General features: G+C 46.3%; 43 protein-coding genes, 1 tRNA gene and 5 pseudogenes. 14 read left to right on the top strand and 35 right to left on the bottom strand.

The annotated features are described in order from the left end of the window. The first annotated feature begins 497 nt into the window (after positions 1 to 497). The gene (locus tag CIK99_RS11125; RefSeq protein WP_094381573.1) at positions 498 to 1,649 is read left to right on the top strand and encodes a hypothetical protein; all 1,152 of its coding nucleotides are present in this window, start codon (positions 498 to 500) and stop codon (positions 1,647 to 1,649) included. A gap of 59 nt (positions 1,650 to 1,708) precedes the next feature. Here CIK99_RS11125 and CIK99_RS11120 read toward each other — a convergent pair whose 3' ends face one another. From CIK99_RS11120 to CIK99_RS11065, 12 genes and pseudogenes are all read right to left on the bottom strand, one after another. Then, positions 1,709 to 2,044 (bottom strand): DUF3795 domain-containing protein, encoded by a 336-nt coding sequence (locus CIK99_RS11120; protein WP_094381572.1) that lies wholly within the window; start codon positions 2,042 to 2,044, stop codon positions 1,709 to 1,711. A gap of 23 nt (positions 2,045 to 2,067) precedes the next feature. Then, on the bottom strand, positions 2,068 to 2,601 hold the full coding sequence (locus tag CIK99_RS11115) for a GNAT family N-acetyltransferase (protein ID WP_216822806.1): 534 nt from the start codon (positions 2,599 to 2,601) through the stop codon (positions 2,068 to 2,070). Positions 2,602 to 2,611: 10 nt separating this feature from the next. Then, positions 2,612 to 3,622 carry an acyltransferase family protein gene (locus CIK99_RS11110; RefSeq protein ID WP_094381571.1) on the bottom strand — a complete coding sequence of 337 codons (1,011 nt, stop codon included), beginning with the start codon at positions 3,620 to 3,622 and terminating at the stop codon, positions 2,612 to 2,614. A gap of 36 nt (positions 3,623 to 3,658) precedes the next feature. Further along, positions 3,659 to 4,069, bottom strand: a complete 411-nt coding sequence (locus CIK99_RS15820) for a glyoxalase/bleomycin resistance/extradiol dioxygenase family protein (protein ID WP_094381577.1) — start codon at positions 4,067 to 4,069, stop codon at positions 3,659 to 3,661. Between the two features lie 12 nt (positions 4,070 to 4,081). Beyond that, positions 4,082 to 4,675 (bottom strand): annotated as a pseudogene (locus CIK99_RS15815) (DJ-1/PfpI family protein); the annotation flags it as partial. A 2-nt stretch (positions 4,676 to 4,677) separates the two neighbouring features. Beyond that, entirely contained in the window at positions 4,678 to 5,193 is a 516-nt protein-coding gene (locus CIK99_RS11095) for a GyrI-like domain-containing protein (protein ID WP_094381570.1), read from the bottom strand. A gap of 33 nt (positions 5,194 to 5,226) precedes the next feature. After that, complete coding sequence (locus CIK99_RS11090; RefSeq protein ID WP_094381569.1) at positions 5,227 to 7,107, bottom strand: alpha/beta fold hydrolase; 1,881 nt, start codon at positions 7,105 to 7,107, stop codon at positions 5,227 to 5,229. A gap of 19 nt (positions 7,108 to 7,126) precedes the next feature. Further along, on the bottom strand, positions 7,127 to 7,642 hold the full coding sequence (locus tag CIK99_RS11085; protein ID WP_094381568.1) for a GNAT family N-acetyltransferase: 516 nt from the start codon (positions 7,640 to 7,642) through the stop codon (positions 7,127 to 7,129). Between the two features lie 11 nt (positions 7,643 to 7,653). Then, entirely contained in the window at positions 7,654 to 7,974 is a 321-nt protein-coding gene (locus CIK99_RS11080) for a heavy metal-binding domain-containing protein (RefSeq protein WP_094381567.1), read from the bottom strand. A 352-nt stretch (positions 7,975 to 8,326) separates the two neighbouring features. Then, positions 8,327 to 8,461, bottom strand: a complete 135-nt coding sequence (locus tag CIK99_RS15935) for a hypothetical protein (RefSeq protein WP_256387401.1) — start codon at positions 8,459 to 8,461, stop codon at positions 8,327 to 8,329. A gap of 56 nt (positions 8,462 to 8,517) precedes the next feature. After that, positions 8,518 to 8,655, bottom strand: a complete 138-nt coding sequence (locus tag CIK99_RS11070; RefSeq protein ID WP_216822804.1) for a hypothetical protein — start codon at positions 8,653 to 8,655, stop codon at positions 8,518 to 8,520. Between the two features lie 81 nt (positions 8,656 to 8,736). Continuing rightward, positions 8,737 to 9,285, bottom strand: coding sequence for a DUF3332 domain-containing protein (locus tag CIK99_RS11065; RefSeq protein ID WP_094381565.1), 549 nt, complete (start codon positions 9,283 to 9,285; stop codon positions 8,737 to 8,739). Positions 9,286 to 9,510: 225 nt separating this feature from the next. Here CIK99_RS11065 and CIK99_RS11060 point away from each other — a divergent pair, with 225 nt between their 5' ends. Further along, the gene (locus CIK99_RS11060; RefSeq protein ID WP_094381564.1) at positions 9,511 to 10,395 is read left to right on the top strand and encodes a LytTR family DNA-binding domain-containing protein; all 885 of its coding nucleotides are present in this window, start codon (positions 9,511 to 9,513) and stop codon (positions 10,393 to 10,395) included. Between the two features lie 100 nt (positions 10,396 to 10,495). Here CIK99_RS11060 and CIK99_RS11055 read toward each other — a convergent pair whose 3' ends face one another. After that, positions 10,496 to 12,661, bottom strand: a complete 2,166-nt coding sequence (locus tag CIK99_RS11055; RefSeq protein WP_158215974.1) for a TonB-dependent receptor domain-containing protein — start codon at positions 12,659 to 12,661, stop codon at positions 10,496 to 10,498. Between the two features lie 199 nt (positions 12,662 to 12,860). Between CIK99_RS11055 and CIK99_RS11050 the strand changes: the two genes are divergently transcribed. From CIK99_RS11050 to CIK99_RS11040, 3 genes are all read left to right on the top strand, one after another. Further along, the gene (locus CIK99_RS11050) at positions 12,861 to 13,802 is read left to right on the top strand and encodes a LytTR family DNA-binding domain-containing protein (protein ID WP_158215973.1); all 942 of its coding nucleotides are present in this window, start codon (positions 12,861 to 12,863) and stop codon (positions 13,800 to 13,802) included. Between the two features lie 164 nt (positions 13,803 to 13,966). Continuing rightward, positions 13,967 to 14,749, top strand: coding sequence for an inositol monophosphatase family protein (locus tag CIK99_RS11045; protein WP_094381561.1), 783 nt, complete (start codon positions 13,967 to 13,969; stop codon positions 14,747 to 14,749). 171 nt (positions 14,750 to 14,920) lie between these two features. Then, positions 14,921 to 16,261, top strand: coding sequence for a DUF389 domain-containing protein (locus CIK99_RS11040; RefSeq protein WP_094381560.1), 1,341 nt, complete (start codon positions 14,921 to 14,923; stop codon positions 16,259 to 16,261). A gap of 37 nt (positions 16,262 to 16,298) precedes the next feature. On the opposite strand, the gene CIK99_RS11035 is transcribed toward CIK99_RS11040, so the two are convergent. Further along, on the bottom strand, positions 16,299 to 17,186 hold the full coding sequence (locus tag CIK99_RS11035; RefSeq protein ID WP_094381559.1) for an AraC family transcriptional regulator: 888 nt from the start codon (positions 17,184 to 17,186) through the stop codon (positions 16,299 to 16,301). Positions 17,187 to 17,612: 426 nt separating this feature from the next. On the opposite strand from CIK99_RS11035, the gene rbr reads away from it, so the two are divergent. The 5 genes from rbr to CIK99_RS11010 all read left to right on the top strand — a co-directional run bounded on the left by rbr (position 17,613) and on the right by CIK99_RS11010 (position 28,201). Continuing rightward, positions 17,613 to 18,158 carry a rubrerythrin gene (rbr, locus tag CIK99_RS11030; RefSeq protein WP_094381558.1) on the top strand — a complete coding sequence of 182 codons (546 nt, stop codon included), beginning with the start codon at positions 17,613 to 17,615 and terminating at the stop codon, positions 18,156 to 18,158. 511 nt (positions 18,159 to 18,669) lie between these two features. Next, positions 18,670 to 22,113, top strand: a complete 3,444-nt coding sequence (locus CIK99_RS11025) for a bifunctional proline dehydrogenase/L-glutamate gamma-semialdehyde dehydrogenase (protein ID WP_173805357.1) — start codon at positions 18,670 to 18,672, stop codon at positions 22,111 to 22,113. A 93-nt stretch (positions 22,114 to 22,206) separates the two neighbouring features. Then, a complete protein-coding gene (locus CIK99_RS11020; protein WP_094381557.1) occupies positions 22,207 to 25,419 on the top strand; it encodes a TonB-dependent receptor in 3,213 nt (1,070 codons plus the stop codon). Between the two features lie 88 nt (positions 25,420 to 25,507). Next, the gene (locus CIK99_RS11015) at positions 25,508 to 27,256 is read left to right on the top strand and encodes a RagB/SusD family nutrient uptake outer membrane protein (RefSeq protein ID WP_094381556.1); all 1,749 of its coding nucleotides are present in this window, start codon (positions 25,508 to 25,510) and stop codon (positions 27,254 to 27,256) included. Between the two features lie 36 nt (positions 27,257 to 27,292). Then, positions 27,293 to 28,201 carry a hypothetical protein gene (locus tag CIK99_RS11010; RefSeq protein WP_144007979.1) on the top strand — a complete coding sequence of 303 codons (909 nt, stop codon included), beginning with the start codon at positions 27,293 to 27,295 and terminating at the stop codon, positions 28,199 to 28,201. 424 nt (positions 28,202 to 28,625) lie between these two features. Here the strand turns inward: CIK99_RS11010 and CIK99_RS11005 are convergent, their stop codons facing one another. Then, positions 28,626 to 29,807: a hypothetical protein gene (locus CIK99_RS11005; RefSeq protein WP_144007978.1), complete on the bottom strand. Its 1,182-nt coding sequence runs from the start codon at positions 29,805 to 29,807 to the stop codon at positions 28,626 to 28,628. A gap of 363 nt (positions 29,808 to 30,170) precedes the next feature. Here CIK99_RS11005 and CIK99_RS11000 point away from each other — a divergent pair, with 363 nt between their 5' ends. Next, a complete protein-coding gene (locus tag CIK99_RS11000) occupies positions 30,171 to 30,707 on the top strand; it encodes a transposase (RefSeq protein ID WP_254047787.1) in 537 nt (178 codons plus the stop codon). 243 nt (positions 30,708 to 30,950) lie between these two features. On the opposite strand, the gene CIK99_RS10995 is transcribed toward CIK99_RS11000, so the two are convergent. From CIK99_RS10995 to CIK99_RS10985, 3 genes are all read right to left on the bottom strand, one after another. After that, positions 30,951 to 36,542 (bottom strand): DUF4011 domain-containing protein, encoded by a 5,592-nt coding sequence (locus CIK99_RS10995; protein WP_094381553.1) that lies wholly within the window; start codon positions 36,540 to 36,542, stop codon positions 30,951 to 30,953. Positions 36,543 to 36,741: 199 nt separating this feature from the next. Further along, complete coding sequence (locus tag CIK99_RS10990; RefSeq protein ID WP_254047786.1) at positions 36,742 to 37,920, bottom strand: penicillin-binding transpeptidase domain-containing protein; 1,179 nt, start codon at positions 37,918 to 37,920, stop codon at positions 36,742 to 36,744. Further along, positions 37,917 to 38,294: a LytTR family DNA-binding domain-containing protein gene (locus tag CIK99_RS10985; RefSeq protein ID WP_094381552.1), complete on the bottom strand. Its 378-nt coding sequence runs from the start codon at positions 38,292 to 38,294 to the stop codon at positions 37,917 to 37,919. The genes CIK99_RS10990 and CIK99_RS10985 overlap by 4 nt, the downstream gene beginning before the upstream one ends. 551 nt (positions 38,295 to 38,845) lie before the next feature. Between CIK99_RS10985 and CIK99_RS15810 the strand changes: the two are divergent. Beyond that, positions 38,846 to 39,076: pseudogene (locus CIK99_RS15810) on the top strand (IS30 family transposase); the annotation flags it as partial. A 316-nt stretch (positions 39,077 to 39,392) separates the two neighbouring features. Here the strand turns inward: CIK99_RS15810 and CIK99_RS10975 are convergent. Then, positions 39,393 to 40,085: an NUDIX domain-containing protein gene (locus CIK99_RS10975; RefSeq protein ID WP_094381550.1), complete on the bottom strand. Its 693-nt coding sequence runs from the start codon at positions 40,083 to 40,085 to the stop codon at positions 39,393 to 39,395. A gap of 20 nt (positions 40,086 to 40,105) precedes the next feature. Next, positions 40,106 to 40,753 (bottom strand): sigma-70 family RNA polymerase sigma factor, encoded by a 648-nt coding sequence (locus CIK99_RS10970; RefSeq protein WP_144007977.1) that lies wholly within the window; start codon positions 40,751 to 40,753, stop codon positions 40,106 to 40,108. A gap of 166 nt (positions 40,754 to 40,919) precedes the next feature. On the opposite strand from CIK99_RS10970, the gene CIK99_RS10965 reads away from it, so the two are divergent. Both CIK99_RS10965 and CIK99_RS10960 read left to right on the top strand, forming a co-directional pair. Further along, a complete protein-coding gene (locus CIK99_RS10965; RefSeq protein WP_371591028.1) occupies positions 40,920 to 41,534 on the top strand; it encodes a hypothetical protein in 615 nt (204 codons plus the stop codon). 72 nt (positions 41,535 to 41,606) lie between these two features. Continuing rightward, positions 41,607 to 42,725 carry a leucine-rich repeat domain-containing protein gene (locus tag CIK99_RS10960; RefSeq protein WP_094381547.1) on the top strand — a complete coding sequence of 373 codons (1,119 nt, stop codon included), beginning with the start codon at positions 41,607 to 41,609 and terminating at the stop codon, positions 42,723 to 42,725. A 206-nt stretch (positions 42,726 to 42,931) separates the two neighbouring features. On the opposite strand, the pseudogene CIK99_RS16100 reads toward CIK99_RS10960, so the two are convergent. The 15 genes and pseudogenes from CIK99_RS16100 to CIK99_RS10890 form a co-directional block, all read right to left on the bottom strand. Continuing rightward, a pseudogene (locus CIK99_RS16100) lies at positions 42,932 to 43,051 on the bottom strand (transposase); the annotation flags it as partial. A gap of 227 nt (positions 43,052 to 43,278) precedes the next feature. Continuing rightward, a complete protein-coding gene (locus CIK99_RS10950; RefSeq protein WP_094381545.1) occupies positions 43,279 to 43,938 on the bottom strand; it encodes a hypothetical protein in 660 nt (219 codons plus the stop codon). Positions 43,939 to 44,258: 320 nt separating this feature from the next. Beyond that, a pseudogene (locus tag CIK99_RS10945) lies at positions 44,259 to 45,037 on the bottom strand (transposase); the annotation flags it as partial. Positions 45,038 to 45,148: 111 nt separating this feature from the next. Continuing rightward, the gene (locus CIK99_RS10940; protein ID WP_094381544.1) at positions 45,149 to 45,766 is read right to left on the bottom strand and encodes a hypothetical protein; all 618 of its coding nucleotides are present in this window, start codon (positions 45,764 to 45,766) and stop codon (positions 45,149 to 45,151) included. Positions 45,767 to 45,788: 22 nt separating this feature from the next. Then, on the bottom strand, positions 45,789 to 46,112 hold the full coding sequence (locus tag CIK99_RS10935) for a DUF6717 family protein (protein ID WP_094381543.1): 324 nt from the start codon (positions 46,110 to 46,112) through the stop codon (positions 45,789 to 45,791). A gap of 1 nt (position 46,113) precedes the next feature. Beyond that, positions 46,114 to 46,512, bottom strand: coding sequence for a DUF1810 family protein (locus CIK99_RS10930; RefSeq protein ID WP_094381542.1), 399 nt, complete (start codon positions 46,510 to 46,512; stop codon positions 46,114 to 46,116). Then, positions 46,509 to 47,003: a hypothetical protein gene (locus CIK99_RS10925; RefSeq protein WP_144007976.1), complete on the bottom strand. Its 495-nt coding sequence runs from the start codon at positions 47,001 to 47,003 to the stop codon at positions 46,509 to 46,511. Before CIK99_RS10925 ends, CIK99_RS10930 begins: the two co-directional genes overlap by 4 nt. A gap of 51 nt (positions 47,004 to 47,054) precedes the next feature. Further along, positions 47,055 to 47,408 (bottom strand): hypothetical protein, encoded by a 354-nt coding sequence (locus CIK99_RS10920; protein WP_094381540.1) that lies wholly within the window; start codon positions 47,406 to 47,408, stop codon positions 47,055 to 47,057. Positions 47,409 to 47,482: 74 nt separating this feature from the next. Continuing rightward, entirely contained in the window at positions 47,483 to 48,754 is a 1,272-nt protein-coding gene (locus tag CIK99_RS10915; RefSeq protein ID WP_094381539.1) for a phage integrase SAM-like domain-containing protein, read from the bottom strand. A 141-nt stretch (positions 48,755 to 48,895) separates the two neighbouring features. After that, positions 48,896 to 48,969, bottom strand: a tRNA-His gene (locus CIK99_RS10910). 86 nt (positions 48,970 to 49,055) lie between these two features. Further along, on the bottom strand, positions 49,056 to 49,469 hold the full coding sequence (gene secG / locus CIK99_RS10905; RefSeq protein WP_094381538.1) for a preprotein translocase subunit SecG: 414 nt from the start codon (positions 49,467 to 49,469) through the stop codon (positions 49,056 to 49,058). A gap of 24 nt (positions 49,470 to 49,493) precedes the next feature. Next, positions 49,494 to 50,276 carry a hypothetical protein gene (locus CIK99_RS10900; protein ID WP_094381537.1) on the bottom strand — a complete coding sequence of 261 codons (783 nt, stop codon included), beginning with the start codon at positions 50,274 to 50,276 and terminating at the stop codon, positions 49,494 to 49,496. 74 nt (positions 50,277 to 50,350) lie between these two features. Then, entirely contained in the window at positions 50,351 to 50,827 is a 477-nt protein-coding gene (gene lptE / locus CIK99_RS15805) for an LptE family protein (protein WP_256387402.1), read from the bottom strand. 21 nt (positions 50,828 to 50,848) lie between these two features. Beyond that, positions 50,849 to 52,168: pseudogene (locus tag CIK99_RS10895) on the bottom strand (sigma 54-interacting transcriptional regulator); the annotation flags it as partial. An 84-nt stretch (positions 52,169 to 52,252) separates the two neighbouring features. After that, entirely contained in the window at positions 52,253 to 53,260 is a 1,008-nt protein-coding gene (locus CIK99_RS10890) for a lysylphosphatidylglycerol synthase transmembrane domain-containing protein (protein ID WP_094381535.1), read from the bottom strand. Positions 53,261 to 53,294: the final 34 nt, after the last annotated feature.

The raw sequence follows: 53,294 nt of genomic DNA, 5'->3' as shown, positions 1-53,294 counted from the left end.
AACCTAAAAACACCCAAAAATAGCCATCTGAATTTGGCCAAAATTGCCAAATTCACGTCAAAAACTGCCATTTTTAGGCCAAAAATAGAGGTTTTTAAGGCTAAAATTGCCAAATTCACGTCAAAAACAGCCATTTTTAGGCTAAAAATTGAGTTTCCTTGAGGTTAAAAATTGTGTTTTTTCTATCCCATTTTCTCCTAAAACCGATATTTTTGGCTCCAATTTGGCCGCAAAAAAAAAACACGAATATCAACCATCCCTCGAAGATTTACCTCTCAGGCCTGCCCATAATAAAAACAGACATAAACTTCGACCCTCAAGCGACACACAATAGGCGACTGGAAGGTTATATAAAAAAAATGTTAACAGCAAGAATAAAGTAGCGAAAAAACTTGCAGGATTGGGATTTATTTCGTATCTTTGTAGCTGAAAAGAGCAGACAAAAAGCGAGCATTGACACACGAGAAAAATCATCTTCTCTAAGCAAAAAAGGCAGTATGAAGAAAACACTCAACTTGATTGGCAGCCTCGCCATAGGCGCGATATTCGGACTGGCACTGGCATTCCTGCTGATATGGAGCATCGACGGCAGCGAAGGCATCAGCGACGTGGTGCATAAAGACCTCAACATGACGAAGATAGCCATCTCCATAGCGTGCACCTTCGCATGGCTCTTCGTCACCGCCATACTCCAGTTCACCCTCCACGAAGTGGGCCATCTGCTGTTTGGCTTGGCGTCAGGATTCAAGTTTTCGTCGATAAGGATATACAAATACGCGCTGGTGAAGGACCACTGCGGATTCCACATCAAGAAATTCAACATCCAGGGAACGGGCGGACAGTGCATAATGACACTACCCGAAGCCACCGACCCGTCGAGAGTACCCTTCTTTTGGTACAATGCCGGAGGCGTGATCGTCAACCTGCTGCTTTTGGCCCTATCCATAGTCGCGCTGCTGTACTGCGATCTGGGCATGGTGGGCGAAACATTTTTTATGATGCTCGCCTTCACCGGAGCCTTCATCGCCTTGATGAACGGCGTTCCACTTAGCTTCAACGGACTCTGTAACGACGGCAGAAACATACTGCTCCTGATGCGCGGCAAGCACTCGCGCCGTTTCTTCCTTCGCATGATGCAGGTAGCCAGCGAGCTGTCGAAGGGAAAACGGCTGAAAGACATGCCCCGGGAGTGGTTTGAGGACATACCGGTAGATTCGCCAAAAGACTATTTCCTATTGGCAAACCGCATCAACTATGCCGCATTGCTTGAAGACTCAGGCCGATTTGACGAGGCACGCCGAGTGTATGAAGAGATTTATTCTTTCGGCAAAGAATTGCCGGGATTGATGAAGCTCGAGATAGGTGCTGACCACATACTGATGGAACTGCTTACCACGGCCAGGCACGACGTGGTGGACAAGATCTACGATAAGTCCCTAAAGGCGTATATCAACTCGTCCTACAAGTATTCGCCTATCAAGGCCGTCGCCCTCTATGCCCTCACCTTGCTTCACGACAACGAGCCCGTCCGTGCCAAGCATTTGCTCGACGAACTGGAGTCGCATCGCGACGAATATCTCATGCCGGGCGAATATCTCACCGCAATTTACCTTATCGGACAATGCGACACTGTAGATACTAACAAATAGCTGAATTATAGCAATTTTTATAAAGAAAATTACCCTTGTCATTTGTCCAAATAAAAATATCACTCGCCCTTTAGATTCTCATAAACCTCGGGGGCATTCGTCGCCAGTTCACCCAAAATGCTGCATGTTTGCATCTCGCAACAGTCGCCACAGGTATTGTATCCTTTTTGCAATACGCATTTTCGGATTTTGCACATGTCACTGCAATAGTAGATCTTGCACCCTTCTGTACGGCAACCCATACAATTAATCCATTCAGGCTGAAATTCCATCTGGTTCATCTCACCCCATTCCTTAGCCACTTTCTCTCGCAAACGATTATCGTCGTTCAGAGTGGCTAAGCGTGCCTCACATTTCTCGCAGTCGAGGCCACAACAAGCAATTAGCTGTTTCATAAGTCTTCTATTAATTAATATCACTATTCATAAATAAACTTTTCCATCCAAACGGTATCATACCATTCGTTGAACTTCCATCCACATCTGTGGAAATGAGCGACCTGTGAAAATCCCATTCTTTTGTGAAATTCGACGCTTTGGTGAGACAGACGCTCATTGGGTATGTCTGTCCATGCTATGCATGCATAAATATTCTTTATTCCCCTATCAGCCAACTGCCTCTCAAGTTCGTTATAAAGCATTTTTCCTAAGCCTTTGCCTTGAAAGTCTTTTGCTATATATATGCTTGTTTCCACACAATGACTATAGGCACATCTCTGCTTAAAATCACTGGCATAACAATATCCCACAACCTCTCCATCTACTTCCGCAACAAGATATGGAGATCTTGCGACGATGTTTTTTATGCGTTCCTTAAAGACATCCGCCGATGGAACTGCATATTCAAAAGAAACGGCTGTATCCTGGACGTATGGAGCGTATATCTCCACAAGTCTAACTGCATCGCTAAAGGAGCACTGTCTTATCCTAACACTCATAAATCTTGTTTTCATAATTATTGTTTTATATTACCCTCTTCACACCAGGCAGCAATCGAATCAACCAGGTTAAGGTGAATGAGAGAAAAGTTGTGAATACTCCGACGAACATGAACTTGCCAAAGGCTCCCATCCACACGCCGTCGAACACATTCTGAATACAAATCATCAACGGCAAATGGAAAATGTATGCCCCATAGCTCTGAGCCGAGAGCCAAGAGAGCGCTTTATTGCCCATGTTGACTTTCTCGCGGAACAGCCATAACAATCCGAAACAGATGAAAACGCACATCAGAGACTCATAGATTCCAAACCATCGCCACACGAAATCATTCCATGCGCCATCTTGCCGGACATAGTTTCCTATAGCCAAAAGTGCGCCTATGGACAATGCTATAACACCAGTCTTATTTGTCATCTTGTCGAGCCAACAAAACCTGTAGGCCAATATGCCCAAAACAAACATCATGACATACTGAAGATAGTGGGCAGGCTCAAATATCCATACACTAAGACCAATCCAATTGTCTTGTGGACTCACCTGACGAATGAAATAACTGCCGATGCCCATCACTAATGAAGCAATAAACAATCCTGTCAGCGTCGGTCGTGAGTCGCAGTCTTTAGATATTGCCGAACATCTTTTCCTGACCACAGCATAGAAGAAGCTGAATATCAGAAGACTTTCTACAAACCACATGTGGGCTAACTCCACTTTGCCGGTAGCGTATGTCAACAGACCGCCCATCAACAACAATGGTACACCGAGACGAAGAATCTTCTTCCTGACAAAAGTGCTAAAACCTTGTCGGTCGTAACTGCCTGGTACAAAATACCCAGAAATGAAGAAATACAATCCCATGAAAAAAGCGGCATTGGTAGAGAAGAAATGCCATATCCAAGGCATCACCTCCGCAGGATTTGAAGGAGTATATCCCCACTCGCCACCGTCACCATACGCCTGTCCCGCATGATGGAATATCACCAAGAAGGTCAATGCCACCTTCAGATTGTCAAGATAATTCAGTCGTGCCATAATATATGTAAGTATGCTTGTTTCATCGTGTATCAGTTATTCAATAAACGACGATATCTCTATCAAGTTACCTTCAGGATCTGCCACATAGCAGGTTCGCTGTCCCCATGGCTCTGCCGTAGGAGCGAATATTGGCTTTGCGCCCATGCTTACCGCACGATCATACTCCTTGTCAACATCGGCAAAGGTGGGGACATCGAAAGATAGTTCCATAGTGCCGTTGGTGCCATTGGGATAGGCATACTCATGAGATGTCATCTGCTCAAAGACAACGCGCGGGAACATGATGATACGCGATGCGCCAAGTGTCATCTCCACGTTAGGATCCATACCATTCCATTCGGTTTTGAATCCAAAGACATCGCGATAGAAAGCCACCATCTTGGCATGGTCGGTAGTGAAGAGTCCAATGGTATTGAACGTGAAACGTGGTTTCGTCTGCGACATCATCTTCGCAAACTCCACGAGACCCATCTTGTAGAATGTCTTGTACATCTCTATCTCCTTTGACTCGTCGTTTTTTAGCAGAGCGAGAATCTCGCAGGCAAAGTCAAGACTGGCGCTACCATTAGCAGTGACAATATTATTGTCGCTCACAGCCTGGGCATTAACATAGCCTGCAGCATTGGTATATGCCTCTCCACCCCATAACTGGAGTTGCTCGATGCCATTGCCCGTATGGCGGACATCATTAAGGAAACCCTTGCTCGCCATCCATGAGGCGGCATTGCAGATGGCACCGACTATGCGACCTTTGCTGATAGCATCGACAACGAGAGGTGCAACACGTTCTGCCGCCTCGCCTTTCCATCCATATCCTCCAATGAGCACCAGTGCTGCATAGTCGTCGGGAATAGAATCAAACGTATAGTCGGGCAGCAGGCGTAAACCGCTGATAGCCTCAACAGGCTCCATCGACTCAGCCACAATCTTGTTCTCATACTTTGGATTCTCCTTCATCGCCATGGCATCAGAACGCAGAGGCTGAGTGAGATAAGGCAACTCATGCTCCGCAAACTGTGGCAGCAACACATACAATACTTTCTTCATCATTCTTAGTTCTTTTGGGAATTATCCAACACAGGTATCATCAGACCGCACTTATAGTCAGGAGTGTTGAAGTCGCCCATCGTGTACCATTCCACGTTCACCGCCATCACAGCCTTGTATTCAAAATGCTGGGGCAACCATTCATTATATACATAATTGTAGTTGTTGTGGAATGCAGCCATGCCGCCCTCAAAATGAAATTTCAGCCATCGCTTGTAATCTGCCTTGCGCACTTCCATTCCTTCGGGCACATTGCCACCCTTGTAGCTGCCGCTGATAAAATAGTCGAATGTACCAGCTGCCATATCGCAGTCGCACAGGGCATATTCACCGATATTGTTTTCTGCTACAGCCGCCTGCTTGTCGTTGAGCGGCTTACCAGCCTGCATCATCGGGATGCACAGTTGCTCGCTAAACTCTTTCCAGAATGCGGGGCATTCTTCCTGTCCTTTCTTCATCTCAATCTTTTTAACGATGCCTATCAGTTCGAGGCCCTCATTCTCAATAATGTCAAATTTCATAATCGTATTTGTTGTTTTTTCTTTCTTCACGAGTCACATTTCATCGAATATTTCCAAGACATCTCCCTTGTACCACTCTATATCCTTTGGAAGCCATATGAAACCATAGTACTCATGCTGGTTGTTGATTTCATCCTTTATCGCCTTTTCACTATAACCGTGGTCGATGAGATAGCGGATTACGGAGGCACGAACAAGGGTTTCCTCTATCACGTTCTCCCAAATACCATAGCCCACGGAATTGAGTTTCTTGCGATGCTCCTTAAGCAGACGAGAGCCAATATCCTTGTATCTCTTGTCTGGCATAATAAAGGAATGACAGAACTCATGCACGAGAATCTTGTCTATCTCACTGTCGCGGAAATACCACGGTGTGCCGTCTTCGTCTTCCCCATATAGCATCACGGCAATCTTCTCAGTTCGCTCCCCTGGCTTTGTTCGCTCTATGCCAAAGCTGCCGCTACCGTTGTTCAGTCCTACGATGATGCCAAAATCGGCTGTTGACTCCTTTTTGAAGAAACTGCCGAACCAGTCGAGGTCCACGTAATCTGCCATGGTGACACGGGCTGCATCCACTGCCTTTTTATACATTTGACTATGCTGGCGATAGAACTCGGAGAAATTACTCTTCAAATAGAAGTCGGTAAGCAATGGTAAAAACTCCTTGATGGCTTTCCGGGGCCAACGCTTGTATTCCTTATTGGCATTGGGAATAAGGTCAAGACCATCTTCCCGGCAAAGCAGATGGGCACCAAACCATGGCACAGCCTCATAGCCGATGCTATATACCGGCAACTGGTTGTGAAGCCACACGACTGCCGGATGATTTTTCCATGCGGCAAACCATTCGTCACAATCTTTCTGATAGCGTGGGGCAATGGAGTCGTTGAACACAGTGTTGTCGGCAAAGCGCGCCACTATTTCCATCAGTTCCACTCCTTCTTCAGTCTTAACGTATGGATGATTTGAGGTCAACTTACGTATAAATCTCATCACCCTGCGCATATACTCCCTATCGGAAGAGGGGTGAATAAAGTCCTTGCATATGAAATGCTCATCGCCTTCCACGGTCATTGTGTCGAGGTCGATGGTGTATTTCGATGCCTCGGCTGATAGTATCTCAAAGCACGAGTATGGCACCTGCGTGTCCTTACGGCTGTGCATCATAAGCACCGGTCGGTTGTCGAGACCACGCAGTGCATATACAGGACTGCTTACGGAAGCGTCAACACTATATTTCTCTTTAACGACATGCCTCGTGACACCATCAAGTTCGGTGGCGGGAATCATCGGCAGAAATGCCTCGCGACTCGCCTGCAGGAAGTCCTCAAGACTCGAAAAGGCAGAAAGCGAGACAAGTCCGTCAATATCCTTGTTTTCGCCAATAGAGCGTATGGCTACGGCACCTCCCATTGACACTCCCATCACAATTACGGGTACGCCTTTGTATTTGGCATTGCTTTTAATGTAATCAGTCACAGCCTTCACGTCGCGAGTCTCTTCATAAGCCAAGCAGATGCGGTTGCCATCGCTCTTGCCGTGACCTCTTAGGTCGGGCATGATGGTGGCGACACCAGCCTTAATAAACTCCGCCGCATGACCATAGAAGGCAGTCACCGAGGGATTCTCTATTCCCGAGAGACAAATCACCACGCCTTTGGGATGCTCAGGACAAATCTCGTATGCGAAGATTTCGAATCCGTCGGCAGTCTTCAGTGTCAGCGAGTCGGGAGCAGGAAGTCCAAAATCCCTCGCGTCATGAATCATGTTATAATTGACATGCTTATCGACAAGATAATTAATCACCTGTCGTCCAGCAGCCACCCAATTATCCTTTCCGCCAGTCTCCTGTGCCTTAACCTCAAATGCCGACAGAGAACATGCTGCGAATAACAGTGCAAATAATATTCTCATCCTTGTATATAATATTTTATTAAAAAGTCAATCTTAGCACCATTATCGGTTTGTCGGCACCCTGATAGAGCTTGTTGTCAAAGGCAGTTTCGCCAGTTGGCAAGAATCCGCACTTCTCCATCACTCGTCCCGAAGCAGGATTACTGATAAAGTGTCCGCTGATAAGAGATTTTATGTCGGTCGTCTCACGGACATGTCGAATCATCAACTGCAGAGCCTCTGTACACATACCCTTACCCCAATATGGTTTGCCTACCCAATAGCCCACAGTGGGTTCTCCTTCACGCGAAGGCAAGGAGCAGTCGCACGACGGACCATAGCCCATGGCTCCAATTGCCTCGCCTGTCTCGTTCCATACAATGGCCCATGTGGTGGGATCGTTAAATACTGTACGGATTATCTCCAGACTCTCTTTTTCAGAAAGATGTGGAGGCCAACCAGCCTGAAGGCCAACCTCTGGGTCGCTTGCGTATTTATACAAAGCCTTGGCATCAGTGTCAAGCCAAGGGCGAAGAGTTATTCTATCTGTTTTCATCAATGCCCATGTCAATCCATCACCACTGCCGTTCCACTTGCCGTAACCATTAGCATCGAGCCATTAGCACCTAATGCCTCATAGTCGAGGTCGATGCCCACCACGGCATTCGCCCCCATCATTTGTGCCCGCTCCTCCATCTCACGCAATGCTATGTCCTTTGCTTCGCGCAGCACACTCTCATACGAACCGCTTCGTCCACCCACGATGTCGCGGATGCCGGCAAAAAAGTCTTTCACAAAGTTGGCACCGATGATGGTCTCACCAGTCACCAATCCCTTATAATCTCTGATTGGATGTCCCTCTATTGTGGGAGTCGTTGTTAATATCATAATAAAAATAATTTAGGAGATTAATACTACTTGTTCATTTTCTTGAGTCTAACCATCACCAGTGCATTTGCCGAAAAGACACAGCATAAGGCTATTGGCAGGGGATGGTGGTTTTCCTGATTCTCACCAAACATTGAGATGCAAAGGAAGATAACTCCCAATAGCAATAAAGTCACAATGACTATAACCAAAAACTTGTCCTTATTCATAATTGTCGTTTTTATTCATTTGACGATAAAATAGGATTTACAACTACAGAATCTTCTGTTTTTTCGGCTGCAAAGGTACTTCGTTAGTAGCATATAACCAAAAAACTGGGACAGAAAGCAAGTATTTGTGACGAATGGAAGGATCAAATCCTCCATCCCACCTCGCCTACTCCACCGTAACTCACCTTGTCGCCACGGTAAAAACAAAGACCCGTCTCTCCGTTGGGCACTATTCGTTGCACCAGCGGAGGACGGGTATCGCGTCCATAGAAATACATCTTTATATATGGGCCAGAAGTGTGTGGGGTTTTCTACTGCAAAACTCTTTCACTTGCTACCACAGTTGCCCAGGTAACTTCAGTTTCTCCTTTGGCGGGAAGAGCTTGTCAAACTCTTCTGCCTCAGCTTCATCCACAAGATATCCCTCGGGAGTGGCATATTCGCCTTTCACGCCATCGAGAAATGTTTTCATTTCTTTACTGTCATTATGGTTTAACGGGTGCAAAGGTAAGGAGATTCGGGTTGTCAGAGATGTAAAAATCAGACAAAGAGGTTATCTCGCCGCATAGAAGAAGCCATAGCCAGCGGCATTAGCCACCTGGTTGAGCCCATTCTCGTCGAGTGCCACGTCCATCGTCTTGTCGGCCACTGTCACCTTGATGGTACCATCGGGGTTGAAACGGAAGATCTCTGTTGTCTTTCCGTCTTGTATCTGCGACCACGAGTCGGTCTTCTTGTCATATCTGAAACATGTCACATTGCCGTCAGGAGCCTTTACCTCATATCCGTCCTTCAGTGTCTTCACGGCATAGTAGCGTCCGTCCTGCCCCTTCACCGTCACGCTCTTGCCCACGTTGGCTGCCAAAGGGTTAGTGCCACTCCAGAACTCTATCGAGTTGAGCACCAGCACGTCGGCAAGCGAGCATACAGCATATGCAGGTGAGATGACGATAAAGATGATCTCGTTAAGAAACTTGTTGTCTGTCGCGCCACGGTTCCAGCTTGCGAGTTTGTTAAACAACGAGAATGAGCCTACACACGACGATGTAAGCATAGTGGTGCACATAAGGATGGCGGCCACGGTGAGTGTTCTTACTTTCATACTATTTCTTTTTATTGTTGATATGTTTATAATAACTTCGGCAAAGGTAAGACAATAATATGACAACTCCAAGCATTATCTTTCCTTTTTTGACAAAAAAGACAAGAATATTTGTTAAATGTGACAATTATCTTTGTTTTCTGAACTAAATATTGTACTTTTGCAACAATTTTTCATAAAAGACAACCAAAAATATCCTTTGGGATTATCACCAGATATAAAGTAATGAGAAAAAACATCATCATAGAGCGACTGCAAAGCGCCCTCATAGGCACACTATTCATCGCAGTCTTCCTGCCCTTCGGTCTCAATAATTTTGATGCAATGCGCTGGCCGCTGCTTGCGGGCATAGGCGCCATCATAGCCTTGTCGGTACTGGCCAGCGAACTGATCGTTGAGCATCTCTTCAAGATGCCTAACGACATCTCACGTGGCAGTAAGTTTATCATCAAGCGCAACTTGTTTTTCGAGGCTTTCAATATCGTGCTGCAGGTTCTTCTCGTAATGCTCTTCCTCGACACGTTTGCATGTAACGACATCGTTGACAATCACTTCGGCTGGGCCACGTTTGGCTCGGTGATTGCGGTCAGCATCTACGTCACCATCATCATCCATCTCTATTGGCGCAACGTATATAAGAAGAGGTATCTTATCAAGCAGTTGGAGGAGATGCAGCTGCTGAACGGTATCATGCTGGAACGACAGCGCACCATGACCGAAAAGAAAAACGAGACCGGCGTCGAGGACAAGCCTGCCGACGCTGGACGCATGGTCATCAACGGCACCACAAAGGAGCATCTCGACATCATGCCTTCTCAGTTTATCTATGCCACATCAGAAGGCAACTACCTGCACATACATTACTTACGTGACGGCAAGCATTTCGACATGATGATACGCACAAGCATGAAAAACGCTGTAGAGACCCTCTGTTGTCATGCCAGCATCATGCAGTGTCACCGTGCCTACGTGGTCAATCTTCTCATGGTGGAAAGAATCGAGAGCCGAAACAGTGGCATAGCTCTTATCATGGCTCACTGCGGCGACGTTGTTCTCGTTTCAAAACAATACTCCGCCGAGGTGAAGGAGAAGATACAGAATCCGCAATAGTCCAGACGGACTCTGTATCCTCTGTTGCCGCTTCATGACTGACTCTTCGTCGGCTGTAGTCGCTGTCAGACTCATCATCGCCGAGGGTCGCCAGCTGACATCACAGTCGTTTTATCACGTCTTGTCCTGCTCCCTTACCCTTATACTTGCTTTTTGTGGCGTTGAAGGCATAGCGCACCGACAGTGCCACACGGTGGAGACTGTAGTTGCCACGATCTCTTCCAAAGACGTCACTCTGCTGAAAGGTATAGTTGCCAAGGTCGAGCAATACGTCGTGGCGTGCCGTATTGAATATGTCGGAGCAAGAGAGACGCACCACGAGCGACCTGTCCTTAAGAAACGTTTTCTGCACTGCGGCAGTCAGATTCCAATAGGCCTGCAACAGTCGCACGTTACGGTAGTGTGCCTTGCTGTAGAACTCTGAGTTGAGTTCCAGCTGCCAGCCGTGTTTCAGGCGGAAGGCGTTGTCGCTGTTGTAGATAAGCATTGGCTTGTCATACGACACTTTGCGTTTGCCCGTTGCCTCGCGCGGATCGTCGAGGTTGAACGAGAGCCATTGTTTTTGCACTCCCACGGTGTTGCTCGTTGTCCACACGCCAACATTATGCGAGGCTATAAAGAAGGCACTGAGCACGTCGATAGGACTGTCAAAGTTCACCATGCCTAACATCACTACTCCATTGTCGTCGTAGGGCGTTGTCCAGTCGTAGATAGCGTCTTTGATATGCATGTAGTTGGCGCTGAAGGCAAGCCATTTCCATCGGCCTGAGAGGTCGAGAGAGTGTCTTATCTCGTTTTTCAGCAGCGGGTTACCTGTCTGTAGTGTGTATTTGCTGATATAATAGACCTCGCTTTGCAGCTGGCTGTACATAGGGCGTGTGGTCTTCACTCCGTAGCTCAGCTGCATCTGCAATGCTCCGAGCCTTGTGCCAAACGACAGCGACGGGAAGAAGTCGTCGTGGTTTCTCTTCACCGACTGTTGTGGGTTTGAAAGGTCATCGAAGTCGAAAGCCACATGCTCATATCTCATTCCGAGAGTGAGCATACCTGCCTTGGGTATCATTATGCCATATTCAAAGAAGGCGGCATAGTTCTGCTCGCTCACCTCCGACAGCCTGTCTGAGATGTTTTCCACTCCACTGATACGGTAGTTGTTGTCGCGACACACGGTGGTCAGCTCACCACCTAACGTCAGTTTGCCGTTCCAGAGTGGATAGTCAGCAACGAGCCGGGCGGCAAAGAGGCGGCTTTTGTTCTCTGTCATCGACTCCACCATTCGTGTGCCCGACAGTGCCTGTTCGTTGATATTGTCGTCGTTCTTATCACACTGCGAGTAGTAATCCACGTTGGCGTCGATACCCCATTTGCCTATCTTTCCGTTGTAGTAGGCGTTGGCTTGCAGCGTGTTAGGGTTCTTGTAGTCGTAGTCGCTCACCGACTTCAGGTAGTCTTCCTTCACGCCGTTGCGCAGTATGTCTTCCTCCATGGTGAAGACAAAGTTGTTTTTCAGCCATTTGCCTCTTTCCATCTTCACTCCCACGAAGTTGTCATCGTCTATCTGCCAGTTCACACCAGCGTTGTAGTGTATTCTCGAGAACTTCTCGTCTTCCTGAGTGTCGCCCGTCTGGCGGTGTGTCACTCCTGTGCCGTATGTCGTCTGTTCGAGTATCGTGCGGTTGCCGTCGAGATAGTCGTTTTGGAATGTAGCTCCTCCGAAGAAGTCGAGACCCTCGTGGCGATAGTTCAGGTTGAGGGTGGAGGCAAGGTTGTTGTTGCCCGACTTCAGCGCCTGGTCGTCGCTCACGTCTAAGCGTCCACTGAGTCCCTCTCCCTGTTGTCGGCGGGTCTTTATCCTCACCACGGCATTCACCGAGGCGTCGAATGCTGCTCCAGGACTGTTTATCACCTCCACCTCGCGAATGTCGCGACTCCTCAGTCGTTTCAGTTCTTCCATGTCCTGCACCTTGCGTCCGTTAATATAATAAATAGGTGAACCCTTGCCTATCACCTGTAGCTGTCCGCCCATACGCATCATTCCTGGCACTCGCGACAACATGTCTTCTACCGAACCGGCCGACTCCAATGGCGAACCAACGATACGTGTCACCATAGCTCCGTTTCGCATCTTAGTCCTTGCAGCTGTTGACTTCACCTCAAGCTCCTTCAAGTTGAGCGAGTAATCTACTGTGTCCTTCTTCTCTGTCTGGGCCATGGCTGATTCCACTCCCGTCATTGCGACTATTGCCGCCAAACATAATTTTAACATCGTCATATCTGTTTTCATTATAAAATTTTCTGCTGCAAAGGTATGACTGTTAATTGGATTGTGCAATAGTGTGGGACAGAAGGCCACGAAAATGGGATATTCTGCCTGCCATTCGTCACATATCACTGCCGTTTGTCCCAAAAGCTTGGAAATATGGGATAAAAGGTGTATCTTTGCACCGTAATTCACAACTATGACAATGATGAAAATCAAAATTAAGAATCCTGTGAACATCCGTATCGTTCACGAAAGCGTATATGCAGGCATTTTCGTCATCCTGCTCTTATGGCTCACCATGCCATTCAATGTCGAGACAATCCACGAGAGACGGCCGCTGTTCTTCCTTGCCCAAGGTATTATCACCACGGTGATAAGTATCGCCACTGGCTTATTTGCCGCACACATACTTCACTTTCCCATGGACCCAAGGCTGCCGCTCAACACTGTCCACCGCAACAGCCTCATACAATATTTCATCAATATCCCCACAGTCGCCTTCGTACTCACCGTCTTCGGCGGATTCTTCTTCTGCGACAATCCCATCGAACCGTGGTGGAATGGCGGGCATATCCATCTCGACTATTTCTACCAGTATATCTACTACGTGTCTGCCACCTGCATCTTTCTGTATACAGGTACATACGTACGTAACCGCAACTGGCATCTGCGATTCAAGCTCGAAGAGGTGCGCATCATCAACGCCCTTCTTGAGGAACTACAGAAAAACATTGCCGAGGAAAGCGAGATGGGGAAGCAAAAGGCTGAAGACCGTCAATCTGACAGCGCTCCCCAGTGCCATCTCGTCGGCAATACTGGCAACAGCACGCTGTCTCTTCCGCCTGAAAACATCATCTATGTCGAGTCGATGTCAAACTATGCCGACATCTGCTATATGGAGGACGACGAGGTGCGACACAAGATGCTCCGCATCACACTAAAACAGATTAAGGAATGTATTGCCGACAACAAGTTCATGGTGCAGTGCCACCGCGCTTTCATCGTCAATCTGAACTTTGTAGTCACCATCACCAACCGCAACTCTGGCTACCTCCTCCAGATCTTCGGCACCGACAAGCAGATTCCCGTCTCACGCACTTACACCGCGGCAGTCAAAGAGAGTCTGCAAGTTTCTGCCAAGTAAAAATTATTTTGTAGCATCTTTAATACAAAAATATCAATTGCAATAATATGTAAATTTTATTGCAAAGAATAAGTCATAATCGCAATGTTAAGACACTTTAACGGAATTGCTGTTCTATCTTTTGAATATTATTCTTAACTTTGCACACAAATAAAGTAAAGATAATGTTGATTACAATTGAACAGCTAAAAAGTATCATTCGCGAAGCGTCAGGACTGATGGTCGCCGACGGATTTGATATTGAACAGAAAGGAGGGTGCGAAAACATCGTCACCTCATCTGACGTGGCCGTGCAGAACTTCCTGTGTGAAAGACTCTTGAAGATAATGCCTCAGTCTGGGTTCCTGTGTGAGGAAGAGGACATCAACGACTCACAGCATGAATACACGTGGATAATCGACCCTATAGACGGAACTGCCAACTATAGCCGTGGTATCGACCAATGTGCCATCTGCGTGGGATTGAAACACGGCGACAAGATGGAGATGGGAGTGGTATATATCCCCCGCACCAATGAGATGTTTTATGCCGAGAAAGGCAAGGGCGCATATCTTAACGGCAAGCGTATCCATGTCTCAAGCCGCCCCTTTGCCAATGCTGTGTTGTGTACTGCCCTGCCTGTATATCACAAGGAGTATGCCGAAGTGTGCTCACGGATTATAGTTGAGGCTTTTGGCAAATGCAACGACATACGCCGCTTTGGTGCCTGTGCGCCAGAGCTATGCTATCTTGCAATGGGCAGGTGTGAACTGTATTTCGAATACCTTCTCAGTCCATGGGACTATGCCGCTGCATCACTGATTGTGACAGAGGCAGGAGGAGTCATTACATCATCCGACGGAAGCAACCTGCGACTGACGCAACCCACCGGCGTTATTGCCGCCAACAGCCTCCCCAACCACCAACAGTTGCTTAGCATCGTGAGGAATTCCCAAAACTACAGGTAAATAACATTCCGCCCAAAAGGCATATTTCATCATCGTTAAGACGGGTTTACAATGACTGACAGACGTTATTTTACCCGTCTTAACATGTTTTAACCCTATCATCATCGTCTTTTCTTGCATCTTTCAGCAATATATCGTAACTTTGTCGCTGATAACCCAAAACTGTATATTATGGAACTATACGTGATATTAAGCAAGATAAAGGCACACTTCACGGTGATGCAAGACATGGAAGACGAGAAAGAGATAGTGGCACAAATCACCAGTGGCGTGAGCTTCAGGGGAGCCAACCTCTGGGTGCTTATCTTCGCCATCTTCATAGCGTCGCTCGGACTCAATGTCAACTCCACCGCCGTCATCATCGGCGCCATGCTTATCTCGCCCCTTATGGGACCTATCATCGGCATGGGACTCGCCATAGGCATCAACGACTTCCAACTGCTGCGACGGGCGGCAAAGAATTTTGCCATCGCCACCGTGATAAGCATCCTCACTGCCACGGTTTATTTCCTTATCACTCCGCTCGGCGAGGCACAGTCGGAACTGCTCGCACGCACCTCGCCCACCATCTACGACGTGCTGATAGCCACCTTCGGCGGTGCAGCAGGCATCCTCGCCCTGTGTACCAAGGGAAAGGGCAACGTCATCCCAGGCGTAGCCATTGCCACAGCCCTCATGCCACCACTCTGTACGGCAGGCTTCGGTCTTGCCAGCGGACATCTGCTTTACTTCCTCGGGGCATTCTACCTCTTCTTCATCAACACCGTGTTCATCAGCCTCTCCACTTATCTCGGCGTGCGCCTGATGCGCTTCCACCGCAAGGAGTTCCAGACGGCCAGCGCGGCAAGAAAATCGAGAAGGGCAGTGATGGCAATAGCCATACTCACCATCATTCCATCGCTGTTGATGACCGTGGGCATCGTGCGCCGCAGCATCTCTGACAATAATGTCAACCGTTTCATAAAGACCGAGTTGTCACAGTCTGGCACTCAGGTGATATCAAGCGACTTGGATCGCGACAACCAGATACTGAACATCGTTGCCGTAGGACGAGAGATAAACGACTCCACCATACGTGTGGCACAGAAGAACCTCGTCCACTACAGCCTCGCCGACATCAAGCTCAACATCATACAGGGCGAGAAATCTGACAGCGCCATGCGTCTTGGCAAAAAGCTCTCCCAGATCACCACAAGCCGCGAAGAGGAGAAACAAAAGATGGTGGAGATGTCGGCAAAGCTGTCGGAGACAAGCAACAGGCTTGAACAATATACACAACTCGAGCAACTCACACCCGACGTCATGGCAGAGATGCGCAACCTCTTCCCGCAGGTCAATGCGCTGAGCCTCTCAAAGGTGGCACAGTCAAGACGCGACACCACTGCCACGATGCACTTCGTTGCAGCCATCATCTCCCTCGACCCCAAGGCACGACTCACCCCTGCCGACCGCCAACGCATCCACGACTGGCTGCAAACGAGGGTTAAGGCTGACAGTCTCGTCGTATATTAGTTCACGTCAAGCTCGCGGTGTATTAGCTCGCGGTGTATTAGTTCACGTCAAGCTCGCGGAAGTCGGAGGGCAGATAGCCCGTACGCTTCTTAAACTGCTTGACGAAATACGACGGGTCGTCGTAACCAAGACGGAAAGCAATCTCCTTTATCATCAGATTAGAATAGCGTATCAACCGCTTTGCCTCGAGCATTATGCGCTCGTTGATAAAGGCTAAGGGCGAGGTGTGCGAACACTCGTTGACGCATTTGTTCAACGTGCGTTGTGCCACGTTCAGCCTGTCGGCATATTCCTGCACCGTATGCATACGCATATACTCCTGCTCCACCATACGGCGAAAACGGATAAACAGCAGATGGGCGGGCTTCATGTTGCTCAACGGCAACTCGCCGTCTTGCATGCCGCGCCTCAACACCTTTATCAAGAATATGCGCAGCAATGCCTTCAGATACTCGGCATTGCCAAACTCACCATTGTTCTGCGCCTCCACCTTCATCGCCTCCACTGTACGGCTCAGCACCTCTGCCGTCGCCTCGTCGAGACGATAGTAAGGCACCGTGTCGAAGGTATGAAACACGTTGTATTTCACAAACAGACTGTCGGTGGCGCTCTCGTCTTTCATAAAGTCGGTACACATCTTTATCGTGATGCCACAATAGCCCTCATTATGGTCGAAATGGTGTATCTGACCCGGCGAGAGAAAAAACAACGTGTTTGGCTTTACGTCATATTCCACAAAGTCCACCATGTGCTTGCCCTTGCCTTCCTTAAACCATAGTATCTCGTAGAAGTTGTGGGTATGAGGCGAACAGTCGTCGAAAGTGTCTTCAAGCAGAAAATCGGGCATACTCTCTATTCGGAACCCATTGCCGTCGGGCACCTTACATACCGATATCTGCATATTGTCCATATTTCCAATCATCATATCTCTATACCTTATTATATATATATTAGTTGACGAGTTGATTCTTATCAGTTGACGAGTTGATTCTTATCAGTTGACGAGTTGATACTTTTCAGTTGACAAGTTGAAACTTATCAGTTGACGAGTTGATACTGTCGATGACCGCCGTCGTAGGGTCTTACTTTATGTAAGACCGCCCGCCGCATACCGCCGCAAAACTATCCGCCCGCAAAACTATCCGCCGCATGTATCAACATTACATCCATCTTTCTCTCTTTTTATCTGCAAAAGTAATAATAAAATGGTAATATATGGCATAATGATAGTTAAATTTTAGGCAAGTGCTGAAATTTACCATTCTTTTGCCGTTATTTGTTTTGTAATATTGAAAATACATATTATCTTTGCAGCGGAATTAATAATAATAACTTTTTAAAACTAAACATTATGAAAAAGACAAAGTATTCTGGCACACAGACCGAGAAGAACCTTGAGGCTGCTTTCGCAGGCGAGTCACAGGCACGTAACAAATATACTTATTTCGCATCACGTGCGAAGAAAGACGGTTTTGAACAGATCGCAGCTATCTTCCAGCAGACTGCTGACAACGAGAAAGAACATGCAAAGTTGTGGTACAAAGAACTGCATGACGGCATCGGTACTACAGCAGAAAACCTCCTCGACGCTGCCGAAGGCGAGAACTACGAGTGGACCGACATGTACGAGGGATTTGCAAAGACAGCCGAGGAAGAGGGATTCACCGCTCTGGCCGCTAAATTCCGTCTCGTGGCTGCCATCGAGAAGCGTCACGAAGAGCGCTACCGTGCCCTGCTGAAGAACATCGAGACCGCACAGGTGTTTGAGAAGAGCGAGGTGAAAGTATGGGAGTGCCGCAACTGTGGTCATATCGTTGTGGGCACCAAGGCTCCTGAGATCTGCCCGACATGCGCTCATCCAAAGTCATACTTTGAAGTGCACGTTGACAACTTCTAAACTTATCGCTTTACACATATCGACAAAGACGCCAAAGGCTTACAGCAAGTCAAGGCGTCTTTTTTTTATCTTACACGCTCATTCACAGTCCCCACTCCCAATCTGTAACCCTTTGACCAGTTTTCGCTACATATTCTAAACTATTTGGACATAAAAACGTAATAATTACAACAAAATGATGATTTTTCCTTAAAATAGTTTGCAAAATGTTTGGGACATTAAGAAAAATGTGTTACTTTTGCAGCGAGATTAGTAACAAACATTTAGTAAAAACTATGAAAAGAATGTATTTTGACACGTTTTCGAAGCAGGCTCTCCAAGAGCTGCATAGCTACAGAGCGGTCATGTTTAGCCCGACCATGATTTAAGTGTTTTCTTTTTCTTATTCTTTAAGGGAAGGAAAACCATAATGACGTATTCATATCGACGCATAGCGATGCGCCGTAAGGTTATTGTTATGCGGCAAGAGATTCTCTTAAACAAAAAGAACAACATTTAAATCATATACACAATGAACAAGCCTACTATTAAAGATGTAGAGGATTGGGTAATGACCCTTTACAACACCTGTGAAGAGACTATCACCGATGCTGAACGCAGAGAACAGCACAAGTATGCAACCATGGTACAGCGCCCGGGCGACAAGAAGTTCCTTGTCAAGATGCTCGACGAGTCGTCACAGATTCGCGACGACAAGAAGCTCGCCAAGAGAATAAAGGTACTCATCGACGAGTATGGTGTGCCTAAGTTCCTCAACAAGCGCGACACCTTCCTCTTCAAGATCTACCAGGCTTTCGGCCACTATTTCTACCCCATCGCCATTCCTATCATCAAGAAGCGACTGAGGATGGACACCTCACGCGTCATCATCGACGCTGCACGCCCACATCTCACCAAGCACCTTGCTAAACGCTTCGAACAGAAGATCGGACAGAACGTCAACCTCCTCGGTGAGGTGGTGCTTGGCGACGAAGAGGCCGACAAGCGTTACTATAGCTATCTTGAGGCGCTGAAGGAGCCAGACATCAACTATATCTCGGTGAAGATCTCAGGTATCTACGCACAGACCCACGCACTGAACTACGAGGAGTCGTTCCCCGAACTGGTGCGCCGTATGTCTGAACTCTATCAGGCTGCCATCGACAATCCTTACGTCGATGAAGAAGGCAAGAAGCGTGCGAAATTCATCAACCTCGACATGGAGGAATACAAGGACGCTCACCTCACCATGCGCCTCTTCAAGGAGGTGCTCTCTAAGCCTGAGTTCCTGAAGTATTCTGCCGGTATCGTCGTACAGTCTTACCTGCCCGACGCATGGGGATTCCAGACCGAGCTCATCGAGTTTGCGAAAGAACGCTGCCAGCGTGGCGGTGCACCTATCAAGATGCGTATCGTGAAGGGATGTAACCTCGACATGGAGACCGTCGTCGCTTCGCTGCGCGGATGGGAGAACCCCGTTCGTCCAAGCAAGACCGAAGTGGATGCCAACTACCTGAAGATCATCGAGCGCGGACTGCAGCCCGAGAACTCGCAGTACCTTCACATCGGTATGGCGTCGCACAACCTCTACACCATCTCATACGCTTACCTCCTGACGAAGATGTACAACACACCGAAGGACACCTTCTGTTTCGAGATGCTCGAGGGTATGGCCGACCAGGTATGGCGTGCACAGTCAAAGCTCGGCAACCATGTGATTCTCTATACCCCAGTGGTAAAGGACGAACACTTTCTCAACGCCGTGTCGTACCTCGTTCGCCGTATGGACGAGAACACCGCTCCCGACAACTTCCTCACCCACTCTTTCAACCTCAAGCCCAATACCGAGGCATGGGACTTCCTGAAGAAGCAGTTTGAGGATGCCTACGCCATCAAAGACTCTATTCCTCACGAGCCTCACCGCAAGCAGAACCGCCTCGAGCCTTACAGCCCCGTTCCTCCTATGGACGAGATGAAGAACGAGCCCGACACCGACTTCGACCGTGAGTGCAACCAGGAGTGGCAGCGTCAGATATTCGCCAAGTGGAAGAAGTCTAAGGCCGACAAGCCTTATGTCATCCCCACCCAGATTGGTGCCGAGACTGTCGAGAACGACAGCCGTGCCAAGTATTTCGACCGTTGTCAGGACGACGAGGTACAGGTATGCGAGATGTCGAAGGCTAACGTTAAGCAGATCGAGGAGATCATCAAGATAGCTGCTACCGACCCTGCCGGATGGCGCAACACCACCATCGAACAGCGTCATAAGATAATGTACGATGCAGCCAACCGCCTCGGCAAGATGCGTGGCGACCTCATCGGCTGTATGTGTGCCATAACAGGAAAGACTGTCGTCGAGGGCGACGTGGAGGTGAGCGAGGGTATCGACTACGCCCGTTTCTACACTCCTTCGATGAAGAAGTTCTACGCACTGCCCGATGTTGACATCAAGGCTAAGGGCACCATCTTGGTTATCTCCCCATGGAACTTCCCGTGCGCCATTCCTTGCGGCGGCGTCGTAGCCGCATTGGCTTCGGGCAACACATGTATCCTCAAACCTGCCACCGTGGCTGCTCCCGTAGCATGGCTCTTTGCCAAGGCTTTCTGGGATGCTGGCGTGCCAAAAGAGGCTCTGCAGGTGGTCATCACCGAGCGCGACGCACTGAAGAAGCTCACCACGGCTCCTGAGATCAACCACATCATCCTCACTGGTGGCACCGAGACAGCACAGGCTATCACAAAGGCTAATCCTACCACCCCACTGTCTGCCGAGACTGGTGGCAAGAACGTGATGATCATCACGGCCTCTGCCGACCGCGACCACGCCATCATGAACGCCTGCGCCTCTGCCTTCGGCAATGCAGGACAGAAGTGTTCGGCTTGTTCGCTGCTCCTCGTTGAGCGTTCGGTTTACGAGTCTGAGGAGTTCCGCGTGAAACTCAAGGACTGCGCTACCAGCATGAAGGTCGGTTCAGTATGGAACGCCGGAAATATCGTAGGCCCAATGATTACCAACGAGAACGAGAAGCTCCTCCAGGCTATCAACACCCTCGAACCAGGCGAGTCGTGGCTCGTGGCACCAAGGTTTATCGACAAGAAGAAGTATATCCTTGCGCCGACGGTGAAGATGGGTGTACGTCCAGGCAACTTCTCTTTCCGCACCGAGCTGTTCGGTCCGATGCTCTCCGTTTGTCCGTTCGACACGCTGCAGGAGGCTATCGACCTCGTTAACGGTCTCGACTACGGACTCACCTCAGGCATACAGTCGCTCGACGAGGCTGAGCGCGACCTGTGGAAGAACTCCATCATGGCTGGTAACCTGTATATCAACAGAGGTATCACCGGAGCTATCGTCAATCGTCAGCCTTTCGGCGGCATGAAGCTGTCGGCTTTCGGTGGCGGCATCAAGGCCGGTGGTCCAAACTACTGCGCACAGTTCACTTACATCACCGACAAGAAGGGTTCGAAGACCGACTACCGCAAGAGCTATGCAGAGGCATGGGAGAAGGAGTTCCGCCACGCACGTGACTGGAACAAGTGCCACGGCGAGCAGAACGTGTTCCGCTATCTGCCTGTCAAGGGTGGCATGTGTCTCCGCTTGTTCAAGGACGACAGCAACGAACAGGCACAGATGATCGCCCTCGCCGCAAAGACAGCTGGCACACCGCTCACCATCTCGTTCGACCCGTCAGACGACCGCTCGGCTGCCTTAGGCTCCACTGGTGCACAGCTCAAGAAGCAGTCGTTGGCTGACTTCCTGCTCGAGATGCCAAACTACGAGCGCATCCGCACTTGCTCAGCCGACCTGCCTCGCGAGATGTACGAGCGTGCAGCTGAATGCGACAAGTATATTGCCACGGCTGCCCCTGTCAAGGATGGCCGCGTAGAGCTCATACACTACATCAAGGAACAGAGTATCTCGTTCGAGTACCACCGTTATGGTAGCGGACAGGATCAGGCTCCTGCTGTAGAGTAACGATACACGAAAGGGAGTCAAAGGAGTGGTACTTCCTCTTTTGACTCCCCTTACTTTTACCACACTAAATTAGCAAAAACAGAGAAAGAAAAAATGAGAAGACGATTGTTATTATTATTATCAGTGGCTATGATGGCGCTATCTGCCATAGCCCAAAGACTTAACGTCAAAGGTACCGTGTCTGACGTAAACAAAGAGGCGGTCATTGGCGCTACAGTTTTAATCAAGGGAAGCAACGTGGGTACCAAGACCGACCTCTACGGACAGTTCATACTCCAAGGGGTGAAACCGGGCTCACAACTCGTAGTGTCGTATATCGGCATGAAGACAAAAACCGTCAACGCCGCTGAGTTTGTACAGATTGTATTGGAAAATGACGACCAGGTACTCGACGAGGTAATGGTCGTGGCTTTCGGTGAACAGAAGAAATCTTCGTTCACGGGTTCGGCAGGTGTCATCGACAGCAAGAAACTCGAGACACGACAGGTGACGAACGTCATGGAAGCTCTTCAGGGTAACGTAGCAGGACTACAAGCGTACTCTCATTCCGGTGCACCCGATGCGGCCCCTGAGTTCCGCATACGAGGCATCAGCTCAATCAATGCAGGAAAAGCCCCGCTCATAGTGCTCGACGGCGCTCCTTATGACGGCGACTGGAACAGCATCAACCCTGCCGACGTGGCATCGGTGACAGTGCTCAAGGATGCTGCCTCCAACGCTCTCTATGGCGCACGTGGTGCTAACGGTGTCATCATCGTCACCACAAAGAAGGGCGAGAAGGCTCGTACAAGTATCACGCTCGACGTGAAATTAGGTTCAAGCAGCCGCGCCTCAAAGCGCTACGAGACCATCGACAATCCTGCCCTATACATCGAAACAAATTATAAGGCTCTATATAACAACTACATCAACCAGGGACAGAGCGTAGCCAATGCTCATGCCAATGCCAACAAGACCCTGACAGCATCGTCACAGAACGGCGGTTTGGGTTATCTCCCATACGTAGTGCCCGACGGACAGTACCTCGTCGGCGACAACGGCAAGCTCAACCCCTCTGCCACACTCGGCAACCGTGTGTATAACAACGGACAGGTATATACCATCATGCCCGACGACTGGATCGAGGAGGCTTATCGCAACGCCCTGAGACAGGAATACAACCTCAGCATCAACGGTGGCGGCACCAACGGCACGTTCTACGCCTCGCTCGGATACCTCAATGCCGACGGTATCGCCGTGGGCAGCGACTACGAGCGCTACACCGCACGCATGAAAGCCACATACCAAGCCACCAAATGGCTCAACATCGGCGGTAATGTGAGCTTCGCACGCTCTACTACCAACAATGGCGCCGACGTGAGCGACACCGAGGACTCGGGCAACAACAATATCTATACACAGATCATGTTGATGGGTCCTATCTATCCTGTCTATCTGCGCGACGAAAACGGCAACATCCTTTATAATGAGAATGGTATCGTGGGTGACTACGGCGACGGACAACTCATGGGTTCCAACTATGTACGCCCCTACCTCACCCAGGTGAACGGCATCACCGATGCCAGCATGAACACCAACAAATGGGGCATCACCAACTTCTCGCTCAACGGATTCGCCGACATTGACATCTGGGACGGTCTGAAGGCCACCATCAATGCCAGCCTCTACTCTTACGAAGAGAAATACACCGCCACACAGCAACCTTTCTATGGCTTCGGCCACATGTCTTATCCCAACGGATATGTGTATAAATACAACAGTTCGATATTCACACAGAACTATCAGCAGTTGCTGAAATACAACAAGAAAATCGGCAAGCACAACGTGTCTATCCTCGCCGGTCATGAGAGCTACAAGAGCAACACCGACTATCTCTATGCCGACCGCAAGAATATGTTCTCGTATTGGGACAACCAGGAGCTCAATGGTGCCACCACCTATCTTACCAACGGCGGATACAAGGTGGACTACAACACCGAGGGCTGGATCTTCCGCGGACTGTATGACTACGACGGCAAGTACTTCGGTCAGGTGTCATACCGCCGCGACGCTTCTTCACGCTTCCATCCCGACCACCGTTGGGGTAACTTCTACTCCTTCGGCGGTGCATGGATCATCACCAAGGAGGAATGGATGAAGGACGTGAAGTGGCTCAACGAACTGAAGTTGAAGGCTTCGTTCGGACAGAATGGTAACGACAATATCGGCAACTTCCTCTACACCGACCTCTACGATATCAACAAGGGCGACGGCAACGACATCACCCTCACCCTCTCGTCCATCGGCAACAAGGAGATTACATGGGAGACCATCACCAACATCAACCTCGGTGTGGAATTCCAGATGTTCAAGAGTCGCCTGCGTGGTAGCGTAGAGTATTTCTACCGCAAGACCACCGACATGCTCTCGTGGGTGAAGGTGCCTCTCGAACTCGGTTACTCGGGTTCGTATTATAATGTGGGCGACATGAGCAACAAGGGTGTTGAGATTGAACTCAATGGCGACCCCATCGTGACAAAGAACTTCAGATGGACCATCGGTGCCAACCTCACCGCCTATAAGAACAAGGTACTGAAACTCAACGACAGCAATAAGTTTAACACTCTCGACGGTCATCCAGGCTACACCTCTGGCAGCAACTTCTATGGCGAAGACCTGCCCATGTACACATGGCGCCTGCGCAAGTATGCCGGAGTGAACGACAACGGCGAATCGATGTGGTATAAGCACGACGCCGACGGCAACCTCATCACCACCACCGACCCGACAAGCATCACCCTCGACGAGAACTTCTTCAACTGCGGCACTGCCCTGCCCGACTTCTACGGTGGTTTCAACACTGGTGTGTCGGCATTGGGTTTCGACCTCAACGTGTCGTTTGCATACAGCGTTGGCGGCAAGGTGATGGACTGGACATATATGCAGCTGATGCAGAACCCACAGTCGGGTCTCACCGGTATGGCTATGCACCAAGACCTGCTTGGAGCATGGAGTGCTGACAACACATCGTCGAACATCCCCCGCCTCTGCTACAACGACCAGTATGCCAACTACACCTCCGACCGCTTCCTCACCGACGGCAGTTGGCTCGCGCTGCAGAACATCACCCTCGGCTACAACCTCCCTGCAAAATGGATGAACAGCTTAGGCATCAATGGTATTCGCGTCGCTGTGTCAGGCGAGAACCTCACCTACTGGAGCAAGCGCAAGGGTCTCGATCCACGCATCAACGCCAGCGGTTCTATTTCGGCATCAAAGTATGCACCAGCACGCACGATTACGGGCTCTATTAGCGTTAAGTTCTAATCCCCGCCGATGTGGGGTCTTACTTCATGAAAGACCGCACACTGCAGAAAGAACCAACATATTAAGGTATTAAAACACAAAAGAAATTATGAAGATATTCAATAAGAAAGCAATATATATCCTGCCTCTGGCAGCGGCAATGAGCCTCACAGCATGTATCGACGAGGAGAGTCCTACTCAACAGGCTTCCACCGACCAGGTGGCCAGTTCAAGTACTTCACTCAGCATGCTCGTCAGCGGACTGAAGTCGAAGATGATCTCCTACTGCAACTACTATAGCGACGTCACCTCATGGTATGCCTCACAGGACTGGGGCTACGGTTGCTATATGCTCACCAAGGAGACTATGCTCGACGGATTCCCCACAACGGGTTCGACATGGAACTACCAGACATACTACGAGTCGGCTACACGTCTCACGTCATACACCGCCCCCGTGTATTTCTTCTATTATAACCTTGCTGACCTTGCCAACAAGATTATGAAGTCCACAGAGGGTGCCACATCCGAGACAATGCTCAACTATCGAGGCATAGCCCACACCTATCGCGCACTTGCCTATATGGACCTCGCACTGATGTTTGAGTTCTGGCCCACAGGCAACAGCGATCTCGATACCAAGGCCAAGGACATCATGGGTCTCACGGTGCCCATCGTCACCGAAAGCACCACTGCCGAAGAGGCAAAGAACAATCCCCGTGCCAACTTCCCCACGATGTATCGCTTCATCTACAGCGACCTGAGCAAGGCAAAGGAACTGCTTGCGGGATATGAGCGAACAGAGAAGAACGACGTCAACATCGATGTTGTCAACGGTCTTTTGGCCCGCTTCTGGCTCACCGTTGCCACCCGTTTCCAACGCTATCCTAACGACCTGCCCAAGCAGTTGGAAGCCGAGGGAGCTAACGACGGATATGCCGACCTTGGCATCACGTCGGCAGCAGACTGCTATAAGAAAGCCGAGGACTGCGCCAAGGCTGTCATCAATGCCGGCTACACTCCTATGACCAAGGAACAATGGCACGACGTGAAGTCAGGATTCAACACTGCCAACCAGGCATGGGTGTGGGATATGCGCATCACCTCCACCGAACAGTACTCTTACTACTGGAACTCCATCATGGGTAATGTGGCTTCCGAACCTACATGGGCACTGCCTGCATACGGTGGCGAATACCGCTGCATCAGTGCCGGCCTGTATTCCTACATTCAGGATGGCGACTGGCGCAAGACATCATGGATAGCCCTCGAAGATGCCGGAAGCAAGACCGTACCCGAGAAGTATCAGACTCAGCTCAAGGACGAGACAGCAGCATCGAAGGCGGCTAACACCAACTTCAGTCGCCTGCCTGCCTATGCCAACCTGAAATTCCGTCCTGGTTCGGGCAGTCTCGACGACGAGCAGACTGGTATGCTGGTTGATATTCCGCTTATGCGTGTCGAGGAGATGTACTTCATCGTTATAGAATGTGAATACTACCTTAATGGCAAAATAGCAGGCATGGGCAAGCTCGACAACTTCATGAACAAATACCGCTTCGACGAAGGCAAACGGTACACAGCTTGGAACACCGACAGTTACATAATTGAGCTGATGAGCCAGAAGTATATAGAACTGTGGGGCGAGGGAATAATGTACAACGACTACAAGCGTCTTGGTCTGCCTATCCTCCGCGATTACGAGGGCAGCAACTATGTAGAGCCTTATAACAAGCTCAACCACGAGGCATTCGGATGCGCCCAGTGGCTCAACTTCTATATCCCCGAGGTGGCACGCACATACAACAGCGCACTCTCTGGCAAGATGAACCCGGACCCGACCCTGACGGGGATATAAAGTATTAAAAAATTAAAGAATTAAAGTTAGTTTAGGATGAAAAGAAGGACTATATATAATATAATGTACGCGATGGTGGCGATGATACTCGCCACCGCATGCGACGACAAGAACGACATCAACTACGAGCCAGGCTCTCCTACTGCCAACGGTTCGATGGCAGTGTATTTCGATGACAGCAACCCCACGGAGTTTATCTTCCAACCCGGTGAGGCAACGGAGGTGGAGATTGGAGTGTCACGTCTTAACGGCATTGAGACTGCTGCCGAAGTGCCTCTCATAGTGACTGCAGATGAAGGACTCTCAGTTCCTGCCACGGTAAGTTTCGCCGCAGGCGAGAGCACTGCCACCGTCAAGGTGTCATTTGGCAATCTTGCGGAATCAAAGAAATATAATCTCAAGGTCACCGTGCCCGAGGAATATGCCGACCACTACACCACCAAGCCTGGTGCCACTGCATACGCCGGATACATTATGGTGGCAACATGGGAATCCATATCCGACAATGTAAAGATGCTATGGGCTACACAGGGAGTAGAAAACGAATTTACCACTTCGCTCCAGCAACTTGGTAACACCAACCGATTCCGTTTCCCCAACTTCCTCAATTCGGGTGTTGATTATATCTTTACTGTCGGAAGCAACTCAACGAAATTCGCAGGCTACTATAGCATCACCACCTACGCCAACTACGAGCCTTATGAGGGCACGGAGGCAAAGGCTGCATATTTCTTCGACGATGCCACACAGAGCTATCCCACATGGACCGTAGCCGACGGCACCGTCGAGGTGGCAGACATCTGTATCCTTGAGGACTACGGTACGACAACCGGATATTCCTGCATCTCAATCTATAAGCGCAGCGGATACGTCTATCTCTACTGGACCGACTACACCGACGGCTCAACCGAATACTACAATGCCGTTGAGTTCTGGTGGGAATGATAATGTTTGGGAAGTTAAAGAAGTTAAAGAAGTTAATGAAGTTAAAGTAATTAAGCTATGAAGAAAGAACTATATAGATTATTCCTCATGATGACCGCCATCGTCCTTGGCCTTGCATCACGTTCAGCAACTGGACCGCATACTATGCCGCATATCGTTTTTCATACATCAACTCAGGCGCCACAAGCGTCTTGACCAAGAAATAAACTTCACACACACGGGCGCAAGCCCTCTCTTTATTCCAACCTCCGGCGCAATAGTCATCACCCCTGCGCCGGAGTTTTTTTTATAATAAGAAAGATAACACTGCAGTTATTAGCATAATACATCTTTTCTCTGGCCAGAGTGTTTTTATCATAAGAAAGAGACATTGCCGTTATTAGCACTGCAATAGTTTTCTCGAGCGAGGAAAACGCCATTGCCCCTATAGAGGTCGCTTCCACCAGTCGTCAGGCTTTTGGGTAATGACGCGAGCCAGCTCGTTCATTACCAGACACATCTCCCGACTTACCGCCGCATCCCTCGTGTACTGATAGTTCCAACAGCTAATCTGCACCAGGCGTTTTTCGGCAGTGGCATAAAACGACTTCCCCGTAGGCCGGTATCGGTCGGCAAAGCCATTATCCACAATCTCAATCACAGGGAGCTGTTCGATGAGAAGTTGCCGCCTTATTTCCCTCTCAGCCTTGGAGATAAAAGCCGACACTATCACCCAGCCGTTTCTTGCTGCATTGACTACAGCTTCGAGCTGCTGATTGAAAAAAGGCATGTCGGCACGATGGCATATGAGAGGCAGCTTCTTCTCGCAAGCCAACAGCCGGCGGTCGCCGATGTAGTCCAGCCCTTGAATGTTGAATCTGGCCACCACGGCGTGGCATGCCTCATCGCATTTAGCTCCGTGGCTCTTGTAAAACCGGTCGTCAGCCACCGCCCTTTTCGCCACCTCCAAATTCCATGCAGCCGTCTTCATGTTGCGCCTGATGATGAAGCACTGGTGCCGGTCGCCCTGTATCAGCCTCTTCTCCGCCTGCTTGGCTATATACTCCATCTTCACCCTCACCTCCTCGGCTGTCAGCGCCTCCACGTCGTTGTAGCCTCGCACAAACAAGGCGGGCCCTAAATACGAGCGGGTGTGGTGCCGGTCGCGACTGTGCATCCTTGGAGTGTACACTCCATCTTTCATACAGGGCGTGCGCCAATCTATGCCCAGGCTATCCCAATAATGGTGGGTGCAGCCTGCCATAAAGCCGCTTACGAGCGTGCCTAAATGGCGCTTATTGCCGGGCAGGAGATGGAGGAGACCGTGGAAATGCTCGGGCATTACTTCGCAGGGGCCTATCCTCACTGTGGGACACACGAGGGGCATCTTTTTCCAACTTTCAATCACGCCCTTGCCGAGGGCGGTATATTCGCAGTGGGGAGCGTCGGCGCCAGTTCCCCCTACTCTCCCCGCCACGCGGCTTAGTATGGGGGCTTCGCCCCGGGTGTTGAGGGTAAGGAAGAAGTAGCCCTCGGTGTAGTTGATGAGGGGGTCGCGCTTGAGGGCGTCTTTCATCTGCGCGTCCTTCATGCGCATCATGGCGATTTGTTCGGCGGTATATTTCATAGTGGCAAAATTGTAATTGAATTGAAAAGCAAATATCTTGTAAAGAATGATGTTGTCAAGCAATGTGATTTCTTTGCGGCAGAAATGTTTTTTACCGCAATGTGATTTCTTCGCGGCAGAAATGTTTTTTACCTCAATGCGATTTCTTCGCAGCAAAGATAGTGTTTTTCTTGCAAAGAGCCAAGTGTTTCAGGGCTTTTCTTTGGGTCACTTGCAAAAGCGTGTGGATAGCATAGCACAATAAAAGCAAGCAGGTGTACGTTTATAGAGTAAACGTTAGAACAAAATGGAACAGTATAGACTCTTAGCAGAATGCCTATTGCCAGCCCACATGCTTGACTGGTTTGACTTGAAGACTGTAAGATGAGACATGCCTGTCCGAAGGCTATGCGTACGCTCGACCGGTTCCATCATCAGCAGTTTTGTCTTGAAGCCTTGCAAGAGGTACGCAGAGAGTATTGGCGTGAGCAGATGACACTTGATGCCAATGCTAGGGAAGAGCACCGTCTGATGATGCTTATGATGTCACCCGAGAAATGGACAGACACACAGAAGGAACGTGCAGAAATACTGTTCCGTGAGTTTCCGGACATAAAGACGGCTTTCTCGCTTACCCACTCTCTTCGAATGATTTTCTCGCAGAGGTGTACTAAGGAGCAAGGTGCTGTCAGCCTGCATTCATGGTACTCGAAGGTCGGTGAGTTCGGCAACAAAGCGTTCAATGATATTGATGCCGCCATGTACGACCGTGAGGATGAGATCCTTAACTATTTTGTCAATCGCTCTACCAATGCATCAGCAGAATCCCTCAATGCAAAGATCAAGCATTTCAGAGCACAACTCAGAGGTATCATTGACCGTAAGTTCTTTCTCTTCAGACTAATGAAGATCTATGCCTAATCCACACACTTTTACTGGTGACCCCAATAATGCCCATATTGATTTTGAATGGGCTTGTAGAGGCTCTCCTTGCTCATCACACGCCTGCTCCCATTCCAAATCTTCATCATTGTTCAAAATGTCAATGGCTTACTCTAATGAATCTGCTTCAACATAGCAGTCTTCATAAGTTTCATACGTTCTTGTAAATTGGTACATCATAATTATTACTTTTTAGTTCAACATAAATAAACATATTTCTTGTTAAATATTAAACAATATCATACCCTTCACTTCTCTGATGTCACCTTTTTTAAGCATCATGTCAAGAATGGTATTTATTGTCTCTGTTATCTTTGCTCCCGCATTGGAGAAACCAAGCTTGCGGGCTGCAATGGTTGGAATTCTATCTTTAGGCAGAGAGAATTCTTCCTCTATCACTTCTTTAATAGCATTTGCGATTTCTATCATTGGTATCTCTGTGATACTGCGTGGAGATGGTGCCCTATATCCTTTAAAGTTTTGGGCACTCTCCTCATCTAGCCAGACACCATTTAAACCACTTACAGAGAGCGAATCCAGGTATAGACCTGACAACGCAAATGAAACTGCCCTTTGGATATTTGCGCCTGCATGTCCAAAGCCAAGGGCTCTTGCTAAACGCTTACACAGGTAACTCTCTGTAGCAGGTTGCTCGTCTTTAAGAATACGTCTGATGATCTGAGCATTCTTCTCATCATAGGGGTTAAATGAGTCCTTATCTACAGGAGCAACTTCAATCTCACATTCGTGATATGATTTCTGAGTCTTGTTTCTAGACGAGTCTTCTGTTATGCCAGCATCCTTGATCTTTTCTGCATCAAAGACATAAGACGCTACTTCTTCCTCTACGTTTTCAGTTCCTCCAGACTCAGCAGCCTTAAGTTCTTTAAGAATCTGTTCCAAGGCTCTATCCCTATTTTCATACCAGTCAATTGAGTATACTCTCATCACTTTCCAATTGAGCATGCGAAGGATACTGGGCTGCACAATCTCCCTGTCTCTTGTCGTTTTTGTCTCATAGTATGATACTCCATCGCATAATATGCCAAGAATGAATCTTTCAGGATGGTCTTTGGCAGCAACCGCTATGTCGACTTTAAAATTCGACCTTCCGACAAATGATTCTGTAACATAGCCTTTTCGTGCCAAGGCATCACAAATCTGTTCAACCATTACATTGGCATCCGATTTCTGAGTGGTGCTGGATAAGAACGGTAGTTTGCCTGTCTCTGCAAACTCGAGGAAAGCCTTCAGGCCTTCCACGCCTTTCGCATTCGAGCGATTCAAGTCTATTTGACTGGACTTCAAGGTTGAGAATACCATCATTTCATAACGGGCACGAGAAACGGCTACATTCAGGCGTCGCTCTCCTCCGGCATTATTGAGAGGGCCGAAGTTCATGGATACCTTTCCTTTCTTATCAGCGCCATAGCCGATAGAGAAGAGGATAACATCGCGCTCATCACCCTGCACATTCTCAAGGTTCTTAACAAAGATAGGCTCTTTGTCGTTAAAGGCAATCTCCTTCAACTTTGGATTCTTGTCGAGTGCTTCAAGTAAATCATCCTCTATCAGGTCGCCCTGAACCCTACTAAAAGCAACAACGCCAATACTATACTTCTTAAGCTCCTCATCAGACAGTCTCCTGATAATCTCGTTTACGATAGCCTTCGACTCCTCAGGATTACTACGAGTTCTGCCTTTGTCATAGACACCGTTGATAGGAACCAATGTCACCTTAGTTACACGGTCATCAGTAGAGGGGAATGTCAGCAGGTTGTTATCATAATACTGTGAATTGCTAAATGCTATCAGACTCTCGTGTTTACTGCGGTAATGCCAGTTAAGCTGATGTTCACATAAAGATAGCGTGATACAATCATCGAGGATACTCTCCATGTCATCAACGTCTGCTTCCTCCTCATCTACCGGGTTGGATGTGAAGAAATTGGTAGGTGGCATCTGCTTACTATCGCCAACTACAACAAGTGCCTTGCCTCGGGCAATGGCTCCAACAGCCTCGCTGGTTGGCATCTGTGAAGCCTCGTCAAAGATAACCAAATCAAACTTTTCTGCATTCATATCGATATACTGGGCCACAGAAATGGGACTCATCAGCATACATGGACAGAGTCTTGGCAGCAATGTTGGGATACTGTCGATAATAGATCGGATGGAACAACCTCTTCCACCGTTAGCGATATTTCTTTTTAGGATACTAATCTCTGATCCGTCTGCGATGGCTATAGATGTAGCGGGAACTCTTGAGGCAAGCTTGCTATAGAGTTCTTCCTTGCTAAGCTCCTGGAATGTGACAGTATCACGTTTGTACTTTTCTATTTTCTGGCGGAATTTAAGTCCGTTGAACATTCTGAGCTGCTCGTTCGTATCTATCGTTGTCTCAATGAGAATGTGATATATTCCTTTTAGGTACCTACTCATTGCATCTTGAGGGTCGGCACCGTCCTCAATCAGGCTAATAACTGGCAGAACACCCAGTTGTTGCAATTCACGTTTTTTGTCAACCCAGTGATACCAGTCTTTCATCTTATTATAGCCGTCAAGCCAGTTGTCGATATGGCTTATTATATGGTCGATGCTTATTGGGTTGATTGTCAACCCATTCAGTTTATCAGAAAAGTCGATTAGTTTCTGATTGACTGATGTAAGCGCATCTGCCTGATAAAGGAATTCTTGTCTTCTGCCGGCTTTCTGATTGCCCAGGTACTTGATATAGGCCTCATAACGATCCTGGTGACTGAATCCGTTGGCATGGGCATATGAGAACAACTCTTTTTCCTGATTTTTCAGGCTCTTCTTGAGATTCTGATAGTCTCCAACAAGTTTCAACATGCTTTCAACACCTGTCTCAAATATCTGACCATAAACCTGTAAGGATTTCAAAAATCTCTTCTTTGCGAAATAGCGCGGCAGGAACCACTTGTCGTTCACCTCTTCCCATTCTCTTGCATAGGCTTCGACATCTATTTTCAGAATGCCTTCATCATACGATGACAAAACACTCTCATACAGTTCGTCTTTCTCCCTTTCAGAAGAAATGCTATCAGCGAACATTTTTAGCCACTGAAGATCGTTTCCTGTCTTCAGATCTATGTAGAGCGTTGAGTTCAACTTCTCTAAGAGGGTGTCATATTTATTCTTCTGGTCCTTAAAATCCTTAAGAATCGTACAGATGGCTTCTAAGTTCTCCTGCCTGTTATCAATAGGCTCCAATCCATATAGTGCATGCTGGCATGGCTTACCAACGATATCGAGGATTATCTTAATCGGCTCTACCTGTTCCCTGCATTGGGTTATAAAGTCAGCGGTAATCTGCCCAATGGCAGGAAGTTGCTCACTAATCTCATCTTCACGAATGTAGATATACTCAGAGATACAGTCATACAGGCTCAGACCACTGGATGACTTGATGTGCAGAGCCTCCATATAGCTGATTAGTTCCTTACGTTCATTAAACAATTCCTCAGAGCGTTGCGCGTATTTTTCGGGCGAATTGATCTTAGTAACTTTCAATACTTCGTCCATCTGCTCAAGGAAATGCTTCTTGGTGGCCTTGTTTGAGTGCAGTTCCAGACAGAACGGGGCAAGACCAATCTTCTCAAGTCTTGATTGCACAACAGACAATGCCGCCATCTTCTCAGCAACAAACAATACCCTTTTGCCCTGATACAGCGCATTAGCAATCATATTTGTGATTGTTTGAGATTTTCCCGTTCCTGGAGGCCCATGCAGAATAAAACTTTGGCCTCGACTCGACTCCACGATCGCCTCCATTTGTGAAGAGTCAACATCCAAGGGGATAGCAAAATCCATCGGAGAGCTCTCTCTATCGATATCCCTTGCATCAACGGCATCTCCAACTAATCCCTGTTTGTTCTGTTTGTCGATAAGCGATGCCACCACAATGTTTTCTTTCAACTTATCTGCATTCGAATGAATATCGTTCCACATAACGAATTTGTTGAAAGAGAACAAACCCAGCATTGCCTCTTCGATGACATTCCATTTCTTCTGTTCAATGATGGCTCTGCGGAAATAGGTAAAGATAAGCTTTACATCTACACCGCTCTCGTCTTTTGGCAATTCTTTCAGCATATCGAGGTTGATGTTGAAATTCTGTTTAAGCAGCTCAACCAAGGTAATATTCAGAAAGATGTCCTCGTCTCGTTTACGGATGACATAGCTGTGGCCAATTCTGCGCACAATGTCAACAGGGAGCAGAAGGATAGGAGCATAACGAGCTTGCTCACTTTTTGGTGTCTCATACCATTTTAGCATGCCCAGAGCCAGGAACAGACTGTTGGCTCCATTCTCTTCCAATGAAGTACGAGCTGTTCTATATATCTGCTTCAAGTCATTCTTTAATTCAGCGTCAGTCAGATACGAGGCTATCTTATGATCGCTAATCAATTCAGAAACATAGGTCTGGTATTCTATTGCCTGCAGGCTTGAGTCGTACATGCCTTCAGCATTGGGCTTAAGTTTCTTCCCTGGAAATGGGGTGATGGTATAATCTTCACCTGCTTGGAGATGATCTTCCAGATAATCTATTTTATACGATACGAATGGGATGACCTTACTGCCAAGTCTGGTGTTCAGCAGGTTGTTGCGCAAGGTAAAATCAAGGAGTTTGCGTTCCCAAATCATCTGTTTGGTAGTTGATTTTCCTTCATCTTCCAATCTGAGATCGTAATGATTTAGATGCCTGAGGACTTCTGTGGCATTCTTATGCTCTATACCTTCGTTTTCAATAGTCCATGTGCCATCTTTCTCGATGCGCTGAGGCAGAGGTCTGATGTTTCCAAGTCTGCAACGATGAATGTCTACGAAATATAGAAATTGGTCGTCATCCTTCATCTTCTGTATGGCGCTACTTACAGCTTCTTCAAAATTGATACTCTCAGAGGCTGTGATGGCCGATGGTTCCAACAATACCACATCGTTGTTGCCATCTGCGGTTTCTTTTATCAAGTAACTCGCATCATCGCACACCATCTTAGTTGAAACACTCGGAGTTAACCATGCCCCTACCATCGCATGTCCCTTCAATATCAGGATGATAGGATAGATGCCTATTCCCTCAAGGCATGAAGCTACCAATAGGCTCAGATCAATACTGGACCCCATCTTTTCATTTAGTACTCTGTCTGCAAGACGAACGCGCAGTCCATTTTTCTCGAAGCCAGCAGGTGGTGCAGAATAGATGATACCTTCAGTTCGTAGGGCTTCATATACGGCTGCTACCTGTGCCCGGACTCTATTTCTGTCTAGAGTCTGATATTCATCAAAGGCAGCAGAGCCAGTCCATTTTTCCAGGAACTTGGCTGCAGAAAGCATGATTTTGGAAAGCAGAGGGTTGTTAGGTACTACAAATGCTGCAATATGTTCAGGTAAAACATTACTACCTGCCCATTCCTCAAATGACAAAAGCGTGATGGGATATTCTTTCTCATAAAGGATTACCCCCATACTTTTTACTACAAGTAGGAATGTTGTATTCACTGCCTCAGTAATCTCACATAGAATACGATAATCGGGCTCAATCTTAATGGACTTTACTTGTACGGATTGGCTCCTTTTCAACAACTCAAACCTACTGCCACTATCCTTGATATACTGGCCGCTTATTTCCAATGAAATCCCATGCCAGTCTACGGTATCGCAATTTTCCAGAACAAGCGAATTGCAAACATTAATGCCGCTATTCATTATTGCATAGTTTACACATGGCAGATAATCTATCTTGACACTAATGCTATTTTTTGATTCTGATGTTTGAATTGTCTTTCTCATTTTTCTTCAGATTTGCCCTTATTTAATGTATATCAGCTTTCTTTTAATTAATACTACGAAGATGGTAATGCCTGCCCATAGTTCACCATATGTAACACCGAGGTCACGTGCGAAGTCATTACTCCAAAGGATAACCTCATTGCAGAGCCTATCCGAGAGATTCTTTGCGTTTACAATCGTATCGTTTACCATACTAGTATTATTTATTCAACATTCCATTATCGATCATCCATTCAACAATATTGTGGAAAGCATCGCCAGCCATGCCGCCACCGCTTGCGGGAAGTCCTATTTTGTTCAGGCTCACAATCATGCTGTATTTAGGCTTATTGGCAGGGAAGAAGCCACAAAATGCTACTTGATATTCGGAAACAGTATTGTCCCCTTCGTAATATTCATTAACCTGTGAAGTGCCTGTTTTTCCTGCCACTAATATTTTGGCAGAACCTGCTTTATGTCCCAATCCTTGACTAACCACATGTTCTAATGTCTGCTGCATAAGAGCAATATTCTCTTTTTTAGCAATCTGCTCATTGACTACCTCAGCAGTGCCAGGCACTAATGTTGGCTTTACCATCTTACCATTATTAGCGATAGCATTATAGAAAGTCAGCATCTGGATGGGAGCGATTTTCCTATTGTAGCCTATCGCACTCCAGAGAATATCCTTATTCACCCAATCGGAATCTTTCGGGGAACTATAGACAGAAGGACGCAAACCTTCGATTCCTTCAATGCTACTTGGCTGTCCGAAACTCATAGAGTCAAGCTTGTTGAAATAATCCTGTTCGTGTCCTTTAAAAAGACTCCAAATCGTCTTACTGATTCCGATATTCGAGCTAACCCCTAATGCCCGATCCAATGTCACTTCACAATAACCGCCTCTACGCCAGTTATGATCCTTCATTATCCGATCATCATCTATCTGCCACACACCATTACCAGTATCTACAACATCTGATAGATGAGCTTTCCCCGATTCTAATCCTACTAATAATGATACTGTCATAGTTAATGCTCCTAATTCCTGTTGATAGGCAAAGTTCTGGCATGGTTGGAGCTTACCTTCAAAGTTACGTTCACGACCAGCCATAGCAAGTATTTCTCCTGTTTGGACGTTCATAATGATTACCTGACCTTGTAAGCCGTTTATCTCTGTTAGCTTGTTATTCAGCAAGGAGTCAGCAGCATGTTGCAATGCAGGGGAAATTGTTGATCCTTCTTGCGACATCGGTAATGTGTTGCCAGTAGAGCTACACCTATTGTATATAAGATAGCAGACAATAGTGAGTACCACACAAGCGATAGCTACTATCCATTTCCAATTATTGCTTTTTCTATTCTCAGTTCCGAGTACCTGTAATTCGTCATTATTCATAACTTGCCCTCCTTTTCCGATTCAATCAGAGTTTTCAACTGTTTAAGAGCCTCCTTTGAAGCCTGTAGGGTAAAAGCCTGATTCACTTCCATGTTCGACATTACTAATTGTTGTTTGTTGACATTAATCTTAAAGATGTACGCACGATTCACTATCAGTGACTTACCAATTCGGATAAATGTCATAGCCTCTTTGCCAAGCTGATCTTCCATCATCTGCTGACAATGGGCCAGGTTCATTGTGAACACATGCTCCGTCTTATCATGCAGCACCATCGTGGAGTAGTTGCCATCTGACTCCACGTAAACAATCCGTTCAGGCTTAACCCTGACAAGCTCGTTGGCATTCGATATGATTAGTACTTTGCTGCTCACTTACTCAATTTTTCGGCAAATTTAATAGATTTGGCTCAAATATCAAAGAATAATGTGCTTTATTTGTACAAAATATGCGTTTGATTGTATAAAATTGGTGTTATCTTATAGTTCTTTCTATTAACAAGTCTCTAATTATTATGAATAATGCACCCAAGAATAAATAAACCAAGTAGGATTAGCCCCCAGACGCATCCTTTAAAAGCATCATCAGATTCTTTCTGCCTTCGTTTATTTTCTTCAATGATTCGATTATAGTAATCTGCATTTTGTTTTATGTAATCAGACTGTGTTCGGGGCTTATCTAAACTATTAGTAGTATAATCGTTAGTCTTATTGCGACGCAAGTTCAACATAGAACTGCAATTTTCTGGTAGATGAGAATAAATAATCTAATACCAGAAAACACCGAGGGGTTTGGGGGGCGAGAAGCCCCCATCAGAAGAAAATTCAACTAGCAATGCTAAAAAACAAAAAGGGATACCGCTGTCTCCCAAAGATTAATTAATTTTGCATTGCTTATGTACAAACAATTAACCTCGGAGCAAAGTGCAAAAAGCATTGGAACAAAGGTCTATTTTGCCGATCCGTACTCATCATGGCAGAAAGGGGCTATTGAGAATGTAAATGGGCTCATTAGGCAATACATTCCAAAGAATACTTGCTTTTCGAACATCAGTTAGCAACAAATAACTAAGATTATGCAGAAAATTAACACAAGACCAAGGGAAAAACTCAATTTCTCAACCCCTAATGAGTGCTTTTACAAAAAAATGTTGTAAATTTGCACTTGCTAGTTGAATCCGCGCAAAAAAGTTCACACCTAAATGAATTCATTAAGAGAATACTAATCAGCTTTCGGTAAGGCGAAGGTTCAGCAAAGTTCCCGTTTTCATCAACAATGCCAGTATCACCTACCTGAGCTTCAAATCCTAAGTCGTTTACGAGAGTTGTTTTGATTCTGTCTAACATAATTAATCACTTTTATTAAGTCCTTGAAATAATTCTGGCAGATTTGGCTGCGTCAGTCACACTTTCAGATGTGCTGCCGTCTATATAATATTACCAAATCTTCCCAAAAGGTAAACAAATAATCTGTTAGAATTCGAGACGGAAACCTTTTTCTTTCATTTCATTATAGCTCTCAGGATTGAACTTGTAGAGGTATGCCACCTTTTTGTTCGGCATTGGAACTGTCTCATCAAGCTGCGTGAGAATGCCAAGTTTCAACATCTTGTTATAGAAATTGCGTCTGTCAAATTTTACACCAAGAATCGCTTCATATAGATGCTGTAGCTGTGTCATAGTGAATTTTTCAGGCAACAGCTCAAAGCCTATCGGCTCAAAATGGATCTGACGGCGCAATTCCGATGTAGCCACTCTAAGAATCTGATCATGGTCAAAAGCCAAAGCAGGTATTTTATCTATGGGGAACCATTCGGCTTTTGCTGCATCGTCACCACCTTTTACCTCACTGATACGTACCAGAGCATAATAGGCTACAGTAATCACTCTCTCTCTTGGATCTCTGTTTGGATCAGAAAAAGTATGGAACTGTCTTACATAGGCCGTTTTCAACCCAGTTTCTTCATATAGTTCACGTAATGCTCCCGTTTCTGCATCTTCATCCATTTTTAGGAAACCGCCAGGAAATGCCCATCTACCTTTATATGGGGCAATCCCGCGTTCTATCAGCAAGACATTAAGCCTTGTCCCATCAAAACCAAAGATTACGCAATCCGTTGTAACACTTGGATGCGGGTACTTGTAATGATACTTTAATTCTTCCATCTCTCTATTCTTTATTTATGCTATACTGCGAGAGGCAAACTTACAGAATCTGCCCCCTCATTCATCATTTCCATCATTTTCTTCAAAACTTTATTCTTCTTACTCTTCACACTATTTCCATTCCTATATCCTATTCTCTTCGCAATTTCCTCCATTTTACAACCATCCACATAATAACTCTCCAATATCATCTTATCCACTTCCTTTAACCTATCCCAGACTTTATCCAACTTCTCATAAACTTCATCCCCCTTTTCTTCCATCACCTCAAAAATATCTTCAATCCCATTATCACAAACCTTCTCACAACCTCCTTCCAATATCCTATCTAAACTTACAATATCTTCATTCACCTTTCTCAAATAATGCATCCCTATATTCTTACACACCCTAACTAAATAACCAACCATATTCTTTTCTTTCAATTTAAAATCCTTATCCATCATCCTATCCCATAACACCAAACATCCATCATCATAAATTTCTTCCAAATCCTCAAACCTCAAACTCTTAAACTTTCCCATCAACCTCATCAACACATTATCCCTCTCTCCATTCACCACCTTATTAAAAATAAGATTACTAACCTCGACAAGACCTCTCTTTTCTTCCATCAGAGACATCTTCTCAACTTCATCAAAACCACTCACCTTAATTCCTACTATCATACTCAAATTTTTAATTATTGCGTAATATTCACGCTGCAAAAGTACAAAGAATATTTTATTCCTGCAAATTTTATGCGTATTTTTTACGCAATTGATTACTTTTTTTCTATTTTTGGCAATATATAATGCCTGATATTGGGTAAAAATGAATTAAAATTGGTGATTTATGATGAAAATTAATGTTTATTCGGAGAAAAGTGGTAATTTTGCTTCTGATTCGAAAAAGAAGCCCATGATTATCATTGAGTCCAAGAAAAAGAAGTTGGAAACCCTTAAAAAGGAGTACCCAGACGCTATGATCATCGACGTGACGAGCCATGCACAAGATGAGTTCGTCAAGTTCAGTCCTTTCTATCCCAATGGTGGTATTCCTGTTCCCTTTACCGAGGGCTTGGTAGCAGTCTCTGTGGAGGGTATCTGGCAAGGCCTAAAAGTTTTCGAAGATGTGGATATTGATACTTCTTTGTTCTCGAAGCGTGACATGAAGAACATGAAACGCACCACAAGAAAATATGGTCCCATGCGCGGACATCGTAAGGGCGTTCGTGGTGAGGAACTTCTTGGTTATCTTACTGCCCGCAAGCTGATTTATCTTCCTTGTTATAAATGGGTGTTGGAAAACAAGCTCCAGAAACTTGTTACAGCCATCCGCGTCATTTCTAAAAATAAGCCCGTGGTATTACTCGACTACAATACTAATCCTGATGTTTACAATCCAAAGAGTCCCCTCTCACACGCTTCGTTGATTAAGGCTTACATTGAAGGCAACTACCCAGAGTAACGTCTGATCACATTATTATTTTATGGGATGCCCTGATGGTATCCCATTTTTAATCATTATAATTAGATCAATATGAAGAAGACAATAGTTTGTACAAAAGAGAATCCGTTACATGTTCAGATTAAGAAGCATGAAAAATATAAGATAGAAGAATTGAAAGTTTCAGGCTTTCTTGGGGGAGATGATTTTGACGTCTTGACTGCAATGAGCCAGGAGAAAGGTAAACTTCGAGTACTCGATATGGAGAATGTCATTGAAACTGATTGCGAAATATATAGCGAAATGGCAGATGACATATATGTAGACAAAATTTCCATCAAGGACGATTCATTCGTTGACAGTATTCGTTTAGAGAAAGTCGTTTTGCCAAACGGGATAATAGGCATAGGGAATCACGCCTTCTCCAATTGTGTTAACCTTCGCGATATTGAATTTCCTGAGAATCTGTTTTTATGGCATTGGGCATTTCACAACTGCCCTCTTTTGGGTGATTTCTACATAGAAGGAAAAGAAGGTCTGAACTATATTCTTGAGAATGCATTTGCTGGTTCTATCAAGCGATATGTCTGTGGCTTCAATGAGTGGCCATTAAACAAATCAGGACAGCCTATATGTGACGATGAATTCTCGGACATTTTTTCGTTCGATGGCTCGGTATTCTTCTATAATCAGTGGTGGGAAGAAATATCATTGGTAAGATACCCAAATGGTTGTGATAGGAGTGAGTATTTGATTCCAGAAGGAGTGAGAGAAGTCAATCAATATGCTTTTGTGGGAAACCGTCACCTCCGCACGCTTATATTCCCAAAATCATGTTGTAGTTTAAAAGAACATGCCGTTACGGATTGTCCCAATCTTGAAACATTAGTGTTCAAAAGCCAATCTTTATACGGAAGCAGAGTTTGCCATTGGGATATGTACTATGACAATATCATCAACCAATGTCCCAATCTCAAAGACATCTATTTGTATGCTGAGGAACCTGAGAAAATAAAATTTGATGTTTTTGGGAATTTGGATAATATGAATGATATTGTACTCCATGTCCCATGTTTCTGCGCTAAGAAGTACAGAGATTATGAGGAGGAATATTGTTCTATGTACGACTATAATGATAAGAAATATGTAAAAGTATGGCGCGAGTTCAAGCGGATTGAAGAATTTGATCCTATTGATACGTTTGGCGAATGATCCTATAATTGATATTGAGTGAGAGGGTGACAAATTAACAATTCGGGGGGTATGTCAACTGAACTGTGTCATGCTGCCGTACCAGAAACCGCTGGTGGAGTAAACCATCGCGTTCTTTCTTGGCGCAGCAAAGGTACGAATTTAATTTCATTTTTCCAAACAAATCCATAAAAAACATTGAATTTATTACATAATATTGAACCTGTCTCCGAAGTGGATGCGCCATAGACAAGCTTGAGGTCTGAGAGAAACTCCTTTTGGTTCTTGCTGCCGACGTACTTCACGGAATTGCGAATCTGGTGCACGATGCACAACTGGACGTCTGTCTATAGCAAGCAACAAGCTTAGGAGTTCTCAATAAAATATTTTAAAGCGTAAGTTGCTTCTTGTGCTATCAATTCGTAAATGGGGCATACCCTAAGAATAGACCTTGTCAGTTCTTAGATAGTTGGATGTATAGTTATGATAGTTAACTTTGTATTCAGGGGCAGTATGGTTATGATGGAACACCTGCGACAAAAATATAAGCAAAAATCTTGGTCGGTTTGGACTCTCATTGGTTGCCAATGATGCTTTTCATTGAGTTTTGGCAATCTTGGCACAATCCGTTTTTCATGTAGAAGGTATTCTTGCCATGGGCATCCTGCATCAGGCACTTCGGGGCATTCTTCTTGCAATGCGGCAAACCGCGAGAATGCAGGAATTCATGGATTGTTACTTTCCATAAGTCATCCTTTCGTTTCAAGCGATAAGTAGAAACTACACAAGCTTCACCAGGCAGGAAACTCAATCCCATGATTCCATAGTTGTATTGTCTATGAATAGAGGTAGATATGTCGCGATGCGTTAGACCAATGGTTACAAAATCGGATCCCTGGTTCTGTTGCTTCAAGAAACCAAGTATCTTTCCTGCCCAATATCTGTTTCTCGGCTTATAAAGACAAGAAGCAGGAATATCTTTCTTGGGTAGCACTTCTATCTCGGACAGATAGATGGGAACCAGATGCTTTTCCAACTCCTCCTTCAATTGATTTGCTTCCTTCTGGGAGAAGTCTCCAAGCGGTTGAAGGTCAATATGAATGAAACTTTCCGGTGGACAGGTACAGAGGGTACCAGAGTCTGCTTCAGTGCTGCTTGGCTTTTTCCCACTACTGCAACTACTCATCAAGATGATAATCAATCCTACGGCTAATGTTACGAATGATTTTCTCATAATTGTATCTCTTTTAATTTACAGTTTAAAATGTTATAGTCAACCTTTCCTTTTATGCCAGCTACCTTTTTTATCGTTTTCTGATGGATGGCATGGGGTAGCACTACAGGTGCATTGACATCTCCACACCAATACTGGCAGTCATTGAATTGACCGAGAAAGTTTTTGGTATAGAAGGGCTGACTGCAATAGATAATGGGGGCTTGCCATAATGCTTCTTGCCATCGCGTTCTTTCTTGGCGCGGCAAAGGTACGAATTTAATTTCATTTTTCCAAACAAATCCATAAAATACATTGAATTTATCACATAATATTGAACCTGTCTCTTTTGTGGATGCGCCACAGACAAGCTTGAGGTCTGAGAGAAACTCCTTTTGGTTCTTGCTGCCGACGTACTTCACGGAATTGCGAATCTGGTGCACGATGCACAACTGGACATCTGTCTTTGGAAATACGCTTTGGATGGCATCAGGGAAGCCTGTGAGACACATACATGCCAAGCAAGTCCTTGTGTCCATACTTATCTATGCCAAGGACATTGTATATTGCGCGTGCTTCGGTGGAACCCTTCTCGTTACGTGCCTTATAGTGGATTGCGTCCATCCATACTATTGGGTAAACCTCGTCAAGGCTACGGGTTCGCCATGACTTAATCTCAGGTCATACCTTGTCGGTGATATTACTGATCGTCTCCTTCGAAATCTCAGTGCCAAAGTTCTCCAGAAGGAATGACTGGATGTCCGACATGCTTTGACCGGTGGCATAAAGACCGATTATCTTGTCGGACAATCCCTTTGCCGAAATCGTCTGGCGCTTTTGAACTATCTCAGGGCTGAAGCTGCCGTCACGGTCACGAGGTGTCTCTATCTCAACCTGACCGTATTCCGTCTGCAAGGTCTTGCACATCTTGCCATTGCGGCGGTTCTTCGTCTGAGCCTTCATAACTGAAAGGTGGCTTTCCATCTCACCTTCCAAGGCGGAGTTTAGAAAGTCTTTCAATATACGATGAAATGCCACCTTCCTTACAAAATAAAGGGGTGCCTTGCTTAAACTGTTCTCTGGCAGAAGCCAGCATTGAATTGTACTCTTCTTGTGTCATTGCTTTACTCTAATTATATAATAAAACGATTTCATACTACATTTTATTGTTAGTAGCAGTGACACAGTTTAAATGACAGCCTCTATCATTTTTTTCAAGAAAATGTCACCCTCATAGATTCTTCTTGCAATATCCGCAAAGATCATGCTTGTTAGAGAAATCGGCCTTACCTTTAGCATCCTTCATCAGACAGTGTGCGCTATCTTTCGGACAATGGGGATAGCCATAGAAAGTGTGAATGAACTCATGGGTCACGACTTTCCACAAATCACGTTTCTTATGCTTTAGCCTATGGTCCGAAACCACACAAGCATGGTAATCTGCTATACTTGATCCAAGAACGCCCCAGTCTTTGACACCATTCTTGTAATCCCTGCATATATCACGATGGGTAATGCCGATATAGATATTCTCGTTATCAGCATCTTCTTTCAGCGAATCGATGATCTTGTCAATCCGATATTTCTTTTTCGTCTCTCCCAAGAATGAATCGGAAAGAGGTTTGTTCGGCATAACTTGAACCTCAAAGACACCATATAGTATTTCCCTCAGATGGTTATCAAGATCGACTTTCAACTTCTCAGCCTCATTCTGAGTGAAGTTGTCGTAAGGTTGCAGATATAGTGTTGCATGAGGACAGCAATTCCCTGTGATTTGCTTTTTGCCATATAAGAAATAAGCTATTGCAAATATGGCGGCAATCGGTATGAGCCAGAGTTGTTTCTTCACAATATTAACAAGATAAAAATCTCTACTTTATATTAAAATAGATTTCCTCTGGATGCTCACCAAATAAGAAGTGTACTACATTACATAACCACACATCTTCATTGAAACCATCCAAATTCTCTACCTGATATCTACCTCCAATTTCATCATGTGCCACCAACTTCAATCGGACAGGATAATCATCTTCCAGACTGACATCTACTGTAACGTAAAGTCCATCTTCAGTAAGATAATCAAGAAACTTATCCGCGCCATCAACCATTTCAAGGTCTTCTTGGTCTCCGTCATAATCTGGAAGAACGACAAACCATCTGCCATCTTCCCATTTCTCAAATGTTAACTCCATATTACCAATGATATTTCCTAATAAGTTGCTTAAAGACAGGCTCGTCCGTTATAGAAGCAAAGAGTAAGGCGCAAGTACGTATCTTTAGCACACCTAAGTTACTGAACACCTCATAAACAGGCTTATCACTATCCAATAGGACTTGAAAAGCTTTGATTAATCTTTCTCTGAGGATTGGATGCTCAATGTAAGCTTTTGCCTCTTCACGACCGTTGAGGCCATAGAAGTCTGTGAGTTTACTTGTACCAGACCTTTTCAACTGAGGATATACATACCTTACCCAACATTCAAAATCGGGCTTCCCTTCTTGGATTTCAATCAGGGCTTGTTCATACAAGGTGTTACCATGAATGGTTTTCCCCTCTTGTGCTGTAATGAATCTTTGTAAATCTTCTATCATTTAGTATTTTTTATCATTATACTATTGCTACCATACATATAACAACACCAAATCTTTCCACAAAGATAATATCTTTTGTTTGCACAGAGGATTGTATTTCTCCATAATCTTCCAGTCTTAGTTTTAGCAGTATATGAAAACGTGTGGAAAGTACCCCCATCTTTAAACTCATCGACAAGATAGTCGTAGAAAGAGTCCATTGTACAAAAATCATGAGATGCCAAATAAAGATGTGCCAATTCGCGAAGATCATCTCCTATCTTTACCGATTGAACATTATTTGGATCACAATAATCTTCAACCTCATACATTATTATAAAATAATTAGTAAATGCCAAATCATATCGCTCTTTGCCATCTATTATGGGTACTAAACCTGCCACTGCTATTTCTGGATTATTTTTAATGAGTCCGTATATATCGTTCTTCTTCACAAATCTATCAAATGATTTGCCACTCATCTCTATATATTGTTGTTTCATATTCATCATATATTCTTTGGTTTTGTTATGAATAGAGGTAAATTTCATTTTGAAATATGGTTAGTCATATATTATCTCTGGGTTAAGTTCTGCAGGAGTGTACCATGTAATGCCGTACTTCTCCTTCAAGATGTGCTTTTGTAATGCCCATAGCCTGGGACAGCTACCAAGCTGAATGAATAGGTTGGCTGCTCGTTCGGGATTATCAGGCATCAGCTTTTGAGCTTCATTGATAAGAAATGAAGGCCTTTCTTGTTCTGAAACCTCCCATGGCAGATTATTTTCCACCATAGATCTCAATTGCTCTATTTGTTCATTGACAAACTGAGTATAGACATCTTTCATTACCTCGGGAATTATCCGTTGGTATTCATAAGCCCATTCATCTTCATGTTTAGGTAGCTGCTTTATCATCTTATTACTAAAATTTGCGGCTAAAGTACAAAAAATCTCCCACCTACACAAGAGTAAGCAGGAGATATTAGCAATTATTTGCCAAAAACGTACTTCACGACCTTGGCATTAGCCTTATTTTCGTTCACGAAGTCACGTTCAATGTATATGTCGGTGACTCTCATGGATTCATCTATGTGGTTTAATGCTTCATGTACTACGTATTTATCTATGCCTACTTTATTAAGGGCAATGGTAGCCCATAAGTGACGGGCTGCATAATATTCAAGGTCTATTAGGTTCAGCTTGTCACCAATAGTTTTCAACCCTATGTTGATAGCCCGATTAAAATTCTTGTCTGTATTATATAAAAGGTAAAACTTGAAAACCCGTTGTCCTGTTTTATCCCTGTACTTCTCGAATAGTGGCTTTAAAAATGGTGGTATGGTTACGATCATCTTTGCCTTGTCAAGTCTGCGGGCTGTCGTTTTGGTGCGATAGTAGGTTATAGTATCATCGTTGAACTCCGTACAATTGAATAAGTCTGCTGAGTTCATTCCGATTAGACAGAACGATAGAATGAAGCAGTCTTTTGCCAGATTAACTATACTTTCTCTTTTTAGAGTGCCGTCCTTTTTACGCTCATAAGGGTACTGCCAGATGCTTCTTATTTGTTCTGCGGTAATAGCTCTTTTACGTGTTGCCTGTTGTTTCGGGACTACCACATATTCAAATGGCGAGTTGGTAATCCTAATAATATTACGGTCAGGATCATAGTAATTCTTCTTCGCTTCATTAAATAGATGGCGCAGGCTTCCTAAATAGAGTGACACACTACGGTTTGTTGGGACTCGTTTTCCAGACTTAGTCAGTACATCTGCCCTTAGTCTGCTTTGTCTTTTTAAATAATCCATGAAACCATTTAGTAGTGAAGCCGTAAGTTTTGAGGCTTCAAGATGGTCTGTACCTAAAAAAGTAATAAATGCATTTACGGCGGACTGATAGTTTTTCTTCCCTTTAATAGTTGTTGTGGTAATCCACCACTGGCAAAAATCAATAAAGTCAACTGGCTTCTTTCGTTTTTCGTCTGCAATCAGCATTTCCATGATTTCATCCAGCGTGTAGTTGTTGGCATCAACCTGTAGTTGGTCACACTTGTTCCTGTAACTTTCTACAAGTTTGTCAACCTTCCGTTTGATGTCTGTACCTTCTTTAAAAGTTAGTGATTTTGTCAGCTCGTCAGCACTCACAAATAGGCTCGTAGATAGCCATTTTACCCTTCTTTTGTAGGTAAAACTAAGCTTAACATTGTACTTGCGGTCAACACGCATACCATCCTTTTTAACCATTGCTTTGATTGTCAACATGTTACAATTCATTTTAGCGGTAAAAATAGGTAAACAATCAATGGATTTTAGCCTATTTTTGAGGTTTTGGGGTGCTGATTATGTCAAATTCTGACAAAACAAAAAAGCTTGTAAGTATTTAACCTACAAGCCTTTATGTTGGGTGCCCGGTGGGACTCGAACCCACGACATTCAGAACCACAATCTGACGCTCTAACCAACTGAACTACGGGCACCGTGTTCGCTATTTTTCGTTAGCGGGTGCAAAGGTACGCATTTTATTTGAATTGACCAAATAAAACGCGTACTTTTTTACTTTTTTTTAGTTTTTAGGCTGTTCTGCAGGTTTTGCAGGTGCAGCAGCCTCCTTAGCTGGAGCCTCTTTTGCTGGTGCGGCAGCTTCTTTTGCTGGAGCTGCGGCTTCCTTAGTCTGACTTGCGCCGAAGCCTGGGAGGTTGTTAGGATTGGTGGTTGGGTTCTCCACGTTTTCCATGATAGAGCCTTCGCCGGCGGCCTGTGGAGCTACGTAAGCGCATGCCACGCTGATGACAACCATGGCGATGGCGAGACCCCATGTGGCCTTTTCGATGAAGTCGGTAGTCTTGCGGACACCGCCAATCTGGTTGTAAGAAGCGAAGCTTGAAGAAAGGCCTCCGCCCTTAGACTCTTGAATCAGCACGATGCCAATCATGAGCAGTGCTGCGATGATGATAAGAATTACTAATAATGGGTACATTTTATTTTACTTTTTTTATTGTTATTATTCTATTTTTTTGTTGTTGTTTAATATAAGTTTCTGTAAGAATCGTATTTGATCTGCAAAGTAAGCATTTTTTTTTGGATAAATCAAACTTAATCGCTGAATTATTTCCAAAGCTTTCGAATATCTGCCCTGTTTTATATAAATTCGTGCCAAAGTCTCGGTAAAATAGCCTTCATCGGCTTGTTTTCCGTCGTTTCCTCCATTAGTGGTGTCAAGTTGTGGTGTGAACTCGACGGTGTCGGAGAGGACGATCTTGCCTCGATCGTTTTCTATGAAATTATCTATCAAATTTTGTCCTTTGAGGAGGGGCTTCTGCTCTGTCTCGGGACGGTCGTCGGCGGTGGTATCTGTCTCGATGAGATAGGCCACATAGTCGATGGTGGCGTCGGCTGGAGTGGGTTGTCGGCGACGTTTCTCCTTGGGTGCCGGGTCGGCTGGTATGGTGTCGAGGAAGTTGTCGATGAGCGAGATGGTGCGGTTGGCGGCGGATGCGGTCTCTTTTCCCTTGTTGTCGGACTGAGGCTTTTGGTCGGCTCTGTCTTTTCTCACCCTGTAGTGTGCTGCTTCGACGAGGCGGAAGAGCACCTTGCGGTCGGTGATGTAGATGGCGGCTCGGCGGAGTTCTTCATCGAACGACGGGTCGTGTAGTATGAACAGGTTTTGCAGCATGAGCAGTCTTGCTGTCTGGAAGTATGGATACAGAGCCAGCGTGGAGCGCAACTCATAGAGTGTGTCGCGGTCCATCATCTCGGGGTGTTGTATCAGCTCTGTAATGTTCATCTACGAATGAGTGTGTATAGTGAATGAAATGTTGTTTTCTGTCTCTCTGTCGCCTCTGTCTCTCTGTTGCCGTGTTACCAGTTGGCCACGGTGGCATTGAATATCTGTTCGGTGATTTCCTTCACCATCTGGGTGACGAGTTCCTCTTGTACGGCATTGAGCGACTGCGTGTTGTCGTATGTAGAGGTGGCGGTGAACTGCTGCTCGAAGTCTTCGGTATGGTTCACGTTGTTGGTGAACCGCACTTTTACGGTCATCGACAGTTCGGTCTGTGAAGAGTAGCCCTCGCTCGACACCGACTTGTTTCGCTGTTCGTAGCGTGTTATCTCTCCTTCGATCTTCAGGTCGCCGTTGCGTTTTACCTGTATGAGTTTGGTATGGTTGGCAAACTGGTCTTTCAGCTGGTTGTTGAAGATGCTTGCCATGGGACCCCAGACATAGCTCGACCGTATGGGGAAGTCAGCTATCTGTATGGTCTTTGTCTTGCTATAGTCGATGCTTGCTCCGTTGAACTTGTACGACACTTGGCATGCCGTGGTGGCGGTGAGCATGACGAGTGCAGCCACGACGGCTATTCCGAAGCGTTTCAGCCATCGGTAGAGTGTGCGGTCGGAGATGCCCAACTCGTCGGCAGCCCGTTTGCGGTTGCCGTTAGCTCGTTCGAGAGCTTTTTCTATGTAATTCTTGCTCATATTCTTGAGGTTGAGACTTTGCAGTTCGTCGTAATCGTCGTCTTCATCGTCGTCGATAATTGCCTTTCCGTCGTTGTAGATACTGTCGGACGGGGTTATCACCGACGAGTAGCCGTTGTTGTGATTATTGTTTTTCGGTTCGACATATTCCTCGGCGATGGCATCCTCCGCCACGTGTTTCTTATTGTCGAGCAGCAGGGGCTTGGCAGTGAGGGCAGCTGGCTTGGCGTTGCCCATGGTGACGTCGGAAGCAATGTTGAGCTTATGTTTCAGCATCTCCACGTCCTGTCTTAGTTCGCTAACGTTGCCTCTGAGGTCGAAGAGGATCTTGTAGAGCAGTTCGCGTTCGTTTTCGAAGCTGTGTTCGCCATCTTTCCTTTTTCCCATTGAGACGATCTCGGTGGTCTCGTAGTCCTGTGGGATGAACTGCCGCATGATGTCGGCGGTGACGAGCCTTGACGGGCTGAGGATGGAGATCTGCTCGGTGATGTTCTTGAGCTGTCTGACGTTGCCCGGCCATTTGTATTTCAGCAGCAAGTCTTTTGCGTCCTCGTCGAGAGTCACCCTTTCAATCTTGTACTTCTCAGCCATCTGCATGGCGAAGAGGCGGAAGAGCAGGACGATGTCGTTGCCACGTTCGCGCAGCGGCGGCATCATGATAGGGATGGAGTTGAGACGATAGTAGAGATCCTCGCGGAACTTGCCTTCGCTGATGGCGCGTGTCATATTGACGTTTGTAGCTGCCACGATGCGCACGTTAGTCTTCTTCACCGACGTGGCTCCGACGGAGATATACTCGCCGGTCTCGAGCACGCGCAGCAGGCGGGCCTGGGTGGATAGAGGTAGCTCGCCCACCTCGTCGAGGAAGAGCGTGCCTTTGTCGGCGGCACCGAAATAGCCCGGACTGTCGTTGATGGCGCCGGTGAACGAGCCTTTGACATGTCCGAAGAGTTCGCTGTCGATGGTGCCTTCGGGTATGGAACCGCAGTTGATGGCGAAATATTTCTCGCGTCGTCTTGGCGAGCGGTCGTGGATGACCCGAGGAATGATTTCCTTACCCACTCCGCTTTCTCCGATGATGAGCACACTGAGGTCGGTCGGCGCCACCTGCAAGGCCACGTCGAGAGCATGATTCAAGGCATCGCAGTTGCCCACGATGTTGTATCTTTTCTTTATGTCTTGAAGTTCAGAGTCCTTCATCATTGCGCAAAATTACATATATTTTTTTAAATATGTTCTCTTTTTATGGAGAAAAGTGTCGTAGATGGCTGTTTTTTTGAGTTGTCAAGCCTTTTTTCTATCAAGTTTGATAAATAGCAGGCCTATAGCGGTCCAAATGAGTTCTCTTATTCTCACTATCAGCGCGACGAAGATGCCAGCTCCAGCCGACAGGGTGAGGCCTTTGGCAGAGAGAAGGAATCCGCCCTCCCGCCCTCCGAGTTGCAGTGGCATGAAGAAGAGCATGTTGGCAAGCAGGGAAGTGAACGCGAGAATGAGGATGCAGTCGAGATAGTTAGCCTCCGGCATTATGACGAGGAGGATGAAATATATCTCTAATGCCGACAGTATGCGACATGTCAGCTCGAGGCTCACCGCACCCCAGAACGCTTTGGGGCTTTGCTTGTGCAGTGCCGCTATCTGGTTGTCGATGGTTGCAAGTTGTTCACGATGGCTTTCGAAGAATCCCTGCGCCCATCGTTTCACCATGGGGAAGTGGCTCAGGATGGTCATACACCGTGTGGCGATGCCCTTTTTGTATCCTTTCAAGAAGAACCATACTGCCAACAGGCAGAATGCCGTGACGACGGCGAGCATTATCGCCATGGGGATGTTGACGGTCTGTGTGGCGATATACAGCAGGACGGAGAGCAGCCAGAACCAGAAGTGTGAGAAGATATGCGTCATGGCATAGAGGATGACCGACGACGACGCCCTCTCGGTGCCGATATGTGGCGCTAATGACATGATGCGGTATGGCTCGCCGCCCATGAGTCCTCCTGGAGTGGCATAGTTGAGTGCGAATCCGCTGACTGTAATCCTATAGAGCCACCAAAACCCCACATCGGCGGTTGTCTTCGGGTCGCCGGTGTGCTGTTTGTTGTTGTGGATGATGACATACCATGCGGCTGTGTTGAAGATGTAGAGGAACATCCACAGCGCGATGACCGCCACAAACCAGTAGCCAGCCCTTGTCAGGCCGTCGATCACCTCGTTGAAGTCGAGTTGAGAGACCATGAGGATGAGGACGGCGATGCCAAAGAGGAAGAATATGTTTTGGTGTTTCTTCTTCATTGGGGGTTAGGGGTTTGAGGGGGATACGGAGGTT

Origin of the sequence: Prevotella sp. P5-92 (assembly GCF_002251245.1) — a bacterium.
Lineage (GTDB): Bacteria > Bacteroidota > Bacteroidia > Bacteroidales > Bacteroidaceae > Prevotella.
Note: the sequence above shows the minus strand (reverse complement) of the source record. Positions and strands in the feature narration are given on the sequence as shown.

What these genes read in the sequence shown, in the direction of transcription:
- CIK99_RS11125 (WP_094381573.1), top strand. Translation starts at nt 498, where the DNA reads ATGAAGAAAACACTCAACTTGATTGGCAGCCTCGCCATAGGCGCGATA.
- CIK99_RS11015 (WP_094381556.1), top strand. Translation starts at nt 25,508, where the DNA reads ATGAAGATATTCAATAAGAAAGCAATATATATCCTGCCTCTGGCAGCG.
- rbr (WP_094381558.1), top strand. Translation starts at nt 17,613, where the DNA reads ATGAAAAAGACAAAGTATTCTGGCACACAGACCGAGAAGAACCTTGAG.
- CIK99_RS11025 (WP_173805357.1), top strand. Translation starts at nt 18,670, where the DNA reads ATGAACAAGCCTACTATTAAAGATGTAGAGGATTGGGTAATGACCCTT.
- secG (WP_094381538.1), bottom strand. Translation starts at nt 49,469, where the DNA reads ATGTACCCATTATTAGTAATTCTTATCATCATCGCAGCACTGCTCATG.
- CIK99_RS11060 (WP_094381564.1), top strand. Translation starts at nt 9,511, where the DNA reads ATGAGAAAAAACATCATCATAGAGCGACTGCAAAGCGCCCTCATAGGC.
- CIK99_RS11115 (WP_216822806.1), bottom strand. Translation starts at nt 2,601, where the DNA reads ATGAAAACAAGATTTATGAGTGTTAGGATAAGACAGTGCTCCTTTAGC.
- CIK99_RS11035 (WP_094381559.1), bottom strand. Translation starts at nt 17,186, where the DNA reads ATGATGATTGGAAATATGGACAATATGCAGATATCGGTATGTAAGGTG.
- lptE (WP_256387402.1), bottom strand. Translation starts at nt 50,827, where the DNA reads ATGCTCACCGCCACCACGGCATGCCAAGTGTCGTACAAGTTCAACGGA.
- CIK99_RS10960 (WP_094381547.1), top strand. Translation starts at nt 41,607, where the DNA reads ATGAAGAAGACAATAGTTTGTACAAAAGAGAATCCGTTACATGTTCAG.
- CIK99_RS11090 (WP_094381569.1), bottom strand. Translation starts at nt 7,107, where the DNA reads ATGAGAATATTATTTGCACTGTTATTCGCAGCATGTTCTCTGTCGGCA.
- CIK99_RS11050 (WP_158215973.1), top strand. Translation starts at nt 12,861, where the DNA reads ATGATGAAAATCAAAATTAAGAATCCTGTGAACATCCGTATCGTTCAC.
- CIK99_RS10975 (WP_094381550.1), bottom strand. Translation starts at nt 40,085, where the DNA reads ATGGAAGAATTAAAGTATCATTACAAGTACCCGCATCCAAGTGTTACA.
- CIK99_RS10935 (WP_094381543.1), bottom strand. Translation starts at nt 46,112, where the DNA reads ATGGAGTTAACATTTGAGAAATGGGAAGATGGCAGATGGTTTGTCGTT.
- CIK99_RS11120 (WP_094381572.1), bottom strand. Translation starts at nt 2,044, where the DNA reads ATGAAACAGCTAATTGCTTGTTGTGGCCTCGACTGCGAGAAATGTGAG.
- CIK99_RS15935 (WP_256387401.1), bottom strand. Translation starts at nt 8,461, where the DNA reads ATGTATTTCTATGGACGCGATACCCGTCCTCCGCTGGTGCAACGAATA.
- CIK99_RS11020 (WP_094381557.1), top strand. Translation starts at nt 22,207, where the DNA reads ATGAGAAGACGATTGTTATTATTATTATCAGTGGCTATGATGGCGCTA.
- CIK99_RS10890 (WP_094381535.1), bottom strand. Translation starts at nt 53,260, where the DNA reads ATGAAGAAGAAACACCAAAACATATTCTTCCTCTTTGGCATCGCCGTC.
- CIK99_RS10900 (WP_094381537.1), bottom strand. Translation starts at nt 50,276, where the DNA reads ATGAACATTACAGAGCTGATACAACACCCCGAGATGATGGACCGCGAC.
- CIK99_RS10990 (WP_254047786.1), bottom strand. Translation starts at nt 37,920, where the DNA reads ATGAATAATGACGAATTACAGGTACTCGGAACTGAGAATAGAAAAAGC.
- CIK99_RS10915 (WP_094381539.1), bottom strand. Translation starts at nt 48,754, where the DNA reads ATGTTGACAATCAAAGCAATGGTTAAAAAGGATGGTATGCGTGTTGAC.
- CIK99_RS10930 (WP_094381542.1), bottom strand. Translation starts at nt 46,512, where the DNA reads ATGATAGAAGATTTACAAAGATTCATTACAGCACAAGAGGGGAAAACC.
- CIK99_RS11110 (WP_094381571.1), bottom strand. Translation starts at nt 3,622, where the DNA reads ATGGCACGACTGAATTATCTTGACAATCTGAAGGTGGCATTGACCTTC.
- CIK99_RS10950 (WP_094381545.1), bottom strand. Translation starts at nt 43,938, where the DNA reads ATGAGAAAATCATTCGTAACATTAGCCGTAGGATTGATTATCATCTTG.
- CIK99_RS10925 (WP_144007976.1), bottom strand. Translation starts at nt 47,003, where the DNA reads ATGATGAATATGAAACAACAATATATAGAGATGAGTGGCAAATCATTT.
- CIK99_RS10965 (WP_371591028.1), top strand. Translation starts at nt 40,920, where the DNA reads ATGATGAAAATTAATGTTTATTCGGAGAAAAGTGGTAATTTTGCTTCT.
- CIK99_RS11005 (WP_144007978.1), bottom strand. Translation starts at nt 29,807, where the DNA reads ATGAAATATACCGCCGAACAAATCGCCATGATGCGCATGAAGGACGCG.
- CIK99_RS11055 (WP_158215974.1), bottom strand. Translation starts at nt 12,661, where the DNA reads ATGTTAAAATTATGTTTGGCGGCAATAGTCGCAATGACGGGAGTGGAA.
- CIK99_RS11080 (WP_094381567.1), bottom strand. Translation starts at nt 7,974, where the DNA reads ATGATATTAACAACGACTCCCACAATAGAGGGACATCCAATCAGAGAT.
- CIK99_RS11010 (WP_144007979.1), top strand. Translation starts at nt 27,293, where the DNA reads ATGAAAAGAAGGACTATATATAATATAATGTACGCGATGGTGGCGATG.
- CIK99_RS11045 (WP_094381561.1), top strand. Translation starts at nt 13,967, where the DNA reads ATGTTGATTACAATTGAACAGCTAAAAAGTATCATTCGCGAAGCGTCA.
- CIK99_RS10920 (WP_094381540.1), bottom strand. Translation starts at nt 47,408, where the DNA reads ATGATAAAGCAGCTACCTAAACATGAAGATGAATGGGCTTATGAATAC.
- CIK99_RS10970 (WP_144007977.1), bottom strand. Translation starts at nt 40,753, where the DNA reads ATGATAGTAGGAATTAAGGTGAGTGGTTTTGATGAAGTTGAGAAGATG.
- CIK99_RS15820 (WP_094381577.1), bottom strand. Translation starts at nt 4,069, where the DNA reads ATGTCGCAGACGAAACCACGTTTCACGTTCAATACCATTGGACTCTTC.
- CIK99_RS10995 (WP_094381553.1), bottom strand. Translation starts at nt 36,542, where the DNA reads ATGAGAAAGACAATTCAAACATCAGAATCAAAAAATAGCATTAGTGTC.
- CIK99_RS11040 (WP_094381560.1), top strand. Translation starts at nt 14,921, where the DNA reads ATGGAACTATACGTGATATTAAGCAAGATAAAGGCACACTTCACGGTG.
- CIK99_RS11085 (WP_094381568.1), bottom strand. Translation starts at nt 7,642, where the DNA reads ATGAAAACAGATAGAATAACTCTTCGCCCTTGGCTTGACACTGATGCC.
- CIK99_RS11000 (WP_254047787.1), top strand. Translation starts at nt 30,171, where the DNA reads ATGAGACATGCCTGTCCGAAGGCTATGCGTACGCTCGACCGGTTCCAT.
- CIK99_RS11065 (WP_094381565.1), bottom strand. Translation starts at nt 9,285, where the DNA reads ATGAAAGTAAGAACACTCACCGTGGCCGCCATCCTTATGTGCACCACT.
- CIK99_RS11070 (WP_216822804.1), bottom strand. Translation starts at nt 8,655, where the DNA reads ATGAAAACATTTCTCGATGGCGTGAAAGGCGAATATGCCACTCCCGAG.
- CIK99_RS11095 (WP_094381570.1), bottom strand. Translation starts at nt 5,193, where the DNA reads ATGAAATTTGACATTATTGAGAATGAGGGCCTCGAACTGATAGGCATC.